Source organism: Quadrisphaera sp. RL12-1S, assembly GCF_014270065.1.
GTDB lineage: Bacteria > Actinomycetota > Actinomycetes > Actinomycetales > Quadrisphaeraceae > Quadrisphaera.
Window position 1 is genome coordinate 1 of the sequence record NZ_JACNME010000014.1, and the last position, 57448, is coordinate 57448.

The 57448-nt window shown below is 72.3% G+C and carries 53 protein-coding genes and 2 tRNA genes (1 of these 55 cut by a window edge); 13 read left to right on the top strand and 42 right to left on the bottom strand.

Annotated features, from left to right (window positions below; translation table 11 throughout):
- Positions 1-194 precede the first annotated feature (194 nt).
- From H7K62_RS18645 to H7K62_RS18665, 5 genes are all read right to left on the bottom strand, one after another.
- Positions 195-1478, bottom strand: a complete 1284-nt coding sequence (locus H7K62_RS18645; protein WP_370591853.1) for a Glu/Leu/Phe/Val family dehydrogenase — start codon at positions 1476-1478, stop codon at positions 195-197.
- A gap of 162 nt (positions 1479-1640) precedes the next feature.
- Complete coding sequence (locus H7K62_RS18650; RefSeq protein ID WP_186721442.1) at positions 1641-2441, bottom strand: ABC transporter permease; 801 nt, start codon at positions 2439-2441, stop codon at positions 1641-1643.
- A 13-nt stretch (positions 2442-2454) separates the two neighbouring features.
- A complete protein-coding gene (locus H7K62_RS18655; RefSeq protein WP_186721444.1) occupies positions 2455-3342 on the bottom strand; it encodes an ABC transporter permease in 888 nt (295 codons plus the stop codon).
- A gap of 72 nt (positions 3343-3414) precedes the next feature.
- On the bottom strand, positions 3415-4596 hold the full coding sequence (locus H7K62_RS18660; RefSeq protein WP_186721446.1) for an ABC transporter substrate-binding protein: 1182 nt from the start codon (positions 4594-4596) through the stop codon (positions 3415-3417).
- A 92-nt stretch (positions 4597-4688) separates the two neighbouring features.
- Positions 4689-5717, bottom strand: a complete 1029-nt coding sequence (locus H7K62_RS18665; RefSeq protein ID WP_186721448.1) for an ABC transporter ATP-binding protein — start codon at positions 5715-5717, stop codon at positions 4689-4691.
- A gap of 141 nt (positions 5718-5858) precedes the next feature.
- On the opposite strand from H7K62_RS18665, the gene H7K62_RS18670 reads away from it, so the two are divergent.
- Together H7K62_RS18670 and H7K62_RS18675 are read left to right on the top strand one after the other, a co-directional pair.
- Complete coding sequence (locus H7K62_RS18670; RefSeq protein WP_186721450.1) at positions 5859-6632, top strand: FadR/GntR family transcriptional regulator; 774 nt, start codon at positions 5859-5861, stop codon at positions 6630-6632.
- The gene (locus H7K62_RS18675) at positions 6629-7393 is read left to right on the top strand and encodes a cache domain-containing protein (RefSeq protein ID WP_186721452.1); all 765 of its coding nucleotides are present in this window, start codon (positions 6629-6631) and stop codon (positions 7391-7393) included. The genes H7K62_RS18670 and H7K62_RS18675 overlap by 4 nt, the downstream gene beginning before the upstream one ends.
- A gap of 68 nt (positions 7394-7461) precedes the next feature.
- Here H7K62_RS18675 and H7K62_RS18680 read toward each other — a convergent pair whose 3' ends face one another.
- Positions 7462-8952 (bottom strand): APC family permease, encoded by a 1491-nt coding sequence (locus tag H7K62_RS18680; protein ID WP_186721630.1) that lies wholly within the window; start codon positions 8950-8952, stop codon positions 7462-7464.
- Between the two features lie 516 nt (positions 8953-9468).
- On the opposite strand from H7K62_RS18680, the gene H7K62_RS18685 reads away from it, so the two are divergent.
- On the top strand, positions 9469-11388 hold the full coding sequence (locus tag H7K62_RS18685; protein ID WP_186721454.1) for a methyl-accepting chemotaxis protein: 1920 nt from the start codon (positions 9469-9471) through the stop codon (positions 11386-11388).
- Between the two features lie 232 nt (positions 11389-11620).
- Here the strand turns inward: H7K62_RS18685 and H7K62_RS18690 are convergent, their stop codons facing one another.
- From H7K62_RS18690 to H7K62_RS18745, 12 genes are all read right to left on the bottom strand, one after another.
- Positions 11621-12514 (bottom strand): LysR family transcriptional regulator, encoded by an 894-nt coding sequence (locus H7K62_RS18690; RefSeq protein WP_186721456.1) that lies wholly within the window; start codon positions 12512-12514, stop codon positions 11621-11623.
- A 144-nt stretch (positions 12515-12658) separates the two neighbouring features.
- A complete protein-coding gene (locus tag H7K62_RS18695) occupies positions 12659-14026 on the bottom strand; it encodes an NAD-dependent succinate-semialdehyde dehydrogenase (protein ID WP_186721458.1) in 1368 nt (455 codons plus the stop codon).
- Positions 14027-14076: 50 nt separating this feature from the next.
- Positions 14077-15444 carry a 4-aminobutyrate--2-oxoglutarate transaminase gene (gene gabT / locus H7K62_RS18700; protein ID WP_186721460.1) on the bottom strand — a complete coding sequence of 456 codons (1368 nt, stop codon included), beginning with the start codon at positions 15442-15444 and terminating at the stop codon, positions 14077-14079.
- 54 nt (positions 15445-15498) lie between these two features.
- Positions 15499-16929, bottom strand: coding sequence for an aldehyde dehydrogenase family protein (locus tag H7K62_RS18705; protein ID WP_186721462.1), 1431 nt, complete (start codon positions 16927-16929; stop codon positions 15499-15501).
- A gap of 359 nt (positions 16930-17288) precedes the next feature.
- Entirely contained in the window at positions 17289-18494 is a 1206-nt protein-coding gene (locus H7K62_RS18710; RefSeq protein WP_186721464.1) for an acetyl-CoA C-acyltransferase, read from the bottom strand.
- A complete protein-coding gene (locus tag H7K62_RS18715; RefSeq protein ID WP_186721466.1) occupies positions 18491-20536 on the bottom strand; it encodes a 3-hydroxyacyl-CoA dehydrogenase NAD-binding domain-containing protein in 2046 nt (681 codons plus the stop codon). The genes H7K62_RS18710 and H7K62_RS18715 overlap by 4 nt, the downstream gene beginning before the upstream one ends.
- A complete protein-coding gene (locus tag H7K62_RS18720; protein ID WP_186721468.1) occupies positions 20533-21774 on the bottom strand; it encodes an acyl-CoA dehydrogenase family protein in 1242 nt (413 codons plus the stop codon). Before H7K62_RS18720 ends, H7K62_RS18715 begins: the two co-directional genes overlap by 4 nt.
- Positions 21771-23042 (bottom strand): CaiB/BaiF CoA transferase family protein, encoded by a 1272-nt coding sequence (locus H7K62_RS18725; protein ID WP_222437872.1) that lies wholly within the window; start codon positions 23040-23042, stop codon positions 21771-21773. Before H7K62_RS18725 ends, H7K62_RS18720 begins: the two co-directional genes overlap by 4 nt.
- A 435-nt stretch (positions 23043-23477) precedes the next feature.
- Entirely contained in the window at positions 23478-24107 is a 630-nt protein-coding gene (locus tag H7K62_RS18730; RefSeq protein WP_186721472.1) for a phosphoesterase PA-phosphatase, read from the bottom strand.
- On the bottom strand, positions 24104-25309 hold the full coding sequence (locus tag H7K62_RS18735; RefSeq protein ID WP_186721474.1) for an MAB_1171c family putative transporter: 1206 nt from the start codon (positions 25307-25309) through the stop codon (positions 24104-24106). The genes H7K62_RS18730 and H7K62_RS18735 overlap by 4 nt, the downstream gene beginning before the upstream one ends.
- Before the next feature lie 38 nt (positions 25310-25347).
- Positions 25348-25878, bottom strand: a complete 531-nt coding sequence (locus H7K62_RS18740) for a hypothetical protein (protein WP_186721476.1) — start codon at positions 25876-25878, stop codon at positions 25348-25350.
- A gap of 13 nt (positions 25879-25891) precedes the next feature.
- Entirely contained in the window at positions 25892-26422 is a 531-nt protein-coding gene (locus H7K62_RS18745; protein WP_222437873.1) for a helix-turn-helix domain-containing protein, read from the bottom strand.
- Positions 26423-26700: 278 nt separating this feature from the next.
- Between H7K62_RS18745 and H7K62_RS18750 the strand changes: the two genes are divergently transcribed.
- The 3 genes from H7K62_RS18750 to H7K62_RS18760 all read left to right on the top strand — a co-directional run bounded on the left by H7K62_RS18750 (position 26701) and on the right by H7K62_RS18760 (position 28747).
- Positions 26701-27288, top strand: a complete 588-nt coding sequence (locus H7K62_RS18750) for a hypothetical protein (protein WP_186721478.1) — start codon at positions 26701-26703, stop codon at positions 27286-27288.
- 53 nt (positions 27289-27341) lie between these two features.
- The gene (locus H7K62_RS18755) at positions 27342-27551 is read left to right on the top strand and encodes a helix-turn-helix transcriptional regulator (RefSeq protein ID WP_186721480.1); all 210 of its coding nucleotides are present in this window, start codon (positions 27342-27344) and stop codon (positions 27549-27551) included.
- Positions 27552-27649: 98 nt separating this feature from the next.
- The gene (locus tag H7K62_RS18760; protein ID WP_186721483.1) at positions 27650-28747 is read left to right on the top strand and encodes a tyrosine-type recombinase/integrase; all 1098 of its coding nucleotides are present in this window, start codon (positions 27650-27652) and stop codon (positions 28745-28747) included.
- Positions 28748-28858: 111 nt separating this feature from the next.
- Here H7K62_RS18760 and H7K62_RS18765 read toward each other — a convergent pair.
- Positions 28859-28931 (bottom strand) — tRNA-Arg (locus tag H7K62_RS18765).
- A gap of 127 nt (positions 28932-29058) precedes the next feature.
- Between H7K62_RS18765 and H7K62_RS18770 the strand changes: the two genes are divergently transcribed.
- Positions 29059-30648, top strand: a complete 1590-nt coding sequence (locus tag H7K62_RS18770) for a hypothetical protein (protein ID WP_222437874.1) — start codon at positions 29059-29061, stop codon at positions 30646-30648.
- Positions 30649-30724: 76 nt separating this feature from the next.
- On the opposite strand, the gene H7K62_RS18775 is transcribed toward H7K62_RS18770, so the two are convergent.
- A tRNA-Ser gene (locus tag H7K62_RS18775) sits at positions 30725-30815 on the bottom strand.
- 176 nt (positions 30816-30991) lie between these two features.
- On the opposite strand from H7K62_RS18775, the gene H7K62_RS18780 reads away from it, so the two are divergent.
- From H7K62_RS18780 to H7K62_RS18800, 5 genes are all read left to right on the top strand, one after another.
- A complete protein-coding gene (locus H7K62_RS18780; RefSeq protein WP_186721485.1) occupies positions 30992-32569 on the top strand; it encodes an LCP family protein in 1578 nt (525 codons plus the stop codon).
- 317 nt (positions 32570-32886) lie between these two features.
- A complete protein-coding gene (locus tag H7K62_RS24270; RefSeq protein ID WP_186721487.1) occupies positions 32887-34389 on the top strand; it encodes an LCP family protein in 1503 nt (500 codons plus the stop codon).
- A 127-nt stretch (positions 34390-34516) separates the two neighbouring features.
- Positions 34517-35071 (top strand): type 1 glutamine amidotransferase domain-containing protein, encoded by a 555-nt coding sequence (locus tag H7K62_RS18790; RefSeq protein ID WP_186721489.1) that lies wholly within the window; start codon positions 34517-34519, stop codon positions 35069-35071.
- Entirely contained in the window at positions 35068-35358 is a 291-nt protein-coding gene (locus H7K62_RS18795; RefSeq protein WP_186721651.1) for a DUF6480 family protein, read from the top strand. Before H7K62_RS18790 ends, H7K62_RS18795 begins: the two co-directional genes overlap by 4 nt.
- An 84-nt stretch (positions 35359-35442) precedes the next feature.
- The gene (locus H7K62_RS18800) at positions 35443-36672 is read left to right on the top strand and encodes a glutamate--cysteine ligase (protein ID WP_186721491.1); all 1230 of its coding nucleotides are present in this window, start codon (positions 35443-35445) and stop codon (positions 36670-36672) included.
- On the opposite strand, the gene csrA is transcribed toward H7K62_RS18800, so the two are convergent.
- The 18 genes from csrA to H7K62_RS24285 form a co-directional block, all read right to left on the bottom strand.
- Positions 36590-36889 carry a carbon storage regulator CsrA gene (csrA, locus tag H7K62_RS18805; protein ID WP_186721493.1) on the bottom strand — a complete coding sequence of 100 codons (300 nt, stop codon included), beginning with the start codon at positions 36887-36889 and terminating at the stop codon, positions 36590-36592. The genes H7K62_RS18800 and csrA overlap by 83 nt on opposite strands.
- Positions 36890-36972: 83 nt before the next feature.
- Complete coding sequence (locus tag H7K62_RS24275) at positions 36973-37695, bottom strand: PilZ domain-containing protein (RefSeq protein ID WP_186721495.1); 723 nt, start codon at positions 37693-37695, stop codon at positions 36973-36975.
- A complete protein-coding gene (locus H7K62_RS18815) occupies positions 37692-39695 on the bottom strand; it encodes a hypothetical protein (RefSeq protein ID WP_186721497.1) in 2004 nt (667 codons plus the stop codon). Before H7K62_RS18815 ends, H7K62_RS24275 begins: the two co-directional genes overlap by 4 nt.
- On the bottom strand, positions 39670-41715 hold the full coding sequence (locus H7K62_RS18820) for a flagellar biosynthesis protein FlhA (RefSeq protein WP_186721499.1): 2046 nt from the start codon (positions 41713-41715) through the stop codon (positions 39670-39672). Before H7K62_RS18820 ends, H7K62_RS18815 begins: the two co-directional genes overlap by 26 nt.
- Positions 41716-42355: 640 nt before the next feature.
- Positions 42356-43495 carry an EscU/YscU/HrcU family type III secretion system export apparatus switch protein gene (locus H7K62_RS18825; RefSeq protein WP_186721501.1) on the bottom strand — a complete coding sequence of 380 codons (1140 nt, stop codon included), beginning with the start codon at positions 43493-43495 and terminating at the stop codon, positions 42356-42358.
- The gene (locus tag H7K62_RS18830; RefSeq protein WP_222437875.1) at positions 43492-44334 is read right to left on the bottom strand and encodes a flagellar biosynthetic protein FliR; all 843 of its coding nucleotides are present in this window, start codon (positions 44332-44334) and stop codon (positions 43492-43494) included. The genes H7K62_RS18825 and H7K62_RS18830 overlap by 4 nt, the downstream gene beginning before the upstream one ends.
- 13 nt (positions 44335-44347) lie before the next feature.
- Positions 44348-44620 (bottom strand): flagellar biosynthesis protein FliQ, encoded by a 273-nt coding sequence (fliQ, locus tag H7K62_RS18835; RefSeq protein WP_255480774.1) that lies wholly within the window; start codon positions 44618-44620, stop codon positions 44348-44350.
- Positions 44620-45357 (bottom strand): flagellar type III secretion system pore protein FliP, encoded by a 738-nt coding sequence (fliP, locus tag H7K62_RS18840; RefSeq protein ID WP_186721503.1) that lies wholly within the window; start codon positions 45355-45357, stop codon positions 44620-44622. The genes fliQ and fliP overlap by 1 nt, the downstream gene beginning before the upstream one ends.
- On the bottom strand, positions 45354-45869 hold the full coding sequence (locus H7K62_RS18845; protein WP_186721505.1) for a flagellar biosynthetic protein FliO: 516 nt from the start codon (positions 45867-45869) through the stop codon (positions 45354-45356). The genes fliP and H7K62_RS18845 overlap by 4 nt, the downstream gene beginning before the upstream one ends.
- 6 nt (positions 45870-45875) lie before the next feature.
- Positions 45876-46637 carry a flagellar motor switch protein FliN gene (gene fliN, locus H7K62_RS18850; RefSeq protein WP_186721507.1) on the bottom strand — a complete coding sequence of 254 codons (762 nt, stop codon included), beginning with the start codon at positions 46635-46637 and terminating at the stop codon, positions 45876-45878.
- Positions 46634-47587 carry a flagellar motor switch protein FliM gene (locus tag H7K62_RS24280; protein ID WP_186721508.1) on the bottom strand — a complete coding sequence of 318 codons (954 nt, stop codon included), beginning with the start codon at positions 47585-47587 and terminating at the stop codon, positions 46634-46636. The genes fliN and H7K62_RS24280 overlap by 4 nt, the downstream gene beginning before the upstream one ends.
- A gap of 134 nt (positions 47588-47721) precedes the next feature.
- Positions 47722-48201 (bottom strand): flagellar basal body-associated FliL family protein, encoded by a 480-nt coding sequence (locus H7K62_RS18860; protein ID WP_186721510.1) that lies wholly within the window; start codon positions 48199-48201, stop codon positions 47722-47724.
- Positions 48202-48248: 47 nt separating this feature from the next.
- Positions 48249-49208, bottom strand: coding sequence for an OmpA/MotB family protein (locus H7K62_RS18865; RefSeq protein WP_186721512.1), 960 nt, complete (start codon positions 49206-49208; stop codon positions 48249-48251).
- Positions 49208-49978, bottom strand: a complete 771-nt coding sequence (locus H7K62_RS18870) for a motility protein A (protein WP_186721520.1) — start codon at positions 49976-49978, stop codon at positions 49208-49210. The genes H7K62_RS18865 and H7K62_RS18870 overlap by 1 nt, the downstream gene beginning before the upstream one ends.
- Positions 49978-50304, bottom strand: a complete 327-nt coding sequence (locus H7K62_RS18875) for a flagellar FlbD family protein (RefSeq protein WP_186721522.1) — start codon at positions 50302-50304, stop codon at positions 49978-49980. Before H7K62_RS18875 ends, H7K62_RS18870 begins: the two co-directional genes overlap by 1 nt.
- Positions 50305-50441: 137 nt before the next feature.
- Entirely contained in the window at positions 50442-51830 is a 1389-nt protein-coding gene (flgF, locus tag H7K62_RS18880; RefSeq protein ID WP_186721524.1) for a flagellar basal-body rod protein FlgF, read from the bottom strand.
- Positions 51831-51966: 136 nt separating this feature from the next.
- On the bottom strand, positions 51967-52500 hold the full coding sequence (locus H7K62_RS18885) for a flagellar hook assembly protein FlgD (protein WP_186721526.1): 534 nt from the start codon (positions 52498-52500) through the stop codon (positions 51967-51969).
- Positions 52501-52566: 66 nt separating this feature from the next.
- Positions 52567-53703 (bottom strand): flagellar hook-length control protein FliK, encoded by a 1137-nt coding sequence (locus H7K62_RS24285; RefSeq protein WP_186721528.1) that lies wholly within the window; start codon positions 53701-53703, stop codon positions 52567-52569.
- A 166-nt stretch (positions 53704-53869) separates the two neighbouring features.
- Between H7K62_RS24285 and H7K62_RS18895 the strand changes: the two genes are divergently transcribed.
- On the top strand, positions 53870-54079 hold the full coding sequence (locus H7K62_RS18895; RefSeq protein WP_186721530.1) for a hypothetical protein: 210 nt from the start codon (positions 53870-53872) through the stop codon (positions 54077-54079).
- A gap of 163 nt (positions 54080-54242) precedes the next feature.
- Here H7K62_RS18895 and H7K62_RS18900 read toward each other — a convergent pair whose 3' ends face one another.
- The 4 genes from H7K62_RS18900 to H7K62_RS18915 all read right to left on the bottom strand — a co-directional run.
- On the bottom strand, positions 54243-55280 hold the full coding sequence (locus tag H7K62_RS18900; RefSeq protein WP_186721538.1) for an NlpC/P60 family protein: 1038 nt from the start codon (positions 55278-55280) through the stop codon (positions 54243-54245).
- On the bottom strand, positions 55277-55816 hold the full coding sequence (locus H7K62_RS18905) for a flagellar FliJ family protein (RefSeq protein ID WP_186721540.1): 540 nt from the start codon (positions 55814-55816) through the stop codon (positions 55277-55279). The genes H7K62_RS18900 and H7K62_RS18905 overlap by 4 nt, the downstream gene beginning before the upstream one ends.
- 175 nt (positions 55817-55991) lie before the next feature.
- Positions 55992-57317 carry a FliI/YscN family ATPase gene (locus tag H7K62_RS18910; RefSeq protein WP_222437881.1) on the bottom strand — a complete coding sequence of 442 codons (1326 nt, stop codon included), beginning with the start codon at positions 57315-57317 and terminating at the stop codon, positions 55992-55994.
- Positions 57318-57397: 80 nt separating this feature from the next.
- On the bottom strand, positions 57398-57448 hold the 3' end of the coding sequence (locus H7K62_RS18915; RefSeq protein ID WP_186721544.1) for a FliH/SctL family protein. It continues 642 nt past the right edge of the window; only the last 51 of its 693 coding nucleotides appear in the window; its start codon lies beyond the right edge, outside the window; it ends in the stop codon at positions 57398-57400.

Genomic DNA, 57448 nt, shown 5'->3' on the forward strand with positions numbered 1-57448 from the left:
CTGCCGGCAGGCGAGCCCGGAGGTGGCGGCCCGCTGGCAGGGCAGGTCGTGGGCCAGCCCGCGCACCCCCGCGAGCCTGCTGGCCTCCACGCCGGTGGGCTCCTTCGGCGGCGTGGACACCCCGGCGGTCTATGACTTCCTGGACTCGCACGCCCTTCGAGCTTGAACCGCCTGCGGCGGCCTGCTGTCACCGCTCATGGGTAGAGCCCTCTCAGGACGTGCGCCTCGGCGACGCGCTGGACGGCGAGGCTGGTGGCGGCGGAGCGCAGGTCCACGCCGTGGCGCTGCGACTGGGCGAGGACCTGCTGCCACGCGGAGGTCATGCGGTCGGCCAGGCGCGCCTCCACCTCGTCCTCCGACCACCAGTACGCCTGGTTGGCCTGGACCCACTCAAAGTACGACACGATCACGCCGCCGGCGTTGGCGAGGATGTCGGGCACCACCAGCACGCCCCGCGCGGCGAGCAGGGCGTCGGCCGCCGCCGTCGTCGGTCCGTTGGCGCCCTCGACCACGAGCCGGGCGCGGACGTCGGCCGCGTTGCCCTCGTGCAGCACGCCCTCCACCGCGGCGGGCACGAGCAGGTCGACGTCGGCCGTCAGCAGCTCCTCGCCCACGATGGCGACGCCGCCGCGGAACCCGGCGACCGAGCCGGTCGCGTCGACGTGCGCCTCGAGCGCCGCGACGTCGAGGCCGGCGGCGCCGTCGAGCGCCGCCACCGCGCCGTCCTGGTCGCTGACCGCCCGCACCGCCACGCCGGCCTCGGCCAGGAACCGCGCGGTGCCGCGCCCGACCTTGCCGAAGCCCTGCACCGCGGCGGTGCAGCCCCGGGGGTCGAGGCCGAGGTGGCGCAGGGCGGCCAGCGCCACGTGGACGACGCCGCGGGAGGTGGCCGAGGCCCGTCCCAGCGACCCGCCGAGCGAGATCGGCTTGCCGGTCACCACGCCCAGCACGGTGTGGCCCGCGCCGACGGAGTAGGTGTCCATCATCCAGGCCATCGTCTGCTCGTCGGTGCCGACGTCGGGGGCGGGGATGTCCTGCGTCGGGCCGATGAGCGGGGAGATCTCGCTGGTGAACCGGCGGGTGACGCGCTCGAGCTCCGCGGCGGAGTACTGGCGCGGGTCGATGCGCACCCCGCCCTTGGCCCCGCCGTAGGGGACGTCGAGCAGGGCGCACTTCCACGTCATCCACATCGCCAGGGCGCGCACCTCGTCGAGGTCCACGCGCGGGCTGAAGCGGACGCCGCCCTTGCCCGGCCCGCGGGAGTAGTTGTGCTGCACGCGGTGACCGGTGAGCACCTCCACGGTGCCGTCGTCGCGGCGCAGCGGGATGCTGACGCTCACCTCGCGGCGCGGCACCGACAGCAGGTCGTAGGTGCCGCGGTCGTACCCGAGCAGCTCCACGGCAGCCGCCAGCTGCGCGCGGGCGTCGTTGAGCGTCGCCGTACCTCGTGCGGGCGCCGGGGTCTGCTGGGCGGGGATCGGACGGGTGACGCTGCCAGCGGTCACAGTCCCTCCACCTGCAGCCAGGTCGAGAAGGAGGGCCGCACCTGCGTTGCAGAGTCAGGGCCGCCAGCGGAGCGGACGAGCATGATGAATCTCCTGGGCGCTTCAGTGCCGGGTCGGCGGTTGGGCAGGGGCGTGTCAGCGGTGGTCGACGTCAGCGGAGGACAGGCGCTGCGCCAGGTAGATGGGGATGACCGACACGATGACCATCACCACGGCGATGACAGCGACCACCGGTGCCTGGTTGGGGCGGAACATGTTGTTCAGGATGAAGATCGGGAGGGTGGTCACCCCTGACCCGGCAGTGAACGTCGTCACGATGATCTCGTCGAAGCTCAGGGCGAAGGCGAGCAGGCCGCCGGCCAGCAGGGCCGAGCGCAGCTGGGGAAAGGTGACCAGCCGGAAGGTCGTCCAGATCCCAGCGCCCAGGTCCGAGGAGGCCTCCTCAAGACGCGTTCCCGTGCGGCGGAGCCGGGCCACTGCGTTGTTGAAGACCGTGACGATGCAGAAGGTTGCGTGGGCGACCACGAGCGTCCAGATGGAGAGCGGGACGCCGAGGATGGTTCGGAAGAAGTTGTTCAACGCGATGCCCGTGACGATGCCGGGCAAGGCGATGGGGAGGATGACCAGCAGGTTGACTGTCTGCCGCCCGAAGAAGTCGAAGCGCTGCAGCGCGATGGCCACCAATGTGCCCAGCACCAGGGCCATCGCGGTGGCCAGCAGGGCGATCCCCACGCTGGTCGCCACTGCCGCGCGCGCGCCTTCGCTGTTGGCTGCGCGCTCCCACCACTGCGTCGTCAGCCCGGGTGGGGGCCAGGACAGGGACAGCGAGGTGGAGAAGGAGTTGATGAAGACCACGAGGAGTGGGAGGTAGATGACCAACAGGGTCAGAGTGCTGACCGTCGCCAGGGCTGCCTGTGCCGTTCGTCCGATGCGCATCTCAGCTCCCGGCTCAGAGGTTGTCCAGCGCGCCTGTGCGGCGCACCAGGGCGAGGTAACCGAAGATGATCACGATCGGCACCAGAGCGATCGCTGCGGCGAGCGGGAGGTTGTTGGCCGCACCGACGTTGGTGTAAACGAGGTTCCCGAGCACCTGACTGGTGCCGCCCACGATGGTGACCGTGATGTAGTCGCCCAGCGACAGCGAGAAGCTGAAGATCGTTCCCGCGATGATGGCCGGCGTGGTCAGGGGCAGGACGACGCTGCCCAAGGTGCGCCACGTCGAGGCCCCGAGGTCGGAGGAGGCCTCGATGAGGCTGTCCGGGACCTTCTCCAGGCCAGCGTAGATCGGCAGGATGACGTAGGGCAGCCAGAGGTAGCTGAGTGTGATGATTGCTGCGGTCAGGCCGTACCCGGGGCCCTGCAGGCCCGTCGGTGCCAGCACCCAGTTGAGGAGTCCCTGCTCGGACAGCAGAGACCGCCAGGCGTAGGCCTTGACGAGGTAGCTGGCCCACAGAGGCATGAGGGTCGCGATGACCAGCAGGCGGCGGGCTCGTGGTGAGGCGACCTTGGCCATGTAGAAGGCGATGGGCAGAGCGATGAGGACGTCGACCACGGTGACCACAACGGCGACACCGACGGTCCGAAGGGTGACCGTCTGGTAGAGCGATCCCGTCACCACGGTCCGGATGTTGTCGAGAGTCCACGAGGGGCTGATCTGTCCGGTGTATCCGTCAACCCTCCACAGGGCGGTCACCAGCAGCAGGGCCAGCGCGACGACGTAGACGACCACGAGCCAGGTCAGTGGAGCGATGAGCACCAGGGCGAGGCGGGCTCTGGAGTGGGTGGCGAGGAAGGAGGAGGTTCGTCGGCCCAGACCGGGCGAGAGCAGCGCGTTCATGACGTCCTTCGGTGGTGCGGTACGGGGGCTTGGGCTGCGGGTGGGGCCCTGGTCCCCACCCGCAGCTGCACCTCAGCCCTTGATCTCCTGCCAGGCGGCCGTCCAGCGGGTGTAGTCGGTGCATGTGACGTCAGTGCGGCCGTCCAGGCACGCGGCGACCGGCGTCGTCCAGTAGTGGATCTTCGAGGCGTAGTCGGCGTCACCGGCGTGGAACGCCTCGCAGTCGTCGCGGTAGTTGCACGCTGCCTCGCTCGAAGGAGCCTCACCGAAGTAGGCAGTCGCCTTTCCGTTCGTCTCCGGGCTCGAGATCCAGTCGAGCCAGGCGTAGGCGCAGTTCGGGCTCTTGGCCTTCGAGGCGATCATCCAGGTGTCTGACCACCCAGTCGTCCCCTCCTCGGGGAGGACTACGGCGGTCTTGGCCCCTTCTGCGGCGAGGGAGTTCTGGATGACCTGCCAGCTGGTGCCCACGACCGAGTCGCCGCTGGTGAAGGACTGGATCTGCTTGAGGTAGTCCGACCAGTACTCCCCCACGTTGACCCGCTGCGCCTTGAGCAGGCCCACCGCAGCTGCGAGCTGGGTCTCGTCCAGGGCGTACGGATCCTTGATGCCCAACTCGGGCTTGTGAGTCATCAGGTACAGGGCCGCGTCAGCGATGTAGATGGGCGAGTCGTAGGCGGTGACCTTGCCGGCGTACTGGGAGGCGTCGTCGAAGACGGCGCTCCAGGAGGTGGGGGCTGGCTGCACGACGTCGGTGTTGTACATGAGGAGATTGGCCCCGTAGCCGTGCGGGACGCCGTAAGACCTGCCGTCCACGGAGTTCCAGGCGCGGTTTTTCAGGAAGTCGTAGATGCCGGCGTAGCTGGGGATGAGATCGGTGTTGACGGGGGCGACGTCGCCTCCGGCGATCAGGCGCAGGGTCGCGTCCCCGGAAGCCGCCACCACGTCGTAGTCCCCGGTCTTCATGAGGTTGACCGCCTCATCCGAGGTCCCGTAGACCTTGGAGGTCACCGCGCAGCCGGTCTTCGCTTCGAAGCCTGAGACCCAGTCGACGCTCGGGTCGTTGCTGCCGTCCTCGACGTACCCGGGCCAGGCCAAGATCGAGACGCTGCCCTCGTTGTCTCCGAGGCTCGTCTGCTCAGCGGTCGGCGACGGCCCCGAGACCGCCGTGGTGCCGCATCCAGTCAGGGCGGCTGCCGCCAGCAGGGCCACGGCCGCCGAAGCAGTGGTGCGCTTCACCTTGGTGGTGCGGAGCATGGTGGTCCTCTCGATCGTCTGGGGTGGGGAACCATCAGGCCCGGACCGGTGTCAATGCGGTCCCGGGCCGGGTCGGACGTGACAGTTGGAGCTCAGGCGACGCTCGACGACAGGACGACGACGTCCTCCTCGTGCCACATCACGTGGACGCGCTTGCCCCGCAGGTGCTCACCACCCATGTCGCGGTCGTTGCGCTGGAGCACCGTGACGCGCGGGCCTGCGTCGAGCTCGACGACGCAGCGCACGGCGCTGCCTACGTAGATCGTCTCCAGGACCGTCCCGGCCGCGCTGTGACCGGCGGAGGCCTGCGGAACCGCGGCGACCTGCAGTCGTTCAGGCCGGATGGAGAACTCGCCCTGCCGACCGAGGACCTTCTGGGCGTGGTCGGCCGCGAAGACGTTGGAGGTCCCCACGAAGTCGGCGACGAAGCGGGAGGCGGGGTTCTCGTACAGCTCGCGTGGCGTCCCGAGCTGCTCGATGCGGCCCTCGTTGAAGACTGCGACACGGTCGGACAGGCTCAGGGCTTCTTCTTGGTCGTGGGTGACGAACAAGAAGGTGATGCCGAGGTCGCGCTGGACCTGCTTCAGCTCGACCTGCATCTGCTCACGAAGCTTCAGGTCCAGGGCTCCCAGAGGCTCGTCCAGGAGCAGCACCTTGGGCTCGACGACACTGGCGCGCGCCAGGGCGATGCGCTGCCTCTGACCCCCGGACAGCTGGGCGGGCTTGCGCTGCGCCGTGTGGGCGAGTCGCACCGCCTCCAGCGCCTGCATCGCCATCTCGCGTCGCCGCGCCGCCTTGATGCCGCGCACCCGCAGCCCGTAGGCGACGTTGTCGAGCACTGACATGTGGGGGAACAGCGCGTAGTCCTGGAAGACCGTGGAGACATCGCGCTGGAACGCGGGCCTTGACGTGACGTCATCACCGAAGAGCTCGATCGAGCCCGAGGTGGGCTGCTCGAAGCCCGCGACGAGCCGGAGCATGGTGGTCTTGCCTGAACCCGACGGGCCGAGCATGGAGAAGAACTCGCCGGACTGGACGTCCAGGTCGACGGCGTCGACGGCCGTCACGCCGGCGAACCTCTTGGTGATCCCGGTCAGGCGGATTGCTGGGGTGCTGCTCATGCGGTTCCCTTCGACTCCATCGTCTTAAAACATATGGAACCATATTTCAGACGAGGGCGGCAAGAGTTACAATCGCGTGACGCCGCCAGTTGCGGCGCCCTCCGGCCTCCCCGACCGAACAGCACCACCTCCAGGAGACGCATGACGCGCCAAGCCAGGCACATCGACGCGGCGCTGTCCGTGGTCTTCGCGCCACTGGACGACGGTGCACGTGCTGGGCTTGTGGAACGGCGCCTGACCGACGCGATCGTCAGCGGTGTGCTGAGGGACGGGGAACGCCTGCCCAGCGAGGCCACGATGGCCCGCCAGCTGGGGGTCGCGCTGGTGACAGCACGTGAGGCGCTCGAGGCGGTGCGCGAGCGCGGCCTGGTGCAGACCCGCCGCGGACGAGAGGGCGGGAGCTACGTCACCTGCGACGCCGCAGCCGCTGACCAGTGGGCTCGGCGCAGGCTGCGCGACAGCAGCCGCATCGAGCTGCGGGACATCGCCTTGCACGTCAGCGCGATTCTGGGGATGGCCGCAGAGGTCGCTACCGACCGCGCCACCGGGGATGACATCGACGTCCTGATGAGCATTCACGAGACCGCAGACCTCAGCACCGCCGGGAGCGCACGTCGGGCCGTGGGGTGGTTCCAGCTCGAGCTCGCCGCTGTGAGCCAGTCACCACGTCTGGTGCGCGAGGAGATGCGCTTGCAGAGCGAGGCGGCACCCCTGCTCTGGATGTGCCTGCGCGAGCACGAGCACCGGGTGCGAAGCGCTGCCAGCCGCGAGGACGTCCTGGCGGCGCTGCGGCGCGGCGCGCCACAGGCAGCCAGGGCTGCGGTGGCCTCCTTCGTGCAGGGCTGCCTGGACTGGCTGGTCGTCGAGCGGATGCGACTGGTCGAGCTGGACACAGCTCGGGAGGAGGCGTCATGAAGGCCCTGGTGCAGGGGCGGGCTCCCCTCGAAGCCGCACGACAGGTGGGTGGAACCCTGACTCCCCTGTTCGATCAGGTGGACGCCTGGCAGCGGCAGCTCCAGCAGCACCTCGATGAGGTCTCAGCCTCCGCCGGGGTGCTGGATGCCGAAGTGGCTGACTTCGCGCTGCCGGCCCTGAGTGAGCCGTCCGGCCTGGCCTCGGGCGTCGGTTTCGTCGGTGCCCCCGGCCTCCTCGTGGGCGAAGGCTGGCACGTGGCCTGGTGGTGGCTCGCCGGACAGGCGAAGGAACCCAGGCGCCTGTCCACGGCGACGCCGGGTGGCGACCAGCTGCGTGACTACAGCGCCATGGAGTGGTGGCGCGTTCCGTCCCGGACCGCAGCTCGCCACCTCAGCGGGCCTTACGTCGACTACGTCTGCGTGAACGACTACGTGCTGACCATCACCGCCCCGGTGCTTCGAGCAGGAACGGTTGTCGGGGTGGTCGGTGCTGACCTGCTGGTCGATCGCCTCGAACGTCAGCTGCTGCCGCTGCTGACACCGATCTCAGCACCCTGCACCCTGGTCAACTCCTCGGCTCGGGTCGTCACCTCCACCGACGCCCGGCGCGAGCCGGGTTCGGTGCTGCGCTCTGACGCATTGGCGGAGGCGCTGCTGCTCATGCGGCAGGACGCCAGCGCCCCCCTCGACGTGGAGTTCGAGGAGGGCGCGAGGGTGCTTTCGTGCGGTTCGAGCTCCCTCGCCCTCGTCATCGGGCGGTGAAGCTGGAGTCGACCGGTGGTGGCGCTGCCCTGGGGGAAGGCGCCACCACCACCGGCCGAGATCGTGGATCAGGCGGCGTCCCGCCTGATGGCGCGCAGGCGTTCGGCGAAGTCGCGCGCATCACCCTCGGGGATGTGGTCGGAGTGGCGGTCGGGCTTGGCAACCAGGAGGTACGCCAGCCCTGAGCCCGCCACGACGGCGAGCCCGATGGCCACGACCCAACGGTCCAGGAAGTCCGTGGTGCCAGGAGCGGGCTTGATCAGCAGCACGATGGCGAAAACGCCGTAGGCCAGGGCGACCACGTTGACCACGAAGCCCCACCTGCCCAAGGACCACAGGCCTGCCGGACGCCAGCCCAACACGCGCTGGCGCAGCGCTGCCAGGACGACCGCCTGGAAGGAGATGTAGATCCCCAGGACGGCGAAGGCGGTGACCCGACCCAGGGAGTCCGGCCGCCAGAAGACGAACAGGCAGATGAGGATCGGCACCACGCAGACCACGAGCAGAGCGTTGGTCGGGACCGCCTTGGCCTCTGAGACATGAGACAGCCACCGGCTTGCCGGGAGCATCCGGTCGCGAGCGAAGGCGTACAGCAGTCGACTGCCCGCCGCCTGCAGGGACAGCACGCAGGAGATGAACGCCATGACCGCGACCAGGAGGAAGACCTTGGACCCGAAGCCACCCAGGGTGCTCTCCAGGATGGCCGGGATCGGGTCGGCCACCTCACCGGCGACGATGGCGCGCAGCTGGTCGGTGGGGATGGCCAACACGTACCCGGCATAGGAGACCGTCGCGGAAACACCGCCGACCACGATCGTGAGCATCATGGCTCGGGGGATTCGCCGCGCGGGGTCGGAGACCTCTTCGGCCACGTCACCGCACGCCTCGAACCCGTAGAAGAGGAACAGGCCAGCCAGGGAGGCCGCGAGGAACGTACCTGCGTAGCCGGTCCCGCCCCCCGCGCCCATGGTGTCCCAGAAGACCGACAGCGGCTGCTCGCGGTGGAAGACCAGCAGAAACAGGCCGAGCGCGATGACGCCGATCAGCTCCGCCGCCAGTCCGATCTGAGCGATCTTCGCCAGGAACCGCGTCCCGCTGTAGTTCAGGGCGAAGGCCAGCACCAGCAGACCGACCGCTGTGGCCAGGGAGATCGTCGGGGTGACCTCCAGGCTGAAGAGAGCCGCGACGAAGCCGCCGCCGAACTCGGCCACCGCGGTGACGGTCACGATGATCGCCCACAGGTACACCCACGAGACGATCCAGGCGGCCCGCCGGTTCCACAGCCGCCTGACCCAGGGGTAGATACCGCCGGCCAAGGGGTACTGCGAGACCACCTCGCCGAACACGAGCGCGACCAGGAACTGCCCGGCGCCCACGATGAAGATCCACCAGATCGACGGCGGGCCACCGATGGACAGGCTGTAGGCGAACAGGGAGTACACCCCGACCAGCGGGGACAGGTAGGTGAAGCCGAGCGCCATGTTGGCCCACAACCCCATGCTGCGCTGGAACTGTCCGGTGTAACCGAGTGCAGCCAGCTGAGCGTCATCGGTACTCATGTCGGGTCGTCCGTCGACCTGGCCCACGGGCCCTCCTCGTCGTCGCATCGCCCGTGGAGCCAACGATCAGCACCGGGGGCAGGGGAGGAAAACATATAGAGCCATATGTCCAACCACAAGGTCCTGCCGTCGAAGACGTCGGCGCAAGACGCCAAGCCGTCGCCGGGGAGTCGGTCACCGCGTGCGAGCGTGTCGACCCGGGCTCGGCCGGTGAGCCGACCCACGCGAACGCCGGCACCGGTGCCCGGGAAGAGCCAGTCCCCTGCACCCGCCCACCTCTCCCGATTGCACTCCGCCTCGCGGGCGACGAGGAGCGCATGAGGACGGAGCGCGCGTGGTGCGCGGTCGATCAGCAACCAGTACCGCCCCCACGCAGGCCGCGATGCATACAGATGGATTTAGAGCATCACAAGGCGGAGAGACCTGCCGATACATATGGAAAGGCAGTCTTGAGAAGCAGGGGGAAGACCGGCCATGCGCAGCATCAGGGGTCAGCTCGTGGTCAGGGTGATGGCGATGACCATCGCCATCCTGGCGGTGGTGGTGACGGTGGTCGCGCTACGGGCCTCCTCGACCGGTGAACGCCAGGCCGAGCTGTACAACCGGACCCTGGCCGCCGATCAGGCGTCCTCGGTGCAGCTCACGCTGCGCCAAGCAGTCGTCACCGTCGACACACTGGCTGGTGCGCTAGCTGCGCTGCACCAGAACGGCGGGGCCTCGAGGACCGCCGTCACCGCCGCGGTCCATGACACCCTCGTGGCGAACCCCTCTCTGCTGGGCGTGGCGACGGCGTGGGAACCGAACGCCTTCGACGGACGCGACGCCGCTTTCGCCGGTGCGAGCGGGAGCTCCGCAGACGGCCGCTACGGCGTCTACTGGTACCGCAGCGGCGGCGAGTTGTCCTTCACCACCCTGACCAGCATGGACGACCCGTCACAGGGCGACTGGTACCTCGGCCCACGCCAGAGCCTGAAGGCGATGCTGACCGAGCCGTACACCTACAAGCTGGACGGCAAAGAAGTCTTGATGACCACGGCCACGGCGCCGGTGCTCGTGCAGGGCCAGTTCCTCGGGGTCGTCACCGCGGACCTGGCGCTGACCGACCTGACGGCGAAGCTGCAGGCCATCAAGCCCTACGGCAACGGGTACGTCTCGCTGCTGAGCGACAAGGGCAACGTCGTCGCCGGCCCCAGCGCCCAGGCGCTGGGCAAGCCACTGCAGGGCCCCCTGGCCGCTGTGGCGCAGCAGGTCAGCGCCCAGCGCACCGCACAGACCACGAGCCTGAACGACCCGTCGTCGGGCGGCGAGGCTCTGGCCGCGGTGGCTCCGGTCGCCGTCACTGACGACCAGACGTGGGCGCTGGTGGTCTCCGCGCCCCGCGCCACAGTACTGGCCGACGTCGCACGAACGACATGGCTGATCGTGCTGGTCGGCCTGGTGGCTGTGGTCCTGGCCGGCGCGCTGACCTGGTGGATCGGGACCGGACTGGTCCGTCCTGTGCGCGCCCTGCGGGACAGCCTCATCGACATCGCTGACGGCGAGGGCGACCTGACCCGCCGGGTGGACTCCGCTCGCCACGATGAGCTGGGTCAGCTCGGAGGGGCGTTCAACCGCTTCGCCGACACGGTCGCTGCCACCGTTCGCGAGATCACCACCGAGGCCGACTCACTGCACCGCGCCGCTGGGGCACTGGACAGCACCAACCGATCCCTGACCACCGACATCGATGCCTCCGCGACACGATGCAGCGAGGTCGCCGGCCAGGCCGGTGCCGCCAGCGCCGAGGTCACCACCATCGCCTCGGCTGCCGAGGAGATGGGCGCCTCCATCGCTGAGATCGCACGCGGCACCCACGAAGCCTCCCGCATCGCTGCCGAAGCGGTGCAGGTCTCTAGCTCCACGGAGACCGTCTTCGAGGCTCTGTCGACCAGTTCCACTGAGATCGGCGCCATCGTGGCCACCATCACCGGTATCGCCCAGCAGACCAACCTCCTGGCCCTGAACGCCACCATCGAAGCCGCCCGCGCCGGAGAGGCCGGCAAGGGCTTCGCGGTGGTCGCCGGAGAGGTCAAGGACCTGTCGGGGCAGACCGCTCGGGCCACCGACGACATCGAACAGCGCATCACCCGCCTGCTCAGCGACGTCGGCTCCGCCTCCAGCTCGGTGTCCACGATCGGGACCGTGGTGGGTGATCTTGATGGGATCCAGACCTCCGTGGCCAGCGCCGTGGAGGAGCAGACCGCGGTCACCGCCGAGATCGCGACGGGGGTCACCCGCGCCGCGCTGGCCACGACCGCCATCGCCGACACGATCGTGCAGGTGGCTGCCGCCGCGGAGAGCATGCGGTTCAGCGCGGCCGCCGCCCGAGCCTCCGTGCAGGACGTCAGCGCCACCGCCGAGCGCATGCGGGCCCTCGTGGGTCGGTTCAGGGTCTGAACATCCTCTGCGCCAACGCCGCTCGATCACGTTGCGTCCGGTGTGCCTGTGGCTCACTGGATGCGACGTGGTCGACGACGAGCAACGGTCCCGGCATCGTGGTCTGTCGACGGGGGGTGATCGCTGAACCCGCGAACGGGCCTCGACCGCATCCTGGGCCCACCGCGGCAGCACACGGAAGGTGAGGGCGGCTGTCAGGCGCCAGATGCCCGACGGCGCTCTGGACTGGGCGTCACAGCGGTCGGTGGCCGATCAGCGCACCTTCCAGGACGCGCAAGACGGCTGGTGCTGACTCTCCGGACCGGTGCACCAGTAGCAGCGAAGTCTGCAGGGAGACGTCCTGCAGCCGGGCGTAGCGCACACCAGGCATGGACAGACCCGAGAGGCACTCGGGCACCAGCGCCACCGCGGTCCCCGCGCCCACCAGAGCAAGGGCCGCGAGGTAGTCGCGCACTGCGATGACCGCTGGGGGGCTCAAGCAGCCTGCCGCCGCAACGGCAGCGACTTCGTCACGAGCGTCGTGTGCTTCCCCGAAGGACGGGACGGCGAACCGCTCGCCTGCGAGCTCATGGGCGAGCACCGCGCCGGACCTTCCCGAGCGGTGACGTTCGGGTACTGCCAGCAGCACGTCCTCACGACGGACCACGGTCTTGGACAAGCTGTCTGGCAGCTCGGGCCGGTCGCGCAGCAGTCCGACGTCGATCCTCCCGGCCACCAGCGCCTCAACCTGCTCGGGCGTGGCCATCTCCTCTATGAGGATCTTCACTGCGGAGTCCTCGATCACGTGGGCGACTGCGTCAGCCAGGACACCGGAGTAGGCAGCTGAGGCGACGTAGCCCACCCGCACACGACCCAGGAGCCCCTCGCCCGCAGCGCGCCCGACCGATTCGGCCTGCTCGACGGCCTGGAGCACCTTGTGGGCCTCCGGCAGGAAGACCTCACCGGCAGCGGTCAGCCGGGGGGTCGTGCGTCGGCCTCGTTCCAGCAGCCGGACCCCGAGATGGTCCTCGAGTGCCTTGAGCTGGGCGCTCACGTTGGAGGTGGCGGTCTCAAGGCCTTCGGCGGCCCGCGCGAAGTGCATCTGCTCGGCGACGGCCACGAACGCCCTCAGCCAACGCAGGTCCAACGCATCACCTCCATGCCATGACGCTACTCGGCTCGAGGAACGGGCCGAACCCGCAGAGCGCCGCCGTGGGGTGAGTCGGTCGGGGCGATCTCATGGGTGGTGCGGTGCGAACCACCCGGGGCTCTCACCGCACCACCTGAGAGTTCAGCCGGCCGTGCGGATCAGCTTGCGGTTGATGAACTCTTCAATGCCTGAGCGGCCCAGCTCGCGCCCGCTGCCGCTGCCCTTGGTGCCACCGAAGGGCAGCTCGGGACTGTCTGCCGCCACGATGTTGATGAAGACCATGCCGGCGCGGATCGCGTCCGCCACGCGCTCGGCCTGCTCAGGGTCGGTGGTGAAGACGTAGGAGCCCAGCCCGAACGGGGTGTCGTTGGCCAGGTGCACCGCAGCGGCTTCGTCTGCGACGCGGTAGACCACACCGACCGGACCGAAGAACTCCTCCCGGTAGGCCTCGTTCTCGGGGGTGACGTCAGTCAGCACGGTCGTGGTGAAGACGTTGCCCTCCCTGCGCCCGCCGTGGACCAAGGTGGCTCCCTGGGCGACTGCCCGTTCGATCTGGTCCTGCAGGCGGTCAGCCGCCGCGGAGGACGACAGCGGGCCCAGGCTCACCCCGGACGGGGAGGGGGTCTGGGGGGTGATGGCCGCCAGGGCTGCGGTGAAGCGCTCCAGGAACTCCTCGTAGAGGTCCTCGACGACGATGAAGCGCTTGGCGGCGTTGCAGGCCTGCCCGGAGTTCTCCAGGCGAGCCGTCACCGCAGCTTCTACCGTGGCTGCGAGGTCGTCGGTCGAGAGCACGATGAACGGGTCAGAGCCACCCAGTTCCAGGACCACCTTCTTGAGGTTCTGGCCGGCGATCCTGGCGATCTCGGCGCCGGCGCGCGCCGAGCCGGTCAGGGAGACGCCCTGGATCCTGGGGTCAGCGATCGCCTTCTCGATCTGCTCGTAGCTGGCGTAGACGTTCTCGTAGACACCGGCGGGAACGCCGGCCTCGGTCATGATGTCTGAGATGGCCGCGGATGACTCCGGGCATTGAGGGGCGTGCTTGAGGATGACCGCGTTGCCGATCAGGAGGCTGGGTCCGGCGAAGCGGGCGACCTGGTAGTACGGGTAGTTCCACGGCATGACTCCCAGCACGACGCCGAGCGGCGCCTTGCGAACCAGGGCCGAGCCCGTGCCTCCGAGCAGCTGGATGGGTTCGTCGGCGAGGAAGTCGGCCGCCCGGTCGGCGTAGTACTCGTAGATGTCGGCGCAGAAGTCGACCTCACCCAGGCCCTGGTCGAGAGGCTTGCCCATCTCGCGCTGGATGATCTCGGCGAGCTCCTGGCGCCTCTGGCGGTGCAGGGCGGCCACGGCGCGCACCGCTGCGGCGCGCTCATGTACCGATGTGCGTGCCCAGGCCTGCTGCGCCGCATCGGCGCGCTGGAGCGTCGCGCTCATCTCTGCGTCGGTGGCAGTCGGGTAGGTGCGCAGAGTCTCACCGGTGCTGGGGTCGACGACGGCATAGTCGCTCATGGTGCTTCCTCTCCTCGGGGGGCGACGACGGGCTGCTGGACGGGTGTCGGTCAGCGGGAGGCGGCGAAGGCGTCGGCGAGGACGTCGAAGCCTTCGAGCAGCAGCTCGTCTGAGATGGACAGCGGCGGCAGGAACCGGAGCACGTTGTTGCGGGTGCCAGCGTTCAGTGCCACGACACCGGCCTGTTGGGCGAAGGCGATGACCCCTGCTACGGCTCCGGCATCAGGCTCGTGGGTGCCGGGGACCACCACCTCGGCGGCCACCATCGCGCCGCGCCCGCGGATGTCACCGATGCGAGCATCGACGGCCGCGAGGGCGCGCAGCCGTTCAGTCATCAGCTCCCCGAGGCGCTCGGCGCGTTCCAGCAGGCCTTCGGCCTCGATGGTCTCGATCGCGGCCAGGGCTGCGGCGCAGGCCACCGGATTGCCGCTGTAGGTGCCGCCGATGCCGCCGCGGTGCACGGAGTCCATGACGTCAGCACGGCCCGTGACCGCCGCTAGGGGCAGTCCTCCGGCCAGTGCCTTGGCCGAGACCACCAGGTCGGGCACCAGGCCCTCGTGCTCGCTGGCGAACCAGCGTCCTGTGCGTCCGAGCCCCGTCTGGACCTCGTCCGCGACGAAGAGGATGCCCCGCTGGCGGGCGAAGTCGGCCACCGCAGGCAGGAACCCCTCGCTGGGGACGATGAAGCCGCCCTCACCCTGGACCGGCTCGACGACCACGCAGGCGATCTGGTCGGCGCCGACCTGGATGTCCACCAGCTCGTGCAGCGCGTCCAGGGCTGCCTCCCGGGCTGTCTCCTCGTCTCCGTGCGAGGAGAAGGGGGAGGGCAGCGGAGCGCGGTAGACCTCTCCCGGGAACGGCCCGAAGCCGGACTTGTAGGGTGCGGCCTTGCCTGTCATCGCCATCGTCAGCGCTGACCGTCCGTGGTAGGCCCGGTCGAAGACCACCACCCCGGGGCGGCCCGTGGCCACGCGGGCGTACTTCACGGCGTTCTCCACGGCTTCGGCCCCGGTGTTGAACAGGGCCGTGCGCTTGGGGTGGTCGCCCGGGGTGAGCCGGTTGAGCTGCTCCGCGACAGCCACGTACCCCTCGTAGGGATTCACCAGGAAGCAGGTGTGCGTGAAGGCCTGCAGCTGGGCGGTGGCCTGTTCCACGACGCGCGGGGCGCTGTTGCCGACGCTGGTGACCGCGATGCCGCTGGCCAGGTCGATGAAGCTGTTGCCGTCGACGTCGACCAGCACCCCTCCACCGGCCGCGGCGACGTAGAACGGCTGGCTGCTTCCCAGCCCTGCAGGAAGCGCGGTGGCGCGCCGAGCTGCCAGCTCGCGGCTGCGCGGGCCGGGCACCTCGGTGATGAGGTGACGTCGCTGGGGCAGCTGCGGACCACCTAGTACGGCGATGTCGTCCAGCGTGGTCATCAGTTCTCCTCGGATCGTCATGGTGTGGTCCTGCGGGGCTGGGGCCTGGGCGCTTCAGCCGCGCAGGTAGACCGTGGTGGTCTTGGTGAAGAACTGCCGGGAGGCGGTGCCCTGCTCCTTCGGCCCCAGGGAGCTGTGTCGCCCACCGCCGAAGGGGACGTGCGGGTCGGCGCCGGCGCTCTCGTCGTTGATGTGCAGGACACCGACGTCCAGGGTGTCCACTGCGCTGAGCGCGGAGGCCAGATCGGTGGTGAAGACGGCTGCGGACAGGCCGTACTCCCCCTCTCCCGCAAGGGCGAAGGCCTCCTGGACACTGGCGGCGCGCACGACCGACAGGACGGGGCCGAACAGCTCCGTGCGCCACACATCCAGCTCGGTGGAGGGCAGCACCAGCACGCGCGGGGCACTGAACCATCCGTGCCCGGGCAGGTCGGGGCGCCCGGGGACCACGGCGCTGGCTCCCTGGTGCAGGGCGCGCTGGACACCGTCCTCCACCGTTGCCCGAGCGCTGTCGGAGATCAGCGGTCCCATGCCGGTCGCAGCATCGAGCGGGTCACCGACGACGAGGGATGCCAGGCGGGCCTGCAGCCGGTCCAGGAGCTCATCGGCCACGGGGTCCTGCACCACCAGACGCGAGGTGGCCGTGCACTTCTGGCCCGTGGAGCGAAACGCGCCCAGCACGATCTGCTCGACGGCGACATCGAGGTCGGCGTCGGCGAGCACGACCGCGGGGTTCTTGCCGCCCATCTCGGCCTGGACCGCGGCTCCGCGCTGGGCGCAGGTCGCCGCGATGGCGCGTCCGACCCCGGTGGAGCCGGTGAAGGTCACGGCGTGGACATCAGGGTGCTCGACGATGCGTGAACCGGTGCGCGCGTCAGCGATGACCAGGTTGAGCACACCGGCAGGCAGCCCGGCTTCCTGGAGGGCCTGCGCGAGGCGGACCGCGAGGAGAGGCACCACGCCGGCCGGCTTCCAGACCACCGTGTTGCCGTGCACCAGCGCCGGGGCGATCTTCCAGGCGGGAATGGCGATGGGGAAGTTGAACGGCGTGATGACGCCGACCACTCCCACCGGGCGGTGGACGACGAGGATGCGCTGCCCGCCTCGAGGAGAGTGGAACACCTGGCCGGCCTCGCGGTCAGCCTCGCCAGCGCAGTAGCGCAGGATCTGCGCCGCGCGCAGGACTTCACCGATGCCCTCGGCCAGCGTCTTGCCCTCTTCGCGGGTCAGCTCGCGTCCGTAGCGCTGGCCCTCCCGCTCGAGGACGGCCGCCGCGCCCAGCAGCACCTGAGCGCGTTCGTGGTAGGGCCGGGCTGCCCACGCAGCCGCTGCTCCGGTGGCGGCAGCCACGGCGGCGTCCACCTGGTCGCCGCTGGCCAAGCGCCCGCTGGCGACGACGTCGTCGGGGTGCGCCGGGTTGGTGGAGAGCAGCTCGGGGCCTCGCCCACTGACCCACTGTCCACCGATCAGCTGGTGCAGTTCCATCGCAGCCTCCACGGTCCTCCTTCGTGCCGACCGCCGGTCGGTGGTGAGTCATCAACGTGCTCGCAGTTCCCGGTACGGGTAGAGCGATAGCGCCGGGACGGCACCGTCCCGGTGTGGCCGTCATCGTGACCTGATCGGCCTCAGTTAACAAGGGGGTGTCACTAAACCAATCTGGAGAACAATGGTGATCGTGCTGTGGCCAGAACGTGCACCCGGAACGGCCACGGGCGGGAGCTGTGCACTCGCTCCTGTGACCGCCCCGTGCGACGCCTCTGACCAGGACCACCATCGATGATCTAGGTCGACGACCGGGGCAGATGACGTGCAGGCAACCGGGGCCGATGCCCTGACGCGCTGGTTCAGCCCCAGTGGTGGAACAGCAGCGCCTCGCCCTGCCCGCCCCCGCCACACAGGGCAGCAACCCCGGTGCCGCCTCCTCGGCGCCTCAAGGCGTGTCCGACGTGCAGGGCCAGTCGCGCTCCGGAGGCACCAACGGGGTGTCCGAGCGCGATGGCTCCGCCGTCGACGTTGACGGCTTCGGGTGCGAGACCGAGCTCGCGACAGGACTGCACAGCCACCGCCGCGAAGGCTTCGTTGAGCTCCACGACGTGCAGGTCATCTGTCCCCAATCCCTCTCTGGCCAACGCCGCCGCCACCGCGCGGGCCGGCTGCGACAGCAGCGAGGGGTCGGGTCCAGCGACCTGCCCGGCACTTCCGAGGTACGCCAGGGGCTCGCGGCCCCGCTCCCGCGCCCACGCCTCACTGGTGACCACGACGAACGCCGCACCGTCGGACAGGGGTGAGGCGTTGCCCGCCGTGATGGATCCCGAAGAGGCGAAGGCCGGACGGAGGCGGGCCAGCGAGGCGGCGCTGGTGTCATCGCGCACGCCCTCGTCGTGCTCCACCACGATGTCCTGCCCGCGCCGCTGGGGGACCCTGACCGTGACGACCTCCTCAGCCAGGCGTCCAGCGTCGCGGGCAGCAGCAGCGCGTGCGTGAGAGGCCAGCGCGACCTCGTCCTGCTCCTGCCTGGTGATGGACGCCGCCTGCAAGCGCCCTTCGGTGTCTTCTCCCATCGACAGGTGGGAGAAGGAGTCGGTGAGGGCGTCGCTGAGCCCGTCGAGCAGGGTGGCGCTGCCGAACCCCACTCCCCCACGCGCCCGCGGTAGCAGGTGGGGAGCCGAACTCATCGACTCCTGCCCACCAGCGAGGACCACGTCCGCCTCGCCGCAGCGCACCAGGCGCGCGGCATCGATGACGGAGGTCAGCCCTGACAGGCAGATCTTGTTGATGGTGGTCGCCGGTGCGCGCCACCCGATCCCGGCGGCGATGGCCGTCCGACGTGCCGGTCCTTGTCCGGTGCCGGCCTGCACGACCTGCCCGACCAGGACGGCGTCGACTTCCTCACCCGTCAGGCCGGACCTCTGCAGCGCGGCCCTGGCGGCGATGCCTCCGAGGTCGACAGCACTGAAGGTGCTGAGCGCCCCCTGGTACCTGCCGAAAGGGGTCCGTGCGCCCGCCAGCAGGACCGGGGTCGTTCGGGGGTCGCGCTCAGACGGGCTCAACGCGCGCCCCCGTCCGAGGTGCGGAACGTGCTACCGCGCACCACAGCAGAGGCACCGGAGGTGTCGAGCAGCCCTGAGAGGCCTCCCTGGTGGGGCGGGAAGCCGGCCCCCAGGAGCATCGCGGCGTCGACGTCGTCCACGTCTTTCGCAACCCCTTCAGCCAGCAGGCGGTCGAGCTCGTCTGCGAGGCCGCGCAGCAGGCTCCGGCGCAGCGCCGCCGGGGTCGCCGTCCCGGTCCTGTGCGGCAGGACTTCGGCTGCGCCGTCAGCGTCGTAACCCGCCAGCCCGCGCTCGACCAGATCGTGCAGGGATGAGCTCGTGGTGAACCGCTCTGGGAAGGCGTCCTGGAGGCTCTGCAGGATGTGGAGCTGGACGGCCGGCCCGATGTGCGCGATGAGCTGGAAGGGCGTCATGGGCAAGCCATCGACGCGCAGGGCGCCATTGACGGCCTCGGGGTCCTCCCCTGCGTCCACCAGGGCGAGTGCATCTCCCAGCCATCGGCTCAGGAGGCGGTTGACGATGAACCCTGGCTCGTCCGCGCTGACGACCGCGATCTTGCCGAGCCGGTTCGCCAGGGAGAGTGTCCTCTCAGCCGCCTCGGTGCTCGTCTTCGGGGCGCTGACGACCTCCACCAGGGGGAGCACCGCCACGGGGTTGAAGAAGTGCAGGCCCACAGCACGTTCAGGGTGGTCCAGCACTTCGGCCATGGCCGCCACCGACAGCGAGGAGGTGTTGGTGAGGAGGAGCGCCGAAGGGTCGAGGTGACCTTCCAGCTCGGCCCAGACGCTCTGCTTGACGGCGAGGTCTTCGACGACCGCCTCGAGGACCGCCTCGCAACCGGCGAGGTCCTCCAGCTGCGTGCTGGCGGTGGTCGCCGCCTTCGCGGCGGCAGCAGCGGCGGGGTCAAGCCCTGCGCGCACAGCTCGGTCCAGGTGGGCCCACACCCGCGTCACGGCGTCCGCAGCGCGTTGGGGGTCGACCTCGACCAGGTGGACCTGTGCCCCGGTCCGCGAGGAGATGAGCGCTGCTAGCTGCGTGGCCATGAGGCCGCCGCCGACCAACCCGATGCGGCGCCACTCTGCCGCCGGCGCTGCCTTGCGCGTCGCGCTGCGCGCGCGTTGGACGGCGAAGAAGCTGGCGATGCCGCTGCGGGCCTCATCGCTCGCCACGACGTCGGCGAAGGTCTGGACGGTCTGCGCGCGCAGAGGCGGGGAGGCCGCCGTGAGGCGCGCCTGCGTGCGCCGCAGGAGAGGACCGCGGTCGCTGCCTTCGACGTCGGCCAGGAGGTCGAGCAGTTCGATCGCGCGACGCGAGGCCAAGGTGCCTCCCGGGGTGCGTCGCTCAACGGCGGCCGCCACGGCTGCAGCGTCCCAGGACGTGTCCGGCTGGCGCGCCGTGGACTGCATCGAGGGGTCGAGCGCTTGGGCGACGTGCTCGAGCGCTTCCGCTAGGAACGCTTCGTGGTCGTCGGTGCTGAGGACCGCGTCGACCACACCGAGCTGGAGGGCGCTGGTGGCGGTCAGGGTGCGCTGCGCCAAGGCGTCGAGGACCGCCACGCGCGCCGCTGTGGCCCGTCCGGTCAGCTGGCTGAGGCGCGTCAGGCCGCCCCAGCCGGGGACCAGGCCCAGACGGACCTCCGGCAGTCCCATGCTCGTCGCACCGTCACGGGCGATGCGCAGATCGGCGGTCAGGGCCAGTTCCATCGCTCCGCCGAGGGTGGGCCCGGCGACCAGAGCGACCGTCGGGACGGGAAGGCGCCGCAAAGGCTCCAGGGCGTCATAGCCACGTTCGGCGATCCTGCGACCAACCTCAGAGTCGGCCGGGTTGCGCATCTCCTGCAGGTCGGCGCCGGCACCCAAGCCCCCTGATGGACTGAAGACCACGAGAGCCTCGACATCGGTGGTGTTGAGGTCCTGGACCGCCGAGCGGAGCTGGCCCAGGGTCTCGGCGGTCCACGTCAAGAGCCGGCTGCCCTCTCCCTGGAGCTCGAGCAGGGCGATGCGGCGCCCGGCGACGTCCCGGACCGTGGTGGAGGTCCTCACCGGAAGGCCGCGATGCCGGTGATGCGCTGTCCGAGCACGAGGGTGTGCACCTCGTCGGTGCCCTCGTAGGTGCGCACGCTCTCGAGGTTGTTCGCGTGGCGCAGCGCTGCGTGGTCGAGCGTGATGCCGTTGCCGCCCAGCACGGTGCGCGCCTCGCGGCAGACCTCGATGGCGGTGCGGGTGTTGTCCAGCTTGCCCACCGAGATCTGGTGCGGCTCCAGGGCGCCGGCGTCCTTGAGGCGGCCCAGGTGCAGCGCCAGCAGCCAGCCCTTCTCGATGCCGACGGCCATGTCCGCGAGCTTCTTCTGCGTGAGCTGGTACCCGGCCAGCGGCTTGCCGAACTGCTGGCGCTGCAGGGAGTACCGCAGCGCCTCCAGGTAGCTGTCCCGCGCGGCACCGAGCACGCCCCAGGAGATGCCGTAGCGGGCCTCGTTGAGGCAGGAGAACGGGCCGGACAGTCCGCGGGCGCCCGGCAGCAGCGCGTCGGCGGGCAGGCGGACGTCGTCGAAGGTGAGGTCGCACTGCACCGAGGCGCGCATCGACAGCTTCGCCGGGATCGGGGTGGCGGTGAAGCCGGGGGTGTCGGTGGGCACCAGGAAGCCGCGCACGCCCTCGTCGGTGGCGGCCCAGACGACGGCGACGTCGGCGATGCTGGCCAGGCCGATCCAGCGCTTGGCGCCGTTCAGGACCCAGTCAGCCCTCTCGCCGGCGCCGTCGCGGCGGGCGGAGGTCTTCATGGATCCGGGGTCGGAGCCGGCGGTGGGCTCGGTGAGGCCGAAGCAGCCGATGAGGCGGCCAGCGGCCATGCCGGGCAGCCACCGGGCCTTCTGCTCGGCCGAGCCGTGCTTGGCGATGGCGCTCATGGCCAGGGAGCCCTGCACGCTGACGGCGGTGCGCAACCCGGAGTCGCCGGCTTCCAGCTCCAGGGCCGCCAGGCCGTACTCGACCGCGCTGCGCCCGGGGCAGCCCTCCTCGCGCAGGTGCATGCCGAGCAGGCCGAGCTCGCCCAGGCGGGGCATGAGCTCGCGGGGGAAGTGGGCGTTCTCGAACCACTCGGCGATGTGGGGGCGCACCTCGGCGTCGACGAACGCGGCCACGCGCTCGCTGACGGCGCGCTCCTCGGGGGAGAGCAGCCCCTCCAGGCCCAGCAGGTGCGGGCGCGGCCCGACCGGAGCCTTCGCGGCAAGGACCGCAGTCTCTGAGGCCGTGGCGGTGGGGCGGTCGGTGGTGGTACTCATCGTGACTCCTCGTGATCAGCGGGGTGAGCAGGGGACGTGGCGCTGGTGTGCCGCCCTGGGCGCTCAGGGCGATTCAGAGGAGTGGCGAGCCACTGTCTGATCTCTGCGTCGTGCTCGCCGAGCACGGGGGACGCTCGACGCGGGGAGGGAGGCGACGGCGTCACCGATACCGCCCCGCGCACCTGTCGACCGACGACGCGGCCCTCGCTGTCGAGGACGTCCATCACTGGCTCCAGACCAAGCCGTTCGGCCAAGCGCAGGCCTTCGCTGATGGTGGCCACACGCCCGACTGGCACACCGACGGCCACGAGCCGGTCCTCCCACTCAGCGGCGGGTGCTCGACCAAGCCGCTCTTCAAGGGCCCGGCGCAGCTGCGGGCGATGGCGAACACGCTCCGTGTTCGTGGCGAAGCGGGTGTCGGAGGCCAGCTCGAGGCAGCCGAGCTCGCCCACCAGGCGCCTGAACATCCCGTCCGTGCCGCAGGCGATGGCCAGGGGGCCGTCCTGGCAGGCCAGAAGCTCGTACGGCGCGATCGAGGGGTGATGGCTCCCCGCGCGGGACGGGTCCACCCCGGCTCCGACGAAGGACTGGATCTGGTTGACCAGAGCACCCTGGAGGCTGGAGAGGAGGTTCACCTCGACGTGTCCACCACGGCCGGTCAGCCCGCGGCGGACCAGCGCGGCCAGAGTTCCCAGGGCGGCGTCCTTGCCGCACAGGACGTCGACGACGGCGACGCCGACCTTCGAGGGCGGGCCGTCGGCCTCGCCGGTGATGTGCATGAGCCCGCCGAGCGCTTGCACGACGAAGTCGTAGCCGGGCACCGCCGCCCCGCCCGCCGTCCCGAACCCGCTGATGGAGACGGTGACGAGGCGGGGGTTGGCTTGACGCAACTCAGACAGTCCCAGCCCGAAGGCTTCGAGCGTGCCGGGCTTGAAGTTCTGCACGAGAACGTCGGCGCGCAGGGCGAGCTCGCGGGCGAGCCCCTGGTCGCCGGGGTCGGCCAGGTCCAAGCAGAGCGACTGCTTGTTCCGGTTGACGCTCTCGAAGTAGGTGGAGCCGGTCGCACTGAAAGGCGGACCCCAACGCCGCGTCTCATCCCCGCCGTCGGGACGCTCGACCTTGACGACGCGGGCACCCAGGTCGGCGAGGTGCATCGTTGCCAGGGGGCCGGCGAGCACCCGAGAGAAATCCGCGACCAGCAGACCAGCCAGAGGCAGCTCGCTGTTGCCACCGACCTGGGCTTCGGTCTCGTCGTCGAGCTGGGTCACCGTTGCTCCCTCCGCTGGGACGGGCAGTCCCTCTGACGGAGAGCACCTTGGCATTGTTCTACCCAAGCGGACAAGACATAGATTTGATCATTTCTGGCTAACAACTGAACAAGGGTCGCGCTGCGCCGCCCCGGGCCGATCGTCCTGCTCCAAGGCCGCCGTGGCGGCCACCACCACCTCGGGGTCGGTCACGTCCGGCAGCAGGGGCAGAACGCGCGGGTTGTCGAGGTGGAGGCGCCGGGCAGTGGCACAGACGAGCCTGGCGCCGCGTTCGAGGGCCTGCCGGACGAACTCGGCCCCCGGGCCGCGGTTGGCTCCAGTGACCAGGGCGAAGGTGTCGGTGAGGCGCTGTTGGCGGGGATGCACCGAGCAAAGGCCCAGGTGGGCTGGACACTTCCCCGCGGCGAGCCCCTTCGTCCGATCGGCGCTCGACGCCTACCTGACGACGGCCAGCAGGGACAGGACCACGGCACCGAGAACCGCCCCAGCGGTGACCTGCGCGGGCGTGTGGTCCCGCAGGACGACGCGCCCCCAGGACACCAGGACCACTCCAACACCGGCCAGCAGCGCCCACGGGCCCAGGACGACGACGAGGGCCGCCACCGTCCCCGCCGCGACCGCAGAGTGCATCGAGATCTTCCAGAACTTGGAGATGACCAGGCAGGCGAGGACGAGCAGCACCTCGCCCACCAGCAGCCAGACCAACAGCGGTGGCGCCCCCAGCAGCACGAGCAGCAAGATGCCAGCCGCAAGGCAGAGCAGGACGGCCACCAGCACCTTCGGGCGGTCCTCCCGCCGGGACACGTGCCGGTCGGTCGCCCCGCCGGTGCGGATCAGCCAGGCGATGTAGGCGTACGGCAGCCCGATGGCGAAGACGGCCCCGAGCAGGCCCAGGCCTGCGCCGCGCCACGAGTCGGAGTCGCTCAGCGCCCCGACGGCGACAGGGCAGATCACGCCGACGACCGATGGGGCCAGGAGCTCGGTGAAGACCCTCGCCAGGCGGAGGCGAATGCCGCTGGCTCCGCGGCAGGAGGTCCTCGTCTCGACGTCCACCTGCTCGGTCATGGCGTGGCCTCCTTCCGGTGGTTCCTGACACGTCGGTTCGCGTGCCTGCGGCGCACCCGGTACCGGTGGGCCACCTTGGTCCACCACGCCACTTCCTGCTCGACGGTGGCCGCCGTCGGGGGCACCGGGATGGTCTCCTTCGGCATCGGCGCCCCCACAGACTCGGCCACGACGAACTCGGCCAACGCTGTCGCCGCCCGGTCGGCCTCCTCGTCGGAGACTTGCGGTGAGGCCAGCGCGGCGGGCGTGACCGGCCTGACGGTCATGCGCCGTCCGCCGAGGATCCGCACGGCGTCGAGCAGCTCGATGATGCGCCGGTAGAGCCGCCACTCACCGGTGCGGACAGACAAGACCTCCCGTACCGGTCCCGGGTCCGGTTCCATGGCGATGCTGGGACGCAGACGCACCATGTCCCTCCACAGCGGGTAGAGGCCGACGCTCCGGGCGTGGGCCGTCAGTCCTTCCGAGGCCGCACGTGCTCTGGCCACAGCGGCCAGCCAGAGGGTTCCCGCGACCAGCAGGATGCTGGCGGCCGCGGCGAGGACCGCGCCCGGCCAGGCCAGTGCCTCCAGCACACCGGGGCGGTCAGCAGCGAGCGCACCGAGCCCGACAACGCGCAGCAGCACGTAGAGGCAGCCTGCCGCGGCGCCAAGACTGATCAGCCGGCCGCTGGTCGCCAGCCGGCCGGTCATGGTCGCGCGCATCTGCCACCCGAGCCGCAGCAGCTCGATGAAGGCGCCGCCCACGAAGGCGACGAAGACCAGCGTGTAGACCTGCACCGCAGGCTCACGGGCGAAGGCCACCATGTACGAGCGGACCTGGTGCCCCTGCGGGCCGAGCGCGAAGCAGATCCACAGGACGGCGATGGCGACCGCGAGCCACGTCCGGCGCCGTCGCCGCCAGCCCGCCCGTCCTCGCCTGACGGAGGAGCTACCGGCTGCGGCGCCCGCACGGACGGCGAAGTGAGCGACCATGCCCAGGATCCCGACTGCGCAAGCCATGAGGGCGGAGCGGGCGATGGGCTCCCCGACGTTCGCTACACCCGTCAGCTGCGTCAGCGCTGCGTAGACGGGGGAGACCAGGGCTGTCGCTCCCACGGCGAGCCCGGCCAGCGCCAGGGCAAGGCCCTGGCGGTCTCGCCGACTTCCAGGCCACAGGTCTCGCGCGCGCAGCAGCGCGGCGAGGCCGACGAAGGTGGCCACCGCGGGGATGGCGTACGTCGAGACGACGTCGGCCAGGTTCACCGGGCGTCTCGGCGGCGGGATCCGAAGGTGGCCGTGAGGTCCGCGGCCCGCCGACGGGCATCGGCAGGCAGGGCTCCGAGGTCGTCGGCCACAGGGTGAGTGGAGAGCTGCAGGAGCATGGAGGCGAAGACCTCGGCCTCGCGCTCCTCGTGGGTGGAGTACGAGCCCCGCTGCAGCATCCTCCGCACGGTGCGCGGGTCGACGTCGGGAAGCAGGGTCGCCAGCACGTCCGGTGCCAGGGGCTCGTCGTACCCGTGCTCGAAAGCGATGTGCGCGAGCTCGTGGGCGATGACGTGCTGCTGGTGCACTCCGGCGAGGCCGTCGTCGAAGAAGACGACGTCCGCACCCTCCAGCTCGATCCAGGTGCCCGAGAGCTCCTCGCCGAGCTGGGGATGAGCGACGAGGCGGATGGGGCGGCCGCGCTGCTGGGTCAGCTGCTCGGCGAGCTGCTGAACGCTGGTGGGGCCGTGGATGCCCAGGGTGGCCAGCATCTGGGCGCATCGGGTGCGCACGACGTTGAGCTGCACCCGGCCACCCCTCTCAGTCGGGGGTGTGGCCCCTCCTGGCGCCGTCCGAGGCCGCGTCGCCGGCGTCAGAGCCGTCGGCACCCTCGGGCAGGCCCTCCAGGGCACGCACCCGCTCGATCATGTCCACGATGGTCCCCAGGCTCTCGGAGGAGAGACCGGAAGCCCTCATGGCGATCTTGCGTACCCCGGCATCGCGCATGGCTGCAACCAGAGACAGCTGCTCGTTGACGGCCCTGGAGACCTCGTCGTCGAAGAAGTAGGCCGCCGGGACGCCGAAGAAGGAGGCCAGCGCTTCCAAGTGCTTCATGGTCGGGTTGTCGCGCTTGCCGTTGCGGAGCATCCAGACGTAAGCAGCGCTGATGGTCGGCCCCCCAGCGTCACGGATCTCACTGGCGACCTGCTCGTAGGTGTACTCACCGCGCGAGGAGCGGACGGTGCGGAACAGGTGGTCGACCTTGTCGGCCAGGCTCCGTGAAGATCCACCGTTCGGAGCAGCCTCGTCCGCGGCGACATCGACGTCGGCGTCGACCGCATCCTCGGCCACGTCTGCCCCTCTCAGCCCTGTGACGGCGCTCGAGCGCACTGGTTGCACGCCCCACGTCTTGACAGCGGTTCACGTGGGCATAGCATCTGGAGCGCCATCACAACTGATGTAAATGACGGGGAGCCGGACACCAACCCGGAGCGTCGGTTCGCACCGCCACCCCTGCATCCACACCCACCGACGAGACGCCGGTGGGCATCGACCCATCCACAGTGCCGCCTCTGCGCAGATGCGTCGAGGGCGGCACCTGAAGGCTAGCCGCATGGGGGTGACTGACCGTGAGCACCGCGACCACTTCGACGACGACGTGGGCGGCCGTGGCCGCGCTCGGCCTCGTCTCGGCGGTCGTCCTGGTCGGCGGGGCGATGAACCTGGACGCCTCACAAGTGGACGGCCCGCCCCCGGGGATGGCGTCTGAAACCGGCGATGCCGCCCCCTTCACCGGTGCGAGCGGCGGCTGCACGCTCTCCGATCCCACCGGCACCGGCGGCTGCGTCACCCCAGCCATGGCCTGGACGCTCGCAGAGATCAACGCCCACTTCGGCAAGCAGCCGGCCAGCTGCTGGAGCGCCCGCGGTGGAGACCCGCACTCCGACCATCCCAAGGGCCGGGCCTGCGACATCACCTTCGGAACGATCGGGAAGTACCCCGACGATGCTGACACCGCCCGGGGCTGGACGCTCGCCACGTGGCTGGTCGACAACGCCGACGCACTGCACGTCTCCTACGTCATCTGGCAAGGGCACATCTGGTCAACCTCCCGGTCCAAGGAGGGCTGGCGCATCTACACCGGTGGGGGCGTCTACAACCCCACCGGACCGACCGGCGGCCACTACGACCACGTCCACGTGTCGGTGCTGCCGTGAACGCTGCTCCCCCACCAGGTCCACGACCACTGGCGCTCACCCCAGGAGTCTCGATGTCCACGCTCCAGCTCACCCACGAGGACCTGCGGGGCCTCCCACCCCTCGTCAACGTGCCCACAGCCGCCGCAGCGCTCGGCATCAGCCGCTCGACGGCGTACGAGCTCATCAGGACCGGCGGCTGGCCGACGCCGGTCCTGCACCTCGGAACAGTCATCCGGATCCCGTCCCGCGACCTCAAGAAGCTGATCGGCCTCGAGCCGTGAAGGAGGGCACCGTCCGACCACGACACACCCGGCAGTGCCCGGCGGCTGTCGACGGTCGCAGGCCACCGCACCGCTGCCGCGGCGGGTGGGAGTACGTGGTGGACCTCGGAGCCGACTCGACAGGACGCCGCCGGCAGACCACGAAGGCCGGCTTCCCGACCAGGGCGGCCGCCAGCAAGGCCTTGCGCGAGCTGACGAAGACGCTGGCCAGCGACGTTCAGATCACCGAGACGACCGTCTCGGACTACTTGGCCACCTGGTTGCTCAGCAAGCACTCCCTCCGGCCCACGACGCGGGCCATGTACGAGGACCTCGCCCGCCTGTACATCACGCCGCACATCGGCGGCGTCCAGCTCGTCGAGCTCCGAGCCCACCACCTCGATCGCATGTACGTCGCCATCTCCATCGGCGTCCGCGGCAAGGCGCTCAGTCCAGCGACCATCCGGCGCATCCACGCAGTGCTCCGCTCAGCTCTCAACAGCGCCGTTCGGCGACGACTCCTTCCTTACAACCCGGCCGACCACATCGAGCTGGCTCCCGAGAACCCCAAGCGCCCCAAGCCCTGGACCGCTGAGGAGTGCTTGCACTTCCTCGCCGCCATCCGCGAGGACCGCCTCTACCCGCTCTACCGCCTCTACCTCTTCACCGGCCTGCGCCGCGGAGAGGGCCTGGGGCTCCGCTGGGAGGACGTCGACCTCGACGAGAAGGCCCTGTGGGTCAGCGAGCAGATCACCGAGGTCTCGGGAAAGGCCACCGTCGGCTCCCCCAAGACCCGCCGCAGCGTCCGCAGGGTCGCTCTCGACGAGACGACCGTCCAGATGCTCCGCGAGCACCACGAGGCTCAGCTGGCCGAGCGGGAGGCCTGGCGCCTACCTGCTGCGCCCCACGGGCGCGTCTTCACGCGCGAGGACGGCACCTCCTACCGCCCTGAGTACGTCACCAAGCACTTCGGGGCGCTCATCCGCTCCACCGGCATGCGGCAGGTCCGTCTGCATGACCTGCGGCACACCAGCGCGAGCTTGGCACTCAAGGCTGGCGTCCCCATGAAGGTCGTCTCTGACCGCCTTGGACACTCGACGATCGCTGTCACCGCGAACCTCTACACCCACGTCTACGACGACGTGGCGCACGACGGCGCAGATCGCATCGCAGCCCTGCTCGCTGACAAGCCCGCGACAGATGTGAGCGAGATGTGAGCGCGGGACACGCTCCAGCGCCCCTGCGGGGCGGTCGGGCTCCACCACGCACGAAGCCCCCTCACAACGTTTCCGCTGTTCAGGGGCCTCGCGCGTCGCTGTCTCAACGAGCGCGCCCGGCAGGACTCGAACCTGCAACCTTCTGATCCGTAGTCAGATGCTCTATCCGTTGAGCTACGGGCGCTGGAGTGCGGTGAAAACATTACCCGACGTCCGGAGGTGCTCGCGAACCGGTTCCCCCGAGCGCCACCCCGGGCCGCTCCCACCTGCGGGCTTTGGCGGACGCGCGGGGCGTGGGCGAGGCTCGTGGGGTGCACCACCGCTCGTCGTCCCCGTCCGCAGCCGTGGCCGCGGGGGCGCTCGCGGCGGCGCTGGTGCTGGCCGGGTGCACCTCCGGCGGCGCGGCGAGCAGCAGCGGGAGCACCGCTGCAGCACCGCCGTCGACGGGCGCGCCCGGCCCGCTCGGCGGAGCGGGCCCCGCGGCCGCGACCGTGCCGGCCCAGGCCTCCGAGCTGGTGCCCGGCACCACCGCGGACGCGCTCGCCGCGGGCGCCAGCGCGGCCCTGTTCACCACCGCCCGCCGCGTCCTCCTCGTCGGCGCCGACGACACCGCCGCGCAGGCCACCGCGGCGCAGGCCGCGCAGCGGCTGCACGTGCCGGTGCTCGTCGCCGGTGAGGCCGGCGCGGCGGAGGTGGCGCGGCTGGGCGCGGAGGTCGTGCCCGTGGGGCGCACCGCCCAGGACGACGCGGCGCGGCGCGGCCTGGTGGTGGCCGACGACGCAGGGACCCTGCTCTCCTCCTCCTCTTCTTCCTCCTCCTCCTCCTCCGACGGTGCCTCGAGCGCGGCCGGTCAGGCTCCCGCGTCCCCCACCGCCGTGGTCCTCACCACCGGCGACGCGGCGAGCGGACCCGCCGTCGCGACCGCCCGGGCAGCGGGCGCGTCCGCGGTGCGGCTGCCGGGCGCCGACCCGCGGGCCGACGCGGCCCTCGTGCAGCAGCTGGGCGCGGCGCCGCAGGTGCCGGTGGTGGCCCTCGGCGACGCCTTCGGGCCGGCCGACCGGCTGGAGCAGCGCCTGGCGGTGGTGCGCACGGGCGTGCAGCTGCCCGGGCCGGCGGGCCTGTCCGGCCAGCTGCCGCTGGCCGGACGGCGCCTCGTGGCGCTCTACGGGCACCCCGGTACCCCGAGCCTGGGGGTGCTCGGGGAGCAGGACGCCACCGCCACCATCGCCCGGGCCGGCCAGGTGGCCCAGCAGTACGCCGGCCTCGACGCGCTGCCGCCGGCCCCCGCGCTGGAGGTCATCGCCACGGTGGCCAGCAGCTCCCCCGGGCCGGACGGCGACTACTCCACCGAGACGCCCCCCGAGGAGCTGCGCCCGCTGGTGGAGCAGGCGCTGGCGTCGGGGCTGCAGGTGGTGCTGGACCTGCAGCCGGGGCGCTCGACGTTCCTGGAGCAGGCGAAGGCCTACGAGGACCTGCTGGCCCTGCCCGGCGTCGGCCTGGCGCTCGACCCGGAGTGGCGCCTGCAGCCGGGCCAGCAGCACCTCGACCAGGTGGGCAGCGTCTCCGCGGCGGAGGTGGACGAGACGTCCGCGTGGCTGGCGCAGCTGGTGCGGGACCGCAAGCTCCCGCAGAAGGTGTTCCTGCTGCACCAGTTCCGGACGTCGATGATCAGCGGGCGGGCCTCGCTCGACACCGACCACGACGAGCTGGCGTTCGTGGTCCACGCCGACGGCGCGGGGGCGCCCGGCGACAAGGAGGCCACGTACCGGGCCCTGCAGGCCGGGGCGCCGCGGGGCGTGGCGTGGGGGTGGAAGAACTTCTACGACGAGGACTCCCCCGCGCTCACCCCGCAGCAGACGGTGGCGGAGCAGCCGAGCCCGGTGTTCGTCAGCTACCAGTAGGCGGTTCGGGGCGGCGCCCCCGGGAAGGACGCGAGAGGGGCCCCGGCAGCTGCCGGGGCCCCTCTCGTCCGGTGTGCGGAGGTGGCGGGATTTGAACCCGCGATGGGCTTTAACACCCAAACCCGCTTAGCAGGCGGGCGCCATAGACCGGACTAGGCGACACCTCCTCGCGCCACGGGAACACGCGTCGCCGCGCAGCGCACCCGTGAGCGCGGTGCCACCCTACGCCGTCCCGGTCCTCCGCGTGCAGCAGTCCCCGCCAAGAGGTGCTGCAATGGTCGTGGCCGGCGCGGAGGGGGACCTCCTGGCTGGTCACGAGCAGGTGCACGACCTGCGACGCAGAGTGACGGAGGGCTCCACGCTGGACGGGACCACGAGGACCGGCTCCACGGCCGCCGCACCGCCCCGCCACCGCGAGCGCGGTGGGAGCGGCCCCGGCGGCTTCGGCCGCGCCGCGGGCTGGACGCTGCTGGGCACCGCGGTGCCGGGTGCGGGGCTGCTCAACGCGCGCCGCCGGGCGCTCGGCTGGCTGGCCCTGGTGCCGTTCGCGCTCGTGGTGGGGGCGGCGGTGGTGCTCTGGGGGACCGGCAGCGCCGTCGACGTGGCCCAGCGGTACGTGCTCGACGCCGACGTGCTGCTCGGACTGGCCGTCGCGGCCGCCGCGGTCGGCCTGGCCTGGTGCGCCGTGGTGGTGGGCACGCACGTCGCCCAGCGCCGGCACCGGGGCGTGCGCGGCCACCGCGTGGCGTCCTCGCTGCTGGTGCTGGTGCTGCTCGCCGTGGTGGCGCTCCCGGCGGCCACCGCGACGCGCTACGCGCTGGTGTCGCGCTCGCTCATCACGTCCCTGTTCCCCAGCGGCGGCGCAGCCGCCGCTGGGGAACCCACGGGGACCGCGCAGGACCCGTGGGCGGGGATCCCGCGCGTCAACGTGCTCCTCGTGGGCGCCGACAGCGGTGCCGACAGGATCGGCACCCGCCCCGACACGCTCATCGTGGCGAGCATCGACACGAAGACCGGTGACACCGTGATCTTCGGGCTGCCGCGCCAGCTGGCGGACGTGCCCTTCCCCGCCGGGTCCGCCGCCGCGCAGGCCTGGCCGACCGCGTGCGCGGCGAACGGCACCGGTGGCTGCTGGCTCAACGCCGCCTACCTGTTCGGCACCCAGAACCCGCAGCTCTTCCCCGGTGTCGACGACCCCGGGCTGGCCGCCACCGAGCAGGCCGCCGCCGGTGTGGTGGGCATGGACATCGACTACACGGCCATGGTCAACCTCGCCGGCTTCCAGGACCTCATCGACGCCATGGGCGGCATCCGCCTCACGGTGGACCGCCGCATCCCCATCGGCGGGGGTGAGCGCCTCAGCAGCACCGGACGCGTCATCGGCACCTACCCGGTCACGGGGTACATCGAGCCCGGGCGCGACCAGCTGCTGGACGGCTACCACGCCGAGTGGTACGCCCGCTCCCGCTGGCAGTCCGACAACACCGACCGGATGGACCGCCAGCGCTGCCTCATCAACGCGGCGGTCCAGCAGTACAGCGTGCTCGACCTGGCCCGCGCCTTCCCGCAGCTGGCGGCCTCCGCCCAGCGGGACGTGACCACGGACATCCCCGCCGGCCGGCTGTCGGCGTTCGTGGACCTGGGCCGCAAGGTCAAGGAGGCGCCCCTGCGCTCCCTGGCGTTCAACGAGCCGCTGGTGAACACCGGGAACCCCGACTACGACCAGATCCACCAGCTGGTCCAGCAGGCGCTCGTGCCGCCGGCGCCCGCGCCGTCGTCGTCCCCCACGACGACGACGCCCTCCGCGAGCCCGTCCTCCTCCACGGCCTCGCCCGGCTCCACGGGAGGGCCCACGCCCAGCCCGACGGCGAGCACGCCGAGCGGTGAGGCGGTGGACGCGAGCAGCGTCTGCCCCTCCTGACGGGACCCGGTCGTTACCACACGTGACCGCTCCGGCGCGTCACGTGGCGAATCCGGCGTGGCTGGGAGTCGCCGGTGGTGTGATGGCCTTCCGCCGTGCGCGACCGAGTCGCACGGGCGCGAGGGGGTCTGGTGACCGTGACAGGACCGGGGAGCTACCCGCGGCGACGCGACGTCCGCGACTCCCGCGACGTGGTGGACGTGCGTGAGGCCCGAGGGCCGCGGGGCGGGGCCCGCACGGCCACCGCGACGGCCGCGAGGCCGCCCGCGCCGCGCCGCGCGCCGGACAGCGCCCCGAGGCGCCCCGCAGCAGACGAGGTGACCCTCATCCACGCCGGTGACGACCCCCGCGGACGCCACGCCAGCAGCTCCGGCGAGGGCTTCACCCGCCTGGTGCTGCTCACCGTCCTGGGCGCGCTCGTGCCCGGCGCGGGCCTGGTGGCCGCGGGTCGGCGGTTCTGGGGCTGGCTGGTGCTGCTGCCCGTGCTGGCGGTGGCGGGCGCCGGGGCCGCGGTGGTCCTCACCGGCCGCCTGGTCCCGCTGGCCCGCAGCGTCGCGTTCGACCCGCAGGCGATGCTCGTCATCGCCGCCGGGGCGGCCGTCGGGGCGGTCCTGTGGTGCGTGGTCATCGTGGCCACCCACGCCAGCCTGCGGCGCTCCCCCGGCGTCGGCCGGCTCACCCGGGGGCAGCGCCTCGGCTCGCTGCTCCTGGTCACCGCGCTGCTGGGGCTGGTGGTGGTCCCCTCGGCCACGGCGGCCCGCTACGCCATGGCCAACCACGACCTGCTCGAGGGCGTCTTCGGCTCCGCCTCGCGCAGCGGCAACGCGCCCAACACCGCCTCCGCGGACCCCTGGGCGAAGGTCCCCCGCGTCACCGTGCTCATGCTCGGCGCCGACACCGGGGCGGACCGCGTGGGCACCCGGCCCGACACGATCATGGTCGCCAGCATCGACACCAAGACCGGTGACACCACGCTGCTGAACGTGCCCCGCCAGCTCGCGGACGTGCCCTTCCCGCAGGGCAGCCCCGCCGCCTCGCAGTGGCCCACCAAGTGCAAGGAGGACGGGCAGAACGGCTGCATGCTCAACGCCGTCTACCTGTTCGGCACCCAGAACCCCGGCCTCTTCCCCGGTGCGGCAGACCCGGGCATCGAGGCCACCGAGCAGGCCGTGAGCGCCGCCACCGGTCTCGACATCGACTACTACGCGATGGTCGACCTCGAGGGCTTCCAGCAGCTGGTCGACGCGATGCACGGCCTCACCCTCAACGTGCCCCGCGACATCCCCATCGGGGGCGGCATCATCCAGGGCACCAAGCCGGAGCGGCACTACCCGATCACCGGCTGGATCAAGAAGGGCCCGGCGCAGCAGCTCGACGGCTACCACGCGCTGTGGTTCGCCCGCTCCCGCGAAGGCTCGGACAACGACGACCGCATGGCCCGCCAGCAGTGCGTCATCTCGGCGGCCGTGAAGCAGTACGGCCCCGCCGAGCTCGCCGCGGCGTTCCCGTCGCTGGCCAAGGCGGCCGAGAAGAACATCCAGACCGACATCCCCGCCGACGAGCTCAACGCCTTCGTGGACCTGGGCCAGCTGGTCAAGGGCGGCGACCTGCGGGCGCTGTCGTTCACCAACGCCAACATCTCCACCGGCAAGCCGGACTACGACGCGCTGCGCGCGATGGTCAAGGACGCGATGTACCCGGCGCCGGCCGCGCCGTCGGCGAGCGCGGCGCCCACCGCGTCGTCGTCCTCGGCGGCTGCGGCCCCGGAGCCCGCGAAGGCGGACCCGCACCAGGCCGTCGACCCCTCGACCACCTGCTGATCCGGGAGGCCCGGCACAGCGCTCGCGGCGCCGGAGGGCCCGCACCCCGACCGGGGTGCGGGCCCTCCGGCGTCTCCGGTCGTGCACGAGGCGGCATGGGGGGCCCGCGACGGGGTAGGTCCCGTGCATGACCTCATCACTGCAGGGACGGAAGGTCGCGGTGCTCGCCGCCGACGGTGTGGAGCAGGTGGAGCTCACCGAGCCCGTGAAGGCCATCAGGGACGCCGGTGGCGAGGTGGTGCTGCTGTCGCTGGAGAGCGGCACCATCCAGGCCTACGAGAACGACGTCGAGCCGAAGGACACCTTCGACGTGGACGCCGAGGTGGGCACCGCCGACCCGGCCGACTACGACGCGCTGGTGCTGCCGGGCGGCACCACGAACCCCGACCACCTGAGGACGGACGAGGCAGCGGTCGGCTTCGTGCGGCGGTTCGTGGAGTCCGGCAAGCCGGTCGGCGTCATCTGCCACGGCCCGTGGACGCTCGTCACGGCCGGCGTCGTGCGGGGGCGCACGCTGACCTCCTGGCCGAGCTTGCGCACGGACCTCGAGAACGCCGGCGCCACCTGGGTGGACCAGGAGGTGGTGCGGGACGGCGGCATCGTCTCGAGCCGCAACCCCGACGACCTGCCCGCGTTCTGCGCCGCGATCGTCGAGGAGTTCTCCGCGGCGGCCAGGGCGTGACGGCGCTCGGCGGCGGACCGGACGGCAGCAGCGGCAAGGAGGGAGCCGACCGCGAGCGACCGGGCAGCGCCAGCGAGGTCCCCGACCCCGACCCCGCCACCACCCCGGGCCTGGAGCCGGGCGGAGGCGTGGCCCCCGGGGACACCCCGCCGTCCGAGGCGGGGACCTCGGGCCTGTCGGCCCCCGAGCCGAAGCTGCCGAGCCGGCGCCTGAACCTCGTGGTGCCGGTGGTCATCGCGGTGCTCGTGGCCGCGGCGGCGCTGGCCTTTTTCGCGGCGCGGCTCTAGCGGCCGACCAACTGCGGCCGACCAGCTGCGGCTGATCAGCGGGAGGGGCAGCGCGCCGGGCGCGGCGTGTGCTGAGGTGGCGGTGTGACCACGCCGTCCCTCGGGCCGCACGCGCGCCGCGGTGCGCTGCCCTTCTCGTCCTCACCGCGCCCCACCCTGGGCGTGGAGTGGGAGGTCGCCCTGGTCGACGCGGCCACCGGTGACCTGGCCCCCCGAGCCTCGGAGGTGCTGGAGGAGGTCGGCCGGGCACCGGCCCACCCCGACGGGCGCCAGCGGGTCACCCACGAGCTGCTCACCAACACCGTGGAGCTGGTCACCGGCGTCCACGACACCGTCGCCGAGGCCGTGGCCGACCTGCACGGCGTCATGGCCCAGGTGCGCGACGCGGCGCAGCCGCTCGGCCTGCAGCTGGCGTGCAGCGGCACCCACCCCTTCGCCCAGTGGTCGGCGCAGACCATGACCGAGGGACCGCGCTACGCCGAGCTCATCGAGCGCACCCAGTGGTGGGGCCGCCAGATGCTCATCTGGGGCGTCCACGTGCACGTGGGCATGTCCAGCGTCCACAAGGTCCTGCCGGTGCTCGACGCGATGCTGGCCTACGCCCCGCACCTGCAGGCGCTCTCGGCGAGCTCGCCGTTCTGGGCCGGGGTGGACACCGGCTACGCCAGCAACCGGGCGCTGATGTTCCAGCAGCTGCCCACGGCCGGCCTGCCGTTCCAGTTCGCGCGGTGGGAGGAGCTGGAGGCCTACGTGGGCGACCTGCTCCACACCGGCGTGATCGACTCCTTCAAGGACGTCCGCTGGGACGTGCGGCCCTCACCGGGCATCGGGACCCTGGAGGTCCGCGTCTGCGACGGGGTCCCCACCGAGTCCGAGCTGGCGGCCCTGACCGCCCTGACGCACTGCCTGGTGGTGGACCTCGACGCCCGCCTGGAGGCGGGCCAGGAGCTGCCGTCGCTGCCGCCGTGGCACGTGCAGGAGAACAAGTGGCGCGCGGCCCGCTACGGGCTGGACGCGATCATCATCACGAACGCGGCCGGGGACGAGCGCCTGGTCACCGACGACCTGGACGACGTGCTGACCCGGCTTGAGCCGGTGGCGCGTCGCCTGGGCTGCAGCGAGGAGCTGGCGGCGGTGGCGCAGATCCCCGTGACCGGGGCCAGCTACCAGCGGCAGCGGGCCGTGGCGCAGGCCAGCGGGGGCGACCTGAAGGCCGTGGTCGACTCCCTGGTCAGGGAGCTGCGGGAGGGTCGGCCGGAGCCCGCTCAGCGGCCGGCGACGGCGCAGGCACCGGCGGCGCCGGGCGCTTCCTGAGGCCGGCGAGCACCGCCGGCGACGGGGCCGAAGCGGTGCTGGCCGCCTCGAGGTTGGCGGCGCGGACCGCGTGGAAGACCTCCTCGCGGTGCACCTGCACGTCACGGGGGGCGTCCACGCCCACCCGGACGACGTCACCGCGGATCTCCAGGACCCGGACGGTCACATCGGTACCGATCATGACGCTCTCACCGGCGCGTCGCGTGAGGACCAGCATCCAGCCACAGTAGCCGTCCGGTACGTCCCGCCACGGGCGAAACGCCGGAACGACCAGCGGCGACGAGAGCCGCGCGAGCGGCGTCAGCCGCGCCGGGCGCGGCGCTGCCAGGCGAAGACGAGGCGGCGCAGGGCGTCGGACTGCGCGCGGTCGTCGTGCAGCTGCACCACCACCTCCGAGGCGTCGGGGTCCTCGGGGAGGCGGCCGGAGCGCAGCACGGTGCCGAACAGCTCGTGCTCGGTGACGTCCACGCCGGCGAGGGCGTCGGCGGCGCCCTGGGCCACGTCGACCAGCGTCAGGCGCACCGCGACACCCGCCCCCTCGGGGCAGTCGCCACCCGGGCCGGCGGTGCGCAGGTGCGCCCGCAGACCGCCCTCGGACAGGTCCTGCAGCTCACCCGCGGCACTGCCCCGCTCGGGCAGCTCCCACTCGACGACGACGCGCGCCGGGAACGGCGTCTCGGCCCCCGCCCTCACGAAGCTGCGGCGCTGGCGGACGTCCGGTCCGCCGGCCACCTGCAGCCACCACAGCGGCACGCCGTCACGCACGCGGGCGCGCAGCACCACGGGCACCACCACCAGGCCGCGCGGGCCGGGCCAGCGCAGCTCGAAGGGGTCGCCGTCGCGCGGGGGCTCGAACTCGCCCCTGAGCAGCGGCGGGACGGCCACCGCGACGGCGTCGCCGTCGACGTCCTCCACCACCGTGGCGCGGGGCTCCTCGCCGGGGGCGGCGATGAGCGCGCGACTGCCGAGCGGCGGCCACGCGACCTCGCGCCGCGGCGGGGTGCGGTCCTTCGAGGGACTCACCGCAGGTCCTGCGCGGCCAGGCGCGCCGCGAGCATCGACACCCAGGCCTCCGGGGTGGCGGGACGGTCACCGACGAGCACCACGGGCGCGGGCAGCGCCAGCGCGGCCGCGGGGGCCGACGTCACCTCCGTGTTGGTGAGGGCGAGGGCGTCCACGCCGCGCTCGCCGGCCACGGCGGTGAGCCAGGCGGCGGTGTCGTCGAGGCGGCGGGTGGCGTCCACGACGGCCCACACCTCGTCCGGCGCGAGCTGCTCGAGGGTGTCGGCCACCGCGGCGCGCACGGGCGGCGCCGCGCCGATGGGCGCGGGCAGCACCACCACGAGGGAGCGGCGCTCGGCGCGCGCGTCGGCGGCGGCCTCCTGGAGCTCCTGGCGCGAGGGGAGGCACCTCTCCGCGGCCACGCCGCGCGCCCGGCGGCCCATGACGACGACGTCCTCCTCGCCCAGGCCCATGCCCGTGGCGAGGTGCTGGGCCACCGGCAGGGCGTCCTCGAGGTCGGCCAGGACGGCGACGACGGGCTCGGCGACGGGGCTGGTGCGGCTGCGGACGGGCGCGCTGCCGATGCGGCGGGCCAGCTCGCGCATGGCCGCCGAGCGGCCGGGCGGGAGGTCCCACAGCCACGGCACGGGCACGCCGAGCGCTGCCAGGCGCTGGGCGAGGCGGTCCGCGGCACGGCGGTCCTGCGGGTCCGCCGCTGGCGCGAGCACCGGCGCGGGAGCGGGGAGCGAGGTGAGGGCGGGCGGTGGCGCGACGGCCGGGGGCGCGGCGAGGGTGGGCGTCCAGGCGGCGCCGTCGTCCGCCAGCGCCTCCACGAGGGGTGCCAGGGGTGCGAGGCGCGGGTCGGTCTCGGGCAGCCGCAGCACCGCGCTGCGCTGCAGCGCGTACCCGTCCGACTGCGGCCCGGCGGGCAGGGGTGCGAAGGAGCGGCCCACGCGGCGGGGCAGCGCTGAGACCGCGGGCGCGGAGACGGGTGCCGGCAGGACGGGGGGAGGCGCCGTCGCGGTGCGCGCCGGCGCCGCCACAGCGAGCGCGGCGGGCGCGAACGACGGCAGGGCTGGTCCGCCGTCGGCCGCGTCACCGGCGGTCGCCTCGACGGGGGCGTGCTCGGGTGCGCGCTCGGGGGTGTGCTCGAGTGCTTGCTCGGGGGTCTGCTCGGGGGTCTGCTCGGGGGCCTCGGCCTCCCAGGGGGCGCGCCACGGCTCGACCACGGGCGTCTCGGGGAGCCTGGGCGAGGAGGTGGCGCGCTCGAGCTCGGGCTCCTCGAGCGGGACCTGCTCGTCCTGCGGCTCGGGCAGCGGCGCAGGGCGGTCGGCCACGCGTCCGACCAGGGGCCGCGGGGAGCGCGGGGTGGTGCCGGGGGGCGGCCCGTCGACCCAGGGGTCCTCGTCACCGGAGCCGGCCTGGCGGGCGGTCGGCTCCGCGAGCTGCGGGGCCGGCGCGGCGGCGCTGGCGGCGAAGGCCTCGGCCACGGCGCGGGCGGCGGGGCTGAGGGGACCGCCGCCGGTGACGGCACCGAAGATCGCGTCGAAGTCGTCCGTCGACAGGGCGGCCGTGGGGGTGGGCGGCGCAGCGGGGGGCTTCGCGAAGCGGGCGGGCCGCGGGGTCGCGGCGGGGCGGGCGTCCGCGTCGCCCTGCTCAGCCGCGGCCAGGAGCGCCTCCAGGCCGCCCGCGGGCGGCACCGACGGGGTGGACGAGGTCGAGGAGGAGGTCGGGCGGGGGGCCTGCGCGTCCCGCGACGAGCGCGGTCCGGGCGCGGGCCTCGTCGCGCTCGTCGTCGTCGTCGGAGCAGACGGGGAGGGCGGGGTGGCGGCGGAGCCGGGTGCGGGGTCGGGGACCTCGACGGTCACCTCGAACTGCTCGCGGGCGAAGAAGCCCGCCACCCCGCCGACGCGCACGCGCTCGGCCTTGACGATCTTGACGTCTGCACCGTGCTCGGCCCAGACCTTCTCGAGGAGCGGCTCGATGGCGGGGCCCTCAAGCAGCAACTGCTTCGGCGCCACTCACGACCCCCACCGTCTCGACGACCATCCCGGGGCCCGACACCTCGGAGTAGGACAGGACAGCGACGCCGGGGGTGGTCAGCGACACGACTCGGCGCAGCGGGGCCCGCAGCGCCGGGGCGCACACCAGGACGGGAGACCACCCAGCGTCCTCGACATGACGGACCTTACGGGCCACCTCGTCCACGACCCGCTCGACACGCGCAGGGTCCATCGACAACTGCGGGCCGGAGTCGGTCAGGCGCAGGGTCTCCACGAACTGGTGCTCCAGCAGCGGGTCGAGGGTGAGGACGCGCAGCACGCCGTCCTGCACGTGGGGGGCCGCGACCGCCGGGCCGAGCGCGGCGCGGGCCGCCTCCACCAGGTCGGTGTGGGAGGCGCCGCCCTTGGCGCGCAGCGACAGGCCCTCGTAGATGCGGCCGAGGTCGCGCACCGCCACCCCCTCCTCCAGCAGCGACTGCAGCACCTGCTGCACCTCGCCCAGGGACAGCAGGCTCGGCACCAGCTCCTCGACGACGGCCGCGTCGGTGCTCTTGAGGGAGGCGGTGAGGGTCTTGACGTCCTCGCGGGAGATGAGGCGCGGGGCGTTCTTGCGCACGATCTCCGCGAGGTGGGTGACCAGCACCGAGGCGCGGTCCACCACGGTGGCGCCGGTGAGCTCGGCCTGGTGGCGCATCTCCGCCGGCACCCACTTGCCCTGCAGCCCGAAGACGGGCTCCACGGTGACGACGCCGGGCAGGGAGTCGAGGTCGTCGCCGAGGGCGAGCACCTTGCCGGGGGGCGCCTGGCCCACGCCGACCTCGACGCCGGAGATGCGGACCGCGTAGGAGGACATCGGCAGGTCGAGGGAGTCGCGGGTGCGCACCGGCGGCAGCACGATGCCCAGCTCGAGGGCGATCTTGCGGCGCAGGGCCCGCACCCGGTCCAGCAGGTCCCCGCCGGAGGCGGTGTCGACCATGTCGACGAGGTCGGGGGCCAGCACGATCTCGAGCGGGTCGACGCGCATCTGCTGCATGAGCTGCTCGGGCGTCTCCGCGACCGGGGCCAGCGGGTCCACCTCGGCCACCTCCTCCTGCGCGGGGCCCTCGGGCTTGACGCGCTGGGCCAGCAGGAGCAGACCCCCGCCGACCACGATGAACGGCAGCTTGGGCAGACCGGGGATGACCGCCAGGACGAGGGCGCCGCCGCCGGCGATGCGCAGCGCGGTCTTGTTGCGCAGCAGCTGGGCGGCGGCGTCGGTGCCCAGGTCGGACGTCGAGGTCGCCCGGGTCACGATGAGGCCGGTGGCGATGGACATCAGCAGCGCGGGGACCTGGGTGACCAGGCCGTCGCCGACGCTCAGCGTCGAGTACTTCTGCAGCGCCTCGGTGGCGCTCAGACCGTCCTGCAGCATGCCGATCGCGAAGCCGCCGACGAGGTTGATGAGCACGATGATGATGCCGGCGATCGCGTCGCCCTTGACGAACTTCGCACCACCGTCCATGGCCCCGTAGAAGTCGGCCTCCGCGGTGACGTCGGAGCGGCGCTTCCGGGCGGTGTCCTCGTCGATGAGGCCGGCGGCCAGGTCGGCGTCGATCGCCATCTGCTTGCCGGGCATCGCCTCGAGGGTGAACCGGGCGCCCACCTCGGCGACGCGCTCAGCACCCTTGGTGATGACCATGAACTGGATGACCACGAGGATCGCGAAGATCACCAGGCCGATGACGAGCGACCCGCCCACCACGAAGGTGCCGAAGCCGTGGATCACGTCTCCGGCGTGACCGTCGCGCAGGATGAGGCGGGTGCTGGCCACGTTGAGGCCCAGGCGGAACAGCGTCGCCACGAGCAGCACGCTGGGGAAGATGGCGAAGTCCAGCGGGCGCTTGACGTACATCGCCGTCATCAGGACCAGCAGCCCGATCGCGATGTTCAGCGCGATGAGGAAGTCCAGCAGCATCGCCGGCAGCGGCACGACCAGCAGCAGGATGATGCCGATCACGCCCAGCGGCAGGGCCAGGGTGCTCAGACGGCGGAAGTCCACGGACCGTGCATCGGCACTCCCGGCCGCGGGCTTGAGCCGATCGGGTGACCCCCCGTCCGGCGCAGCGCCCGGGTGGTCGGCGGGCCGGGAGGCCGGCAGGTCGGGGCACTGCCCCCGCTGTCGTCGACGATCTTGGCGTTCTGTGGTCCCCTGCTGCTCGAGGACCCCAGGAACGCCAAGATCGACGAGCCAGCTGGCCTCGTCTCCGCTCAGAGCGCTCGCCGCAGACGCCAGGGGATCCGCATCGGGTCGAGCGTGTCCCGCCACGTGAAGCGCTCCACGTCACCATCGTCGGCGGTGGTCGCGCTGGTCTTGTCCCGGTCGCGGAACGCGGCCGTGGGGCTGCCGTGCGGTCCGACCCCGTCAGCTTCCACGAACAGCGGTCCGCGGTGCGGACGTCGTGGATGCGCGCCTCGCTCAGCCCGGCGGTCCGCAGCTGGTCGGTAGTGAGCACGCCGCGCTGCTGCCGAGCGAGCCTGGTCAGCGACGACGGGAGTGAGGCGTCGAGGCGGAGTTCCACGCGCCACAGGCTGTCGTCGAGAGGTGGCCCGGCGTCGTCGTCGACCGCTGGCCTGTGGACGCTCAGGGGCCGGGGGCCAGCTGTGGGCGGGTGACGCGCGTGCCAGGGGGCGCGCGCACCTCAGCCGGCGGAGGGCAGGCCGCGCAGCAGCGGGTGGTCGGGCACCTCGACCGCCACGGGCGCCGGGTTGGAGTGCAGCCCGGAGGCCGACCCGCGCTTCTTGAGGGCCATGACGAAGGCGAGCACCTGGGCGACCGCCACGTAGAGGTGCATCGGCACCTCCTGCTCCAGCTCGCAGGCGGCGAACAGCGCCCGGGCCAGGGGGACGTCGGAGACCAGCGGCACGCCGGCCTCGGTGGCCCTGGCGCGGATGCGGGCGGCGGTGTGGCCGGAGCCCTTGGCGATGACGCGGGGGGCGCCGCGGTTCGGCTCGTACTTGAGCGCCACGGCCACGTGCGTCGGGTTGACGAGCACGACGTCGGCCTCGCTGACCGCGGCCATCATGCGGTTGCGGCTCATCGCGCGCTGCTTGCCCTTGATGGCGGCCTTGACCTCCGGGTTGCCCTCGGCGTTCTTGTGCTCGTCCTTGACCTCCTGCTTGGTCATGCGGAGGTCCTTCGTGGTCTTGGCCTTCTGCACGGCGAAGTCGACGACGGCGAGCACGAGGCCGGCGCCCACCGCGATCCGCACGAGGGAGGCGATGCCGCCGGAGGTGGCGTCGAGCACACCGGCCAGCGTGAGGCCGCCGCCGGAGAGGAGCTGCGGCACCAGGCCCTGCACGGTCACCCACAGGACGCCACCGATGATCGCGGTCTTCAGCAGCGACTTCACCAGCTGCCACAGGTTGACCACGCTGAAGAGGTTCTTGACGCCCTTGAGCACGTCGAGCTTGCCCCAGTTGGGCTTGGCGGCCTGGGTGGCCAGCACGAAGCCGCCCTGGCCGACGGAGGCGACCACGGCCACCGCCACGGCGACGGCGAGGATCGGGACGACGGCCGGCACGATCGCGGCTCCGCCGTCCCCGAGCGCGCGCAGCATCAGGGCCGGCTCGGGGTGCTTGGCCACGGCGTCGAGCGACTCGAGCATGACCTGCAGGCGCGTCCGGGTGGGTGCGATGACCATCGGGATGATGGCCACGATGACGCCCAGGCCGGCCCAGGCGCCGAGGTCCGGCGTCCGGGCGACCTGGCCCTTCTTGCGGGCGTCTGCAAGCCGTTTGCCTGTCGGCTTCTCGGTCTTCTCACCGCCTCCTGCGCTCACGGGGCGGTCCGCCCGTCGGCGGAGGCGCCCAGCAGGACGCCGGTGGCCGCGCCGGCAGCACCGGCGTCGTCACCGGCGGTGGCGGTGGCCACCGTCTGGGTGCCGGCCTGGTCGGCCATGGCGTCGACCACCGAGGGCAGCGCGGCCACGACCGTCGTCGCCAGCGCCAGGGTGACCATGATCTTCAGCGGGAAGCCGAGGGAGAACGCCTGCAGGGCGGGGGCGGCGCGGGTCAGCAGACCCAGGCCGACGTCGGTGAGGAAGAGGACGGCGACCAGCGGCCCGGCGATCTGCAGCGCGGAGACGAACATCTGCGTGGTGCCCTCGAGCACCAGGCGCGCCATGAGCGCGGAGGAGATGTGCTCCTGCAGACCCAGCACCGAGAAGCTCCGGGCCAGGCCGTGCAGGACCACGAGGTACCCGTCCGAGGCGAACAGCAGCACCACGGTGGTCATCTGGTAGAGCCGGCCGAAGACCGCGGCGCCGGTCTCCATCTGCGGGTCGTAGGCGGTGGCCGCCTGGAAGCCGCCGAACAGGTCGAGCATGTTGCCGGCCGCCTGCACCGCGGAGAAGACCAGGTAGCACAGGAAGCCCAGGGAGGCGCCCACGAGCACCTGCGAGAGCGCACCCAGCACGAGGTCGGCCGTGGACAGCGACAGCGTGGAGAAGTCCATCGTGGAGCCCAGCGCCAGGGTGATGCCCAGGGCCAGCAGCGCCTTCACCTGGTTGGGGATGGCCTTGTGGGAGAACGGCGGGGCGATGGCGAGCCAGGCGGTGACCCGCAGCAGCACGAGCAGGTGACCGGCGACGGTCGTCAGCGCGATGGTGGGCAGCTCCACGGGTCTCCTCCTCTCAGCCCATCGCCAGCAGCGCCGGGATCCGGTCGAACAGCTGGGTGGTGAAGTCGTTCATCTCGGCGAGCATCCAGTTGCCCGCCACCACGAGGACGACGGCCACGCCGACCGCCTTCGGCACGAAGGACAGCGTCGGCTCCTGGATCTGGGTGACCGACTGGAACAGCGAGACGGTGAAGCCGATCGACAGGGCGACCAGCAGCATCGGCGCGGAGAGCTTGGCGGCGACGACCATCGCCTGCACGGCGATGTCGATGACGGCGGCGTCCATCAGCGGTAGCTCCCCACCAGGGCCGTCACGATGAGGCCCCACCCGTTGACCATGACGAAGAGCAGCAGCTTGAACGGCAGGGAGACGGTCACCGGCGGGAGCATCATCATGCCCATCGCCATCAGGCCCGAGGACACGACGATGTCGATGACCAGGAACGGGATGTAGACGACGAAGCCGATGATGAACGCGGCTCGCAGCTCCGAGAGCACGAACGCCGGGATGAGCGTGGTCAGCGGGACGTCTGCCGGGTTCGCCGGGTTGGGGCGGTCGGCGGCGCGGGTGATGAGCGCCAGGTCCTGCTGACGGGTCTGGTGGAGCATGAACTGCTTCAGCGGCTCGGCGGCGGCCTCGAACATCTGCGTCTGCGTGATGGTGCCGTGCAGGAAGGGCTGCACCGCGTCCGCGTTGATCTGCGTGATCACCGGGGCCATGACGAACAGCGACAGGAACAGGGCCAGGCCGGCGAGCACCTGGTTGGGCGGCACTCCCTGCAGGCCGAGGGCGTTGCGGGTGATGCTCAGGACCACCATGATCTTGGTGAAGGCCGTCATCATCAGCAGCATCGCCGGCGCCACGGACAGCAGCGTGATGGCGAGGATGAGGACGATGGACGTGCTCGGCGTCCCGTCGATGCCGTTGACGGCGACGGTGAGGCCTCCCCCGGAGGGGGCGGTCGGGCCGACCGGGCCCGCGGGCCCTGCCGCGGCCCCTGCCGTCAGCAGGGCGGTGATCATCGCCGGGTCGTCCTCTCGCGCAGCACCTCGAGGGCCGAGGTCCAGGTGGCCGGGGAGAGCGCCGAGCCGGCCAGGGCACCGCGCTGGGGGGTGGCGCCCACGGTCGCCACGGCCCGGGCGGGCGCGGCGGCGGGGGTGAAAGCCGCGCTGACGGTGCCGAGGCTGCTCACGGGGGTGCGGACCTCGCGGACGCTCACCACCTGAGCGGCCTCCACGACGTCGTCGGTGGTGGCGGCGGGTCGCTCGAAGTCGGTCAGCGGCATGCGGGCGAGCAGCTGCACCTGGGTGTCGGTGACGCCCACCACGAGGGCGTCGTCACCCACCCGCAGCACCGAGACGCCGGCGGAGCGGGTGAGGGACTGGCGCGCCAGCACGGTGAAGCGGGTGGCGTCGACCGCGCGGCCGCCGCTGCGCCGCTTGGCGACGCGCTGCATGACCACCACGAGGCCGAGGACGACGGCGAGGGAGAGGACGACGCGGACGACGAGGGCCAGGACGTCAGTGGATCCCACGGCCGCTCAGTCCTCAGCGCCGGGCTCGACGATCTCGGTGATGCGCAGGCCGTAGTCCTCGTCCACGACGACGACCTCGCCCCGCGCCAGCAGGCGGCCGTTGACCAGCAGGTCCGCCGGGGCACCGGCGGCGCGGTCCAGCTCCACCACGGAACCGGGGGTCAGGGCGAGCAGGTCCTTGACGGACATGCGGGTGCGGCCCAGCTCCACCGTCACGACCATCTCGACGCCGCGCAGCAGCGCCATGCCGGCGCGGCCGGCGGCGTTCTGCACCGGCACCGCCGGGCCGCTCGGGACTCCGGAGGGGATGGCGGTCTGCGCGATCAGCAGGCCGACCCAGACCACCACCTCCTGCGCCTCGGAGTTCGCGTCCACCAGCGGCACCCACAGGGCGTCCGGCTCGGCGACCGCAGCGGCCACGTCGACCGCCTGCACCGCGCCGGGCACCGAGGGGCCCGTGGCGGTGACGGCGGCGCGCAGCGCCGGGGCGATCGCGTCGACGACGGGCAGCGGGCCGCCCTCCGCACCGGCGAGCGCCTCCTCCAGGGAGGGGTCGACGATGACGACCAGCGTGCCCGAGACGGCACCGGTGAAGGCGGCCGACACGGCGGTGCCGTCAGCGGTGGGGGCGAGCGACCCGTCCGAGGGGCCGACCGCCAGGGTCGCGCCGGAGGGCAGCTGCTCGGCGGCGACGGCGGCGGCGGCCAGCAGCGCGGTCTGCGCGGCCTGCGCGGCGGCCTCGGGGCGGGCGTCCGTGGGGGTGGTCATCGCGTCTCCTCATCAGGGTTCACCACGAGGCAGGCCAGGCGGGTGCCGCTCGTGCCGGGGACGGCGCGGGCGAGGGCGACGTCGTCGGTGACGACGTCGAGGGGGCGGGCGGTCGGGTGCGGCAGGTGCAGCACGTCGCCGACGGCGAGGGCGGTCACCGCCTGCACGGACAGTGCCATGGGCGTCATCCGGACGTGAACGTCCACGGGCAGCTCGGGGACGGCGCGGGAGAGCACGTCCGCGGCGTGCGCGGCGGTGCGGCGCTGCTCCTCGGTGCCGTCGTGGGCGCCGCGGTTCTCGGTGAGCCGGGCGAGCACGGGGTTCAGCGGCAGCATCACGGAGAAGGCCGCGGGCTCGGCGTCCTCACCGAGCGTCACCGTGAACCCGGCCACGAGGACCACGTCCGCGGGCGCCGCCAGGGTGAGGAACTGGGAGGTCTGGTCCACGTCGGCCAGCACGGGCGCCATGGGCACCGTGCCGGCGAAGGCGGTGCCGAGGTCGCCCAGCAGGCGGCCGGCCAGGCTCTCGATGAGGCGGTTGTCGATGTCCGTCAGCTCGCGCTCGGGGTTGAGCACGGTCGGCTCGACGTTGCCGTGGCCGCCCAGGAGGAAGTCCATCGCCGTCATGACGGTGGCCGCCTCGAGGACGACGAGCCCGCTGGCACCCCCCGCCTCGGTGCGGAAGGTGAGGAAGACGCCCTGAGAGGGCTGGCCCGCGAGGTGGTCCTCGAAGCTGCGGGCGCCCACGCCGGTGCACACGACGGTGCAGGTCTGGCGCAGGCGGGTGAGCAGCGTGGTGGAGAACTGGCGCGCGAAGGCCTCGAAGGCCACCTCGAGGGCGCGGGAGTGCTCGCGGGCCAGTGCCGTGGGGCGCGTGAAGTCGTACTCGCTCACCACGCCCCGGCGCCGCTTGCGGCGAGCGGGCGCTGCGCTCGGGCTCGGAGGTGTCACAGAGGAGTTGTCGGCAGGACGGGTGAGGAGGTTGAGCCGTTCGGGGGACCTTCTTCAGATCCTCTCGGCGACCGCGGGGGTCCGCCGGCGTCCGGCGCCGGGCCCCCGCGACCACCGGGGGACGTCGGTGCAGGTCACTGCATGACGTACTGGGTGAGGTAGACGTCGAGCACCTTGTCGTCGTACGCCTCCTTGATGCTCTTCACCAGCTCGGCCTTGTACTTGTCGCGGCCCTCGGGGGTGCTGATGTCGGCCATGGACGTGCCGCTGTAGAGGGCGATGACCGCGTCGAGGGCCTTGCTGCCGTCGACGTCCTCGGTGACCGCCGAGCTCTCCTGCAGCGCGATGCCGATCTTGAGGAAGTGGCCGTCGGCGAGGTTGACGCTGATCGGGTCGAGGGTCTTGACCTTGCCCAGCTTCGCCTCCTGCTCGGCCTTGGCGGCCGCGGCCTGCTCCTCGGCGGTCGGCGGCGCCTTGGGCGCGAGCACGAGGAAGTAGGCCGCGCCTCCCCCGCCCATGAGCACGATGACCGCGACGAGGATGAGGACGAGCTTGTTGGGGCCCTTCTTCTTCGGGGCCTCGGTCTCGGCGGGCGTGGCGGTGGCGGTGGCCATGGCGGGCGTCCTGTCGTGAGTGGCGGGTGGGCGGTCTGGAGGGTCGGTCAGCTGCTGGCGGTGGCGGTGCTGGTGGGCGCGGCGTCCCCGCTGAGGTGGGGGATGGCGCCGACGTCGCTGCCCGGGACCACGTCCGAGGGCTGGGCTCCCCCGGCCACGGCCCGCAGGGCAGCGGCCTGGGTGGCACCGGCGGCCGAGGGGGCCTTGGCCATGAGCACGATGTCCACCCGGCGGTTGCCCTCGAAGGCCCGCGGGTCGTCGTCGGGGAACAGCGGGTGCTGGTCGCCCATGCCGGTCAGCCGCAGCCGACCACCGGCCACGCCGTCGTCCTTGAGCCGCAGGAGCACCGCGGTCGCGCGGGCGCCCGAGAGCTCCCAGTTGTTGGCGTACTGGCTGGTGCTGATGGCGAGGTTGTTGGTGTAGCCGACCACCGAGATCTGCCGGTCGTTGCTCTGCAGCAGCGGCACCACCACGTCCAGCACGCGCAGGCCGGCGGGCTCGATGGTGGCGCTGCCGTTGGCGAAGAAGACGTTGTTCGCCGCCACGCTGATGACCAGCCCGTCCTCGGTGACCTTGGTGGTCACCTGGCTCTGGAGGTCCTGCGCCTTGAGCTGGGCGTCGACCTGCTGCTGGAGCCGCGCGAGGTCGTCGGCCTCCTGCGCGGCGTCCTGCGCGGCCCTGCCCTGGGAGGAGCTGATGGTGGTGGCGTCCGAGGCCTGGGCCGCTCCGCTCATCGTCCCGGCGCCCAGGTCGACCACGCTCTTGGTCGAGCCGTCGACGACGCCGCTGCCGCCGTCCGTCGGGAGCGACTCGTTGCCGAAGCCCGCGGCGAGCGAGGTCTTGAGCTCCAGGTACTTCTTCTGGTCGACGTTGCTCATGGCGAACAGCACGAGGAAGAGCGCCATGAGCACCGTCATCATGTCCGAGTAGGACACGGCCCAGCGCTCGTGGTTCTCGTGCTCCTCCTCGTGGTGCTTCTTGGCCCTGCCCTTCCCGTGCCCCGACATCAGGCCGCCTCCTTCTCCTTCTTGCCGGTGCTCGGCACGAGGCTGCGCAGGCGCTGGCCCACCAGGCGCGGGTTGGCCCCGGCCTGGACGGCCATGAGGCCCTCCACGATCAGCTCCATGTGCGCGCACTCGGTCTCCGACAGGCGCTTGAGGCGCGCGCCGAAGGGCAGGCAGATGATGTTGGCGGTGAGCAGGCCCCAGAAGGTCGCGACGAGCGCCGCGGCGATCATGTGGCCGAGCTTGGTCGGGTCGGCGAGGTTCTCGAGCACGTGGACCAGCGACACGACGGTGCCGATGATGCCGACGGTCGGGGCGTAACCGCCGGCCGTGGAGTAGAACGCCGAGGCGATCTTGTCGGTGGCGCGCTTGGTCTCGATCTTCGACGCGAGCATCTCGCGCAGGTCCTCGGGGTCGGCGCCGTCGATGGCGGACTGCAGACCGTCCTTGAGGAACTCGTCGTCCACGTCCTTCGCGGCGTCCTCGAGGGCCAGCAGGCCCTCGCGGCGCGCGGTCTCGGCGAGCGAGACGAGGGTGTCGATGGTCTTGGACGGGTTCACGGCCTTGCCCGTGAGCGCCTTGACGGTGCCCTGGATGATGAAGGGGATGTCGGCCATGCGCGTGCCGGCGAGGCTCGCGCCGATCGTCCCCAGGATGACCAGGGTCATGGCGGGGATGAGGATGACGGACATCGGGCTGGAGCCCTCGAGGATGATCGCCAGCAGGATGCCGCCGACCGCGAGGCCGAGCCCGATCAGGGTTGCCGGATCCATCACACCTCCTCGGGGGCGGCCTCGCGCGAGACCACGCGCAGGGCAGGGACGACGTGCAGGTCGGGGCGGAGGTCGCCGCGCGCCTCGGAGCAGGGCTCGGGCGCGGAGAGCGCAGCGGGGACCGGCTCGCGCAGGGAGCGGGCGCTGGCCACCACGCTGGCGCGGTAGTCGCGGACGAGGTCGATGACCTCGACGACCGACTCCGCGACGAGGTACTTGGTGCCGTCGATGAGCGTGAGGACCGTGTCGGGGGTCGCCTCGACCCGCTCGAGCAGGTCGGGGTTGACCGCGAACGCAGCCCCGGTCAAGCGCGTGACGAGGATCATGACGACCGTCCTTGAGAGTCCGATGAGCCGCCCTTCCGTGGGCGCCTCCACGTGCTCCATCGGCGCTGGCGCGCCTCCGGTGAGGAGTCCGGGTGGCGACCTCGACGGCGTCGAGGACCGCCACCCGGACGGGCGCGTCAGCGCTTGAGGTTGACGAGCTCCTCGAGCATCGAGTCCGAGGTGGTGATGACGCGGCTGTTCGCCTGGAAGCCGCGCTGGGACACGATGAGGTTGGTGAACTCCTGCGCCAGGTCGACGTTCGACATCTCCAGCGCGCCGGAGACCAGCGAGCCGTGCGCGCCGTCGCCGGCCACGCCGACGTTCGGCAGGCCCGAGTTGGACGTCGCCTGGTAGGTCGAACCGCCCTGCTTGTCCAGGCCCGCCGGGTTGTCGAAGGTGGCGACGGCGATGCGGCCCAGCTCCTGGGAGCGACCGTTGTCGAACGAGCCGACGATGGCGCCGTCCGGGCCGACCTTCCAGCTGGTCAGGGAGCCGGCTCCGTAGCCGTCCTGGGCCGAGACCGTCACGTCCGAGATGGAGACGTCGGCGCGGTTCGCCACAGTGATCTTGGACAGGTCGAACGTGACGGGGTCCGTGAACGCCGAGCCGTCCGCGCCCTTCATGTCGTAGACCTTGACCTTCTCGTTGGTGGCGTCGACCTGCGCCCCGGACGCCGGCGTCGCGCCCGCGGCCGGGACGTAGGTGGGGCTGCCACCGTCGGTCATGGCGCCGCTGCCGTTGAACTTCAGCTTGGCCAGCTGCGTGACCGTGGTCGAGCCGGGGACGGTCTGCGAGAGGGTCATGGTCCACTCGGTGACGAGACCGGTGTTCCCGCCGGTGGTCGACGGACCGGTCACCTTGGTCGGCGCGATGTCCACCGTGACGGGGATCGAGACGCCGTTCTTGTCGATCAGGTTGTAGTTGAAGTTCTGCGTGGAACCGACGGCCGAGTAGCCGCTGGTCGCCGTCGCGTCGGCCACGACGTTCACGGTGTTGTCGAGGCGCCCCGAGAACGTCGCGGAGTGGGTGGCGTAGGCCGGGATGGTCTGCGTCGTGGGGATCGAGATGTTCCCGGGCGTCCCTGACGAGTTGGTGACGCCGGCCGGGCTCGCCATCCACCCCTGGACCTTGGCCCCGGCCAGGCTCACCAGCGTCCCCGATCCGTCGACGTTGAACGCGCCGTTGCGGGTGTACTGCATCGCGCCGTTGTTGTTCAGCACGAAGAAGCCGTCGCCGTCGATGAGCATGTCGCTGTTGCGGCCGGTGGTCTGGGTCGCGCCCTGGGTGAAGTTGGTCGTGATGCCCGAGACGCGGACGCCCAGGCCCACCTGCGCGGGGTTCTGGCCGCCCTTGGCGCCCTGCGCGGCGGCGGCGTTGCCGAGGCTCTGCGACAGGGTGTCCTCGAAGATGGTGTTCGAGGCCTTGTAGCCGGTGGTGTTGACGTTGGCGATGTTGTTGCCGGTGACGTCCATCATGGTCTGCATCGAGCGCATGCCGCTGATGCCGGTGTAGAGGGAACGGAGCACAGGGTCCTCCTGGGAAGGGCGCGCAGCGGTGTGCTGTCGCGGTGCCGTGTGCCGTCCGTGGCCATGGGGCGTTCCGTCGGGTGCGGCCGTGCGGCCGCGTCTTCAGTTGTTGTTCGGTTGTGGGTCGAGGGACTCGTCAGCTGGTCTTGGACGAGCTGGTGGTCGACGAGCCGCTGGAGGTCGAGCCGCTCGCGGGGACGGTGCCGATGCCGGTGACCGAGGCGAGCGGGACGGACGCCCCGCCGATGTTCAGCGCGGGCGACCCGGAGGTGAAGAAGCTCGCGCCGCTCACCAGACCGGTCTGCGCCTTGCCTGCGGCGTCGGTGTAGTTCACGGTCTGCCCGACGAAGCCGGACGCGCTCATCCGCGACATCAGCGCGAAGCTGTCCTGCTGCACCTTGGTCATCTCCTGCATGGCCTGCGTCGACGACAGGGTGGCCGTCTGCTGCATGACCGCGTTGGAGTCCATGGGCGCTGTCGGGTCCTGGTTCTGCAGCTGCTTGATGAGCAGCTGCAGGAAGTCCTGGTTCTTGAGGCTGGTCTTGTCGGCCGAGACCGACGGGCCAGAGCTCATGCCGTAGCGGGTGGCGTTGGTGCCGGTGGTCGCGTACGTGCCCTGCGCGTCCTTGACGACCACGGGGGCGCTGGTGGCGCCGGTGACTCCTGCCATCTCACCTCCTGGTGTGCCAGGGACCCTCGACGGGTCCGTCAGCCGTGAGCAGCGCTGGTGCGCCCCTCATGCGAGGACATCGACACGTCCGGACCCGACCTTGAGCCGAACGGGGGTCAGCTCGACCACCCGTTCGCCGTCGCCGTCCTGGTCCGATCCCTGGGAGCCGAGCCAGCCGCGCGGAGCGCGGTCCTGGCGGGCGGCGGCGCCGCTGCCGGTGCTCACGTCGAGCGAGGCCCCGGAACCCGTGGCGGCGAGGTCCTTGCGCAGGTCGTCCAGGGACGCCTGCAGCGCGTCGCGCGCGGCGGGGCTGCCGCCCACCAGCTCGATGCGCGTGCCCTCGGGGCGGATGTGCGCCACCACGGTGACGGAGCCGATCGCCTCGGGCTTGACCTCGAGCGTGAGCTTGTGGGTCCCGGCGCCGCGACCGGCCAGTGCCACCAGCTGCGGCGAGAGCTGCGCCGCCACGTGGGCGGGCTGCGCGACTCCGGCCGGCTGCGCCACGGGCGCAGCGGGCGTCGGCAGGGGTGCGGCAGCGGCCTGGTTCTGGGTCGGCGCGGCCACGGCCTGCGGCGTCACGACCGCAGCAGAGGACGACGACGCGTCGACCGGAGTGACAGCCGCCGTCATCGCGGGGTCCGGCGTGGCAGCGGGACCGGCCGTGGTGAACGGGGCCGGGAGCGTCGCAGTGGTGGGCGAGGGTGAGGCCGCGTCCGCGTTCTCGCGGGCGCCGTGCGCCGCGTGCGGGGCACCGGTGGAGGGTTCTCCCCCGCCGGGAGCGGAACCGCCCTGGGGGTCGTCCGGCTGGCCCGGCTGGCCCGGCTGGCCCGGCTGCGCGGCCTGCGGGACGGCGTCCTGGGGCTTCCCCGTTCCGACGGGGGCCTCTGGCGCCGCGGCAGCAGAAGGGGCGTCCCCTGCGCCGGCGGAGGGAGCGAGGGTCAGAGCCGCCGGTCCCGCGGCGCCGCCCGCGGGCGCTGCCGCACCTGTGGCAGCTGTCGCGCCGGTCACGGCGGCGGTCACGGCGGGGCCGCTGCTCGTGGGGGCGACAGCGGGCTGCGCCGGGACGGGCGCCACCATCGCGGCGAGCGCCTGGGCGGCCAGCGTGGTGGCAGCCGCGGTGGCGTCCTGCGCCGCACCGGCCTTGGCGGAGGTGTCTGCGGCCGCGCCGGGATCCGCAGCCGGGCCGGTGGCGGGGGTCGCCACCGCTCCTCCGGCACCGTCCGCGCTCGCCGCGGGAAGTGCGACGAGGGAGGGGGCCAGAGGCGCACTCGCCGCGGAGAGCGGGGGGAGGGAGGGGGCAGGAACAGGGGCTGGGGACGCGGCGGCCCCGTCAGCGGGTGCAGCTCCTGCGGACGGCGTCGTCGTGCCGGTGGAGGCCGTCGTGCCCGTGGAGGCCGTCGTGCCGCCGGCGGGGGTCGCGGACGTCGCCGGGGTCGCGGACGTCGCCGGGGTCGCGGGGGACGTCGGGGTCGCCGGGGACGCCGGGGTCGCGGGCGCACCGTCGCGACGCGCGGGCTTCGCGGGCGTGGCCGGGGCGTCGTCGTCGGCCTGGTGGCGGGCGAGGACGTCGGCGAAGTGACCGTCGTCGTCCTGCGGCGCCGGCGCCGCAGGGGCGGCGGGCGCGGAGGCGGCAGCGGCGGTGGCGGTGACGTTCAGGGACATCGGGTGCTCCGGGGCATCGAGCGGTGCGCGGAAGGGGGCGGTGGTGCTCGGTGGTGCAGGAGGTGCGGAGGTGCGGCGGGTCAGGAGCCCGGCATGGCCGCGGCGACCTTGCGGACGTAGGCCTGCGTCTCGGCGAACGGCGGGACGCCGCCGTACTTGGTGACGTTGCCCGGGCCGGCGTTGTAGGCGGCGAGCGCCAGCGGCAGCGAGCCGAACCTGTCGAGGTGGCCGGCCAGGAGGCGCGCGGCGCCGTCCACGGCCTGCGCCGGGTCGGAGGCGTCCACGCCCAGCTCGCGAGCGGTGCCGGGCATGAGCTGCATGAGGCCGCGGGCACCGACGGGGCTGACGGCGCCGGCGTCGTAGCCGGACTCGGTCTTGGCCACGGCGGACAGGAGCCCGTCGGGCAGGTCGTACTTCGCCTCGGCGGCGTCGAAGAGCCCCTGGTAGGCCGCGGCACCGCCGCCACCGGCGGTGCTCGCCGCCGCGGAGGCGGCGGTGGTGCCGCCGAGGACCGCGGAGCGCAGGGCGGCGCTGAGCGCACCGGTGCTGCTGCCCGCGGTGGCGTCGGTGACGCGGCGGATGGTGGTGGGGGTCTCCCACACCTTGGAGATCTTGACGACGTCACCGGCCTTCGGGGCGTGGATCATCTGCCCGTCGCCCACGTAGATGCCGATGTGCGCGCCGCCCTCCAGCACCACGAGGTCACCGGGCTGCGCCTGGGCGAGGGAGGGGACCTCGGTGCCGACCTTCGCCTGCTCCTGCGAGGTCCGCGGCAGCGTGATGCCGTTCTGCTTCATGACCAGCTGGGTGAAGCCGGAGCAGTCCAGGCCGGTGCTCGGGTCGGTGCCGCCCCACTTGTAGGGCACGCCGAGGTACTGCTTGGCGTCGGCGACCACCTGGTCGCCGCTGGCGGCGGACGACGACGACGCCTGCCCGTCCAGCTGCGCCCGCGCCAGGGCGAGCTGGCCCTCGAAGGTGGTGCTCGTGGTGGCGGTGCCGGTGGCGGCCAGCGGGCTGCCGCTGAGGGCGGCGATGCGCTGCTGCAGCGAGCTGATGCGCGACTGCACCTGGGCGATGGCCGCCTGGGCCGGCGCGGGGGCGCCCGTGACGGCCGTCATGCGCCGCCGCCGTTCGGGTGGTCGTGGCCTCGGATGCTCATGGAGTGGTCATCGGCAGGAGTGGCCTCGGAGTCGAGCCCTGCGTCGACACCGGGGTGCGCGGGACCCTGCACGCCGGTGGTGAGGCCGCGCGCCCGGCCAGCGTGCTCGTCGATGACGGCCTGGTCGGCCTTGAGGTCGGCGGCGCGCTGGGCCTGCTCGTGGCGGTCCGCCAGGCGCTGCAGCCCCTTGGCCCGACCCTCCGCGGCGGCCCACACGGCCTGGGCGGAGCGGGCCTCGGCCTCGGCGTCGGCCAGGACGGCCAGGGCGTCCTGGTAGCGGGCGCTGCTGGCGCTGCGCGCGGCGACGGCCGCGGCGAAGCTCTGCGGGCTGCCGTGGTCGGCGAAGCTCTGCGCCGCGGCCTCCTCGAGGATGCTCTCGGAGAAGGAGCGGGCGGCCACGGTGCGCGCGGCGGCAGCACCGGCCGCGGCGGCGGCGATGTCGCGCTGCAGGTGGCGCACGCGCAGCACCTGCTCCAGGCGGAACTTCCTGCTCATCGCTGCCTCCTCATGCCTCGTGCGGGGCTGGTCACCGAGCCGAGTCGTCGATCTTGGTGTTCCGTGGGCGCCTCATGGCCTTCAGCGCCACGCAACGCCGAGGTCGACACCGCGGGGAGCGCGAAAGTGCTTCGGAAGCCCATGATCACGGCGGGGGGTGCTCAGGGCGGAGCCCTCAGGCCCCGGCGACCGGGTTGCGGGCCACCACGCCGGCCAGCGCGTTCCAGGCGTCGTCGGTGGACGTGCGGTCCTCGACGTCCTGGCGCAGGAAGCCGTCGATGTCCGCCCGGGCGCCGATCGCGGCGTCGGTCAGGGGGTTGGAGCCGGGCACGTAGGCGCCGACGTCCACGAGGTCCTGCGCCTCGCGGCGCGCGGCCATGAGGCGGCGCACGTGAGTGGCCAGACCGCGCTGCTCGCGGGTGGTGACGCGCGAGGCCACGCGGGAGACGGACCCGAGCACGTCGATGCTCGGGAAGTGGCCGGCGGTGGCCAGGTCGCGGTCGAGCACCACGTGGCCGTCCAGGATGGAGCGCGCGGCGTCCGCGATCGGCTCGTTGTGGTCGTCGCCGTCCACGAGCACGGTGTAGATGCCGGTGATGGAGCCCGTGGCGCCGGTGCCGGCGCGCTCGAGCAGGCGGGGCAGCAGCGCGAAGGTGCTCGGCGGGTAGCCGCGGGTGGCGGGGGGCTCCCCCACCGACAGGCCGATCTCGCGCTGGGCCATGCAGAAGCGGGTGAGGCTGTCCATCATCAGCAGCGCGTTCATGCCGAGGTCGCGGAAGTGCTCGGCGATGGTGGTGGCCACCATCGCCGCCCGCAGGCGCACCAGCGGCGGCTGGTCGGAGGTGGCGACGACGACGACGGAGCGCGCGAGGCCCTCGGGGCCGAGGTCGTCCTCGATGAACTCGCGGACCTCGCGGCCGCGCTCGCCGATGAGGGCGATGACGTTGACGTCGGCCTCGGTACCGCGGGCGATCATCGACAGCAGGGTCGACTTGCCGACGCCGGAGCCGGCGAACAGGCCGATGCGCTGGCCGCGGCCCACCGGGGTCATGGCGTCGAGGGCGCGGACGCCGGTGCCCATGGGGGTGTCGATGCGCTCGCGCTTGATGGGGTCCGGCGCGGGGTTGTCGATCGGCACCCAGGCGGTGGCCTGGGCCTTGCCGAGCCCGTCGATCGGACGTCCGAGGCCGTCGAGCACGCGGCCGAGGAGCCCGATGCCCACCGGGACGCGCTGGCTGCGGCCCATGGCGAGCACGGGCTGGCCGGCGCGCAGGCCCTGGCCGACCGGCGGGGTGCCCAGCGGCATGCAGGTGACGTGGTCGGGCGCGACGGCCACGACCTCGGCGTCGATGCCCTGGCCGGTGGTGGTGAGGTCACCGGTGAGGATCTTCACGATGTCGCCGACGGGGGCGCGCAGGCCGGCCGCCTCGATGGTGAGGCCGACGACGCGGCGGACCGTGCCGGTGACCTGGGGAGCGCCGGCGGCCTCCGCGCGGCGCATGATGGCCGGCAGGGCGATCCCGGGGACGCCGACGGCCGCGGCGGGCGAGCCCGGCGCGGCGGCGAGGTCTGCGAGGCGGCTCATGCGCGCGAGGCCTGGCCGGCGGGGCGCGCGGCGCCGCGGAGCTGGCC

Coding starts and splice junctions, on each gene's coding strand:
- H7K62_RS18650 (WP_186721442.1), bottom strand. CDS start 2,441: ATGCGCATCGGACGAACGGCACAGGCAGCCCTGGCGACGGTCAGCACT.
- H7K62_RS18655 (WP_186721444.1), bottom strand. CDS start 3,342: ATGAACGCGCTGCTCTCGCCCGGTCTGGGCCGACGAACCTCCTCCTTC.
- H7K62_RS18660 (WP_186721446.1), bottom strand. CDS start 4,596: ATGCTCCGCACCACCAAGGTGAAGCGCACCACTGCTTCGGCGGCCGTG.
- H7K62_RS18665 (WP_186721448.1), bottom strand. CDS start 5,717: ATGAGCAGCACCCCAGCAATCCGCCTGACCGGGATCACCAAGAGGTTC.
- H7K62_RS18670 (WP_186721450.1), top strand. CDS start 5,859: ATGACGCGCCAAGCCAGGCACATCGACGCGGCGCTGTCCGTGGTCTTC.
- H7K62_RS18675 (WP_186721452.1), top strand. CDS start 6,629: ATGAAGGCCCTGGTGCAGGGGCGGGCTCCCCTCGAAGCCGCACGACAG.
- H7K62_RS18680 (WP_186721630.1), bottom strand. CDS start 8,952: ATGAGTACCGATGACGCTCAGCTGGCTGCACTCGGTTACACCGGACAG.
- H7K62_RS18685 (WP_186721454.1), top strand. CDS start 9,469: ATGACCATCGCCATCCTGGCGGTGGTGGTGACGGTGGTCGCGCTACGG.
- H7K62_RS18695 (WP_186721458.1), bottom strand. CDS start 14,026: ATGAGCGACTATGCCGTCGTCGACCCCAGCACCGGTGAGACTCTGCGC.
- gabT (WP_186721460.1), bottom strand. CDS start 15,444: ATGACCACGCTGGACGACATCGCCGTACTAGGTGGTCCGCAGCTGCCC.
- H7K62_RS18705 (WP_186721462.1), bottom strand. CDS start 16,929: ATGGAACTGCACCAGCTGATCGGTGGACAGTGGGTCAGTGGGCGAGGC.
- H7K62_RS18720 (WP_186721468.1), bottom strand. CDS start 21,774: ATGAGTACCACCACCGACCGCCCCACCGCCACGGCCTCAGAGACTGCG.
- H7K62_RS18730 (WP_186721472.1), bottom strand. CDS start 24,107: ATGACCGAGCAGGTGGACGTCGAGACGAGGACCTCCTGCCGCGGAGCC.
- H7K62_RS18755 (WP_186721480.1), top strand. CDS start 27,342: ATGTCCACGCTCCAGCTCACCCACGAGGACCTGCGGGGCCTCCCACCC.
- H7K62_RS18790 (WP_186721489.1), top strand. CDS start 34,517: ATGACCTCATCACTGCAGGGACGGAAGGTCGCGGTGCTCGCCGCCGAC.
- csrA (WP_186721493.1), bottom strand. CDS start 36,889: ATGCTGGTCCTCACGCGACGCGCCGGTGAGAGCGTCATGATCGGTACC.
- fliQ (WP_255480774.1), bottom strand. CDS start 44,620: ATGGACGCCGCCGTCATCGACATCGCCGTGCAGGCGATGGTCGTCGCC.
- fliP (WP_186721503.1), bottom strand. CDS start 45,357: ATGATCACCGCCCTGCTGACGGCAGGGGCCGCGGCAGGGCCCGCGGGC.
- fliN (WP_186721507.1), bottom strand. CDS start 46,637: ATGACCACCCCCACGGACGCCCGCCCCGAGGCCGCCGCGCAGGCCGCG.
- H7K62_RS18860 (WP_186721510.1), bottom strand. CDS start 48,201: ATGGCCACCGCCACCGCCACGCCCGCCGAGACCGAGGCCCCGAAGAAG.
- H7K62_RS18865 (WP_186721512.1), bottom strand. CDS start 49,208: ATGTCGGGGCACGGGAAGGGCAGGGCCAAGAAGCACCACGAGGAGGAG.
- H7K62_RS18870 (WP_186721520.1), bottom strand. CDS start 49,978: ATGGATCCGGCAACCCTGATCGGGCTCGGCCTCGCGGTCGGCGGCATC.
- H7K62_RS18875 (WP_186721522.1), bottom strand. CDS start 50,304: ATGATCCTCGTCACGCGCTTGACCGGGGCTGCGTTCGCGGTCAACCCC.
- H7K62_RS18885 (WP_186721526.1), bottom strand. CDS start 52,500: ATGGCAGGAGTCACCGGCGCCACCAGCGCCCCCGTGGTCGTCAAGGAC.
- H7K62_RS18900 (WP_186721538.1), bottom strand. CDS start 55,280: ATGACGGCCGTCACGGGCGCCCCCGCGCCGGCCCAGGCGGCCATCGCC.
- H7K62_RS18905 (WP_186721540.1), bottom strand. CDS start 55,816: ATGAGCAGGAAGTTCCGCCTGGAGCAGGTGCTGCGCGTGCGCCACCTG.
- H7K62_RS18910 (WP_222437881.1), bottom strand. CDS start 57,317: ATGCGCCGCGCGGAGGCCGCCGGCGCTCCCCAGGTCACCGGCACGGTC.